Below are 52,475 nucleotides of genomic sequence, written 5' to 3'. Positions count from 1 at the left end.
TCAAGAGCAGCTAAAATTTCCATGAACTCTCCTGGAGACTTCACGACAAGCCCCTTCCTTCCAAACATGGGTGAAATCGAAACGATTGGCATCGTCATTTCACCCCGAAGGAAGGGGCTCTCCTCGTATCGACACGAGGGATGGACAAGGGAATCCCAGCACGCCACGCCGCCGACGGCGGCGAACAACTGGTCAAAACCACTGCCGCGAACGGTCACTTCAAAATGCCGTCTATGGTCAGTTTAAAGTTGCAGCTAGCAAACATGCGCCGGCCGAGGTGGGCCAGGGACGCTGCGACAGCCAATCCGCTGCCGAGTATCCCGGCCGAACCCGGGAGGATTCCCGCCTGCGCGCACCGGCCGAGGGGAGATGCGGGGGACCATATTTCCAGGCCGGCATTCGCGTCCTGGCTATGGCTAGTACTGTCTCCGGTGAAAAATGTACACGCGTTTCTTGGCGGTCACTTTTACCGCACTGAACGGCCCATGTCTCTGCCGCCTGAAAGGGGGCGCCCCTGGATGGAGACTTGTTCGCGGGCTCGTCTACTGAGCGCGCAGTAGTGTCAGGAACTCGTCGGCCATGCCGAGTTGTTCCTCCAATTTGGCGCGACGCTTCGCCGCCTCTTCGATAAATCCGTTCAACTGGGAGCGAACATCGGCGTCACCTTCGCCGGGTTCGGATTTTTCCAGTTCGTCGATAACCCGAAGAAGATCGGACATGGCCTCCAGCGTGAACCCCAGCGGCTTCATCCTGCGGATCAAGAGCAGGCGCGTGAAGTCGCGTTCCGTATAGAGGCGGAATCCTCCTTCCGTGCGGCCGGACGGCTTGAGCAGACCGACCTCGTCATAGTGGCGGATGGTCCGCAAGGACATCTGCGAACGGTCTGCCAGCTCGCCGATATGCATTGTCGCCACGACTTCTTCAGCCGACATTTCCTTCATCATCACGTCACCCATTCCGACTCAACCCTCACGTTAGGGTAGAGTTGTTTAGGCGACCGAAAATCAGCATCCCCATTTCTCTTCCCACCCCATTGTCTTCCATGACGGGGCTGGACTCGTGCGCAACGTGGCGCGCAAAAGATTACTCACCCGCTCTCCTGAGAGAGCCAAGCCCCTGGAGTCATTCCTTGGCCCTTGCCGAACGCCCGCGCCTTATCCGCCACCCGATCACCGTCCTGGGTGCTCTGCGCTCTCCGCAGCAGCTATCCCGCGAGGTTCTCGCGGGCATGGTCACCACCCTCGCCCTGGTCCCGGAAGTCATTTCGTTCTCGATTGTCGCCGGGGTCGACCCGATGGTCAGCCTTGTCGCCTCCATCGTTCTGGCCTTGACGATGTCGGTCCTTGGCGGGCGGCCGGGCGTGATCACCGCAGCGGCCGGATCCGTCGCTCTCGTTATCGCCCCTCTCGTCCACGGCCATGGTGTCCAGTACGTTCTGCCGACGGTGATCCTGGCCGGTGTCATCCAGATCGTCTTTGGCCTTGCCGGTCTTGCCCGTCTGATGCGGTTCATCCCGCGGTCGGTAATGATCGGGTTCGTCAACGCCCTGGGCGTGCTCATTTTCACGGCGCAGGTACCCCACGTTCTCAACGTCCCCTGGCTCGCCTACGTCTTGTTTGCTCTGACGTTCGTGATCATTTTCATCCTTCCCCGTTTCACCAAGGTCATCCCGTCGCCCTTGGTTGCGATCGTCGTCGTCACGGCGATCGTCATCATCGCCCACCTCGTCGTTCCGAACGTCTCCGGCGAGGGCCCCCTCACCGGGAAGATGCCCGGAATCACCCCGTTCCTCGTCCCGCTGAACCTGGCAACCCTGCAGCTGGTTTTGCCCACCGCGTTGAGCGTCGCGTTCGTCGGTCTCATGGAAACCCTCCTCACCGCGAAACTCGTCGACGAGATCACCGACGCCCCCTCGCACAAGGGCCGCGAGTCCTGGGCCCTGGGCGTCTCGAACATCCTCGCCGGGTTCTACGGCGGCATCGCCGGCTGCGCGATGATCGGCCAGACCGTCCTGAACGTCAAGACAGGCGGGGCCCGCACCCGCATCTCCACGATCGTGGCCGGAGTGTTTCTGCTGGCCCTGGTGACAGGGCTCAGCGAGATCATGGGACAGATCCCGATGGTCGCCCTCGCCGCGGTCATGATGGTCGTTGCTGTCACCACCGTGGACTGGCACAGCGTAAAACCGTCTACCCTGAAACGGATGCCAGTCCCGGAGACGATCGTCATGGGCGCTACCGTCGCCGTCGTGGTCATCACCAGCAACCTCGCCTACGGCGTCATCGTCGGTGTCATTCTCGCGATGGTGCTCTTCGCCCGTCGGGTGGCCCACGTGATCAGTATCGACCGGACCCTGGCAGGCGACGGCGGAAGTGTCCACTATGCGGTGGTGGGGCCGCTGTTCTTCGGGAGCAGCAATGACCTCGTCGAGCACTTCTCTTACGCCGACGACCCGACCTCCGTGTCCATTGATCTCAGTCGGGCCCAGATCTGGGACGCCTCAACGGTTGCCGCCCTCGACTCCATCGAGACGAAATACCGTGACCATGGCGCCACGGTGACCATTGAAGGACTCGATGAGCGCAGCGCCGGCTTCCACCGCCGCCTCACTGGACAGTTCGGCGCCTGACCGGGTCGCGAGAGGCGACCAACACCATCGCGACGATGACGCGGTTGGCGAGGTTGCTACCGATCTCTCGCCACGAAGAGCTCCTCGTCTTCCGCGACCGCCCTTGGAAACATCTCGGCCGCGTGCTCAATCCCGACGATTTCACCAATGCTCGAGCTGTCGCCGCCATCGAACACGTCACCCGCGGCAACGTTAGTCTCGCCTAGCCTCGGCGTTTCATGACCGTCAGAGGCACCTTTCAGGATTCAATGACGCCACCCTGACACACGCTCATGAAACACCGAGGTTAGGACCGCGCGCGAACCTTCGTTCGGACCAGCCGGCCGACTGTTGCACCGGCGATGGCGCAGAGGGCGCCGACGAGGCCAATGATGGCGAAGGGGATCAGATGGTTCGTCACGGGGACTGTGCCTTGATAGCCCGCCAGCATGAACGTCCCTGCGAGGCAGAACCCGAAGAGCGCACTGCGGCTGGCGGCGGTCGCCCAGGTTTTGGAGAGCAACCCGATAATGAGGGCAGCGAGCCCCCACGGGACCAGGCTCAGCGCGGACCCCACGAAGATGTAGCGCGCGCCGATCAGACCCAGGAGGGCGCCGAGTGCGGCTGCAAGGATTGGCCAAAGGAACGTCGTGCGGGGTGGTTTGCTCATGAGAGGCAGTATAGTATCGTTTCACGTACTACGACAGACGGAGTAAATGATGGTTCGGCGCAAACAAGACGTGGCGTGGGCTGATCCTGCCCTGCTGATCCTCGGAAGCCTCGCGGCCGGCCCGAAACACGGCTATGCGATCGTGCAGGACACCGAGGAATCCGCCGGGGTCACCCTTGGTCCGGGCACGCTGTACGCGGCCCTGTCCCGACTTGAAGCCCGCGGTTACGTCCGCGCCCTTCCCGGCGAGGACCGCCGTCGCCCCTATGAGATCACGGCCTCAGGCTCGGCGCTGCTGACGGAGCGGTTGAAGGCGATGAGCAGTTTCGCCTCCCACGGCCTGGCACGGTTGAAGACGGCCCAGCCATGAGTCCCCTGGCAAGACTGGCACTGCGCGCCTATCCGCCCTCCTTTCGTGCCCGTTACGGTGGCGAACTGGCCGCCCTGGTTGAGGAAATGCCCGCATCGGCGCGTACGACGGCGGACCTGTTCGGTGGCGCACTCCGGGCATGGGTCCGGCCGACTTTCAACGGCCCGGACGGCAAACGCTTGCGCCTGCAGGCGACCGTCTCGACCACTTGGATCGCGTGGTGCGCTGCTTTCCTGATCGTCCCGGCGCTGAACAAGGCGCTCCTGGACCCGGCAGGGCCAGACACTGTCGCAGCGGTCAGGGGGCTAATGGATGCCGCGAGCGTCCTCCTCTGTCTCGGATGGGTGATTGCACTGCTTGGACTGTGCCTCATTGTGGCCCGCGTTCTCCTTCCCGCCCTGCGGTCGCAAGCAACGCGGGTGCTCGTCCCGCTCATTCCCGCGATAATCCTGGCGGTCGTTGTGGCGGTGGGGTTCCTGGCGCTCACGTTGATCCGCCCTGAAGGCGCACAGCATCCGCCCGGCCTGTTCGGGGCCCTCACTGCCTGGTTGCTCGCGCTCGTGGCCTTCCTTGGCTGCCTGGGTGTTGGGCCGACCGTGAGCCTGCGGCGACTTGACGCAGGGATTTCGACGCTGCGTGCACCCGTGTTCCTCGGCGCCGGCCTTGCCTTTGTGTTGACCGCCATGTGTGGGTGCAGCGTGATCGCAGTATTCCTCGGTCGCGACGCCGCACTGCTCGGCAGCGTCACCCCTGTGATCATCGTGGCCCTCGTTGCCGTCATCGCCTCAGTCATCGCGCTGGTGAGCTCCGCCAATGGCCTCAAGGCCGTGTACCAGAAATAGCCGCCCCACACCGCCGGTTCCAGGACCAGCGCCCGCAAGTGACGACACGCGTTCAGCAAGGCACTGATGTCGCCCGATCCGCCACGACAGTTGGCAACGTCACTGGATCACGACCCCGATGGGGGCACCGCAGAAAACCGATGAGATCGTACGCTAAGGGTGAGTAGAGCCAGGTATCCACGGGACGATAGCTTGCCAATGAAAGCCACGTGGTGCCCGTCCGTGGTGGGAACGCTCTGGGGACACGCTCTGGAACAGAAACGCCGCTAGTACGTCGTTCCTAAAGCAAACCGTCCAACCAGGGCATGATTTTTTTCACCTCAGAATCGATACCCGCATCAAGGCCGAAGTAGCGGGCCGTCGATCTCCAGATGCCAAGAAAGTTGGATATGGCAATCCTGGTTAGATAGTCCGCCTGGTTCACATCGACCGCGGACGTATCCATGTCAGGCACCAGTCCAACTGTGTTTCGTCAAGTTGAAGTAGGCCATTTCAGCGCTAAGAATTAGGCCACCTTGGCTCGTTTTTGGTCCATTTCAGCTGGTGCCTATTTCATGAGGGCATTTTTGACTCTGTAGGACTCGCCGCGGAACTGCAGGAGCCGCCCGTGGTGCACTAGCCGGTCGATGATGGCGGCGGCCATGTTGTCGTCGCCGAACACGGTTCACCAGCGGGAAAACTCCAGAATTGGCTATCCATGTAACTGCCGCGATTATGCGGCCTGTGGGGTTCGCCAGGGACGATCGAGCGGTGTTCCGGCGAGTGTGCGCGGCAGTGCTTGCGGTGTCCGTGGCGGGACGGGGACGTCCTTTGGCATACGGTGGATGACGGCCACGCTCGTGTAGGGGGCGGGTGGGCCGGCAACGGCTGATTCGAGCAATCGGAAGAACAGCAAACCCCTCGTGTGTGACTTGCGTCGGTTGAAACGGAACACGAACTCGTCCAAGTACGCCTGGAGATGCTCGGGCTGCACGCTGCCTTGATAGGTGCCTTCAAGGACCCGCTTCGACAGGGAAAACAAGAGGTGCACCCCCGGCAGAGACAGGTGTGCGGGTTGGCCTGATGCTTTGACATTGTGCACCTCAAGGGAGACGCCGGAGGCGGCCGCCGCTCGTGGGTACGGGGGCCACCCATCCGTGATGAGTGTCGCCCCGTGGCTCACGTGGGTTCGGATGGAATCGGCCAGACTTGCCGATGATGCGTCGGGGATGATCTGCAGCCTGGCCCGGCCAAATCCCGTGCCCGGGCGCTCAATGGCGCCGGCCACAAGCGTCTTTCCGGCGGCGCCGCGGCCGAATGTGCCGTGCCGGTCTCCACCGATGAAGGTCTCGTCCATCTCGACCCGCCCACTGAGCCGGTCGCGCCCGGACTGGTGCATCACCGATCGCAGTTTGTGCGTCATCATCCACGCACTCTGGTAGCTGCCAAGCTCCGTAACCCGTTGCAGGGTCAATGCCGACACCCCTTGCTTCGACGCCATCATCAGCCATGCCGCCTCGAACCAGACGGCCAACGGGGTGCGGGTGCGATCGAAAACCGTTCCCGCACCCACGCTCACGCGGCGTCCACAACCGCTGCACCGGTGCATGCCCGGCACAGTGGACCAGTCACCGACGTCCGCACACCACGGGCAAACGAACCCATCCGGCCAACGCAGCCAATCCAGATAGTCAAGACAATCCGCGTCCGATCGGAACCACGCCCGCAGTTCGGGCAACGAACCCGGAAAATCCCGGCCCTCCACTGGCACATCGATCATGAGCGACACGATACGCGCAGCCCCCGACATCGCGGCAGTCACATGGATAGCCAATACTCCAGATTTGTCGTGATGATCAGGCTGCGTTTTTCATAGCCGTCGGCGATGACTTGAAACAGAAGTCGGGCCCCCTCGGTGTCGATCGGAAGGTAGCCCAGTTCGTCAATGGCCAGAAGCTGGTTCTTGGCCAGGGAGGCCAGCTCCTTGTCCAGTCGGTCTTCGTCCTTGGCGCGGCGCAGCATCATCACCAGGGCGGAGGTGGTGAAGAACCTGGCGGGGATGCCTTGCCGGCAGGCGGCCGCCACCAAGGCGGTGGCCATGTGGGTTTTGCCGGTACCCACCTCCCCGTAGAGGACCAGGTCCTGGGCCCTGGTGATGAAATCCAGGGATTCGAGAGGTCCGCGGCCGTAGTCCTCGGGGAACCTGACACTGCTGTAGTCGAATCCCGTGAGGGACTTCAGTGCCGGCAGCCGGGCGGATTTCAACAGCCGCTGGCGCCGTGATTCCTGCCGGGATTCGTGTTCGGCCAGCAGCACTCCGTGGAGGTATTCACGTTGCTTCGGGGTGCCCTTCTGGGCCCATTCGGTCAACACGCTGCGGGTCAGGGCGGCGTGCTTGCCCGCTTCGAGGATGTCCTGAATGGTGGGGGCGCTCATGCTACTTCTCCGGTGCTCGTGTTCAGGGTGGTGAAGGTGTCGTAGACGCTCAAGTCCACGTTCGCGGCGGCCGGTTCGGTGCCGTTGGCCAGCCGGCGGGCCAGCATGCCCAGCATCGCCATCTCAGGGGTGTCCCCGCGCTGGATCAGGGTGTCGGCGGCGGCCACCGCGGCGTCGAAGCCTGCCGCCGGGCAGGCGGCATCCACGGCGTTGAGCAGGCGCCGCCGGCCGGTTGGTGTTGCCTGATCCAGCCAGTCACGCACCGGGTCGGTGACCAGGGCCCGCAGCGGGGAATGGGACCACGCCCCGGGCTTGCTCACCAGCAACGGCACCAACGAGGCGGGGTCGAAGACCGTCTCGGCCTGTTTCCCGAAGACGCGGGGAAACGTGCGCACAGGTGCGGAATGCTCATCAAGGATTTGCACCGTCTCATGCCCCAATCCCACGGTGAGCCTCCGTCCGTGGAAGGCGGGCCCGGCCGCGTACGTGTTCCCGTCAACGAGCAGGTTTCCAACCCTGTCGGCCTTGCGGGACTCGTAGCGCACCGCCTCGAACCCGATGCCCGGCAACTGAAGGGATGAAAACGTCCCGGCTGCCGAATTTGGGACCTATGAAGCCCCCAGAGAGGGTCGAGGGAGTCAGAGGCGGGCCAGCGGTTCGGACTTCTTCAGCGAGAATTCCTACATCCTGGAGCGAAGCAAGCTTCGTCGTTTGCTTCGGGACATCGGGTCGGATGACAGGGGTCGATGTGAGGACCCCAGGCGTGCACTCGGGACTGCCCCGACCTTCCGCCGTTCACGGACAGTCTGCGACCACTGACCCCTTGGAACCAATCATCCAGGGAGGGGCGATCGGATGGGCAGAACCAATCTCTCGTCGTTTTTTGTGTGTCTCAACGGCGTCTTTGGCCTGTTGGGCAGTGACATAGAGATGCCGGGTGCGCCATTGCCCGAGATGTGAGTGTAATTGGGACGCAAGATGATTGACACATCACACCAGTGTGTTTTATGGTTTATCTCACACCATCTAACGCGCGTTAGATAAGCGCGTTAGATGGTGTGCTTGTCCAGTAGATGTCAACGAACGGATTCTTCAACGATGAACGAGCCACGGGGCACCAGAGTGACCATGTTGGATGTGGCGAACCACGCCAGGGTTTCGCGGACCACTGTGTCGTTCGTTCTGAGTGGAAACACCGATGCTGGGATCTCAGATGAGACTCGTTTACGTGTTCAGCAGGCAGTCTCCGAACTCGGGTATCGGCCCAACGCCAGTGCCCGAGCCCTGGCTTCCAAGGAATCGAAGCTGTATGGGCTGATCACCGAAATCGTCACCGGTCCCTACGCGATGGACATTGTTCGAGGTGCGCAGGAGCAAGCGGCTCAGGAAGGGCGAATGCTCCTGATTGCCAGCACCGATGGGAGCGATAAATCGGAACGCAAGGCGATCGAAATGATGCTTGAGCACCGAGTCGCTGGGTTGATCTACGCTACGGCATGGCACCGCGGCGTACATTTGCCCGATACCATCAGTGAGGTCCCCGCCGTTCTGGTCCACTGCTTTGACCAGAACGGCAAGTTACCGTCCATCACCCCGGATGAAAAAGCAGGCGGACACACAGCCGCCATGAGACTAATCGATGCCGGCCACCGCCGGATCGGGATGATCAATCTGGATCCAACAATTCCGGCCGCCATCGGTCGACGCGAGGGATACATCCTCGCGCTGACTCAATCGGGCATTGCCCTGGATGAAAGCCTCATTATCAATGCAGGCGGTGAGGCCGACCAGGGTTACCGGGCGGCCGTCGCGCTTCTAAATGACGCAGATCCGCCCACGGCCATCTTCTGTGCCACAGACCGCATGGCCATGGGTGCCTATGACGCCATTAAGGAACGCGGGTTGATCATTGGAGAAGACGTCTCCGTGATTGGCTTCGACAATCAAGAACTCATTTCCAACTATCTGCGCCCCAGCTTGACCACAGTTGCGCTGCCCTTTCGAGAGATGGCTGCCTTTGGCGTCAGGTCCCTGGCAGAAATTGCCTCAGGGAACAACGGCCTGGCCCGTGAGACTCTCGTTGGTTGTTCGCTCATTGAGCGGAGTTCCGTCGGCGTGCCGCACAGATCCCACTAAACAACCCCACACTTCAACACACCCCTACCCTTTCACGCCCTCATCCAGATCTACGACGAATTGAGCTACCCCATGCCCAAAAATAAGCGTTCCACATCCCTGTCCATCCTTGCCGCATCCGCCGTGCTGGGTGCAATGGCCCTCACCGGTTGCGGTGGCGGCCACACGGCAAGTGTTGGCAAGACGTCCGACGCGATTCTGCGCATCCCCCGCGAAGACACCGCCACCTTCACCAGCAACTTCAACCCATTTTCCCCCACCGCGTTGCCTATGACCGATCAGGCAGTCTTTGAGCCGCTGCTCATTGTGAATCCCATGACCGGCAAGGCTGTCCCGTGGTTGGGCAAGTCATGGACCGTTGACCCCGACGGCAAGGGCGTGACGTTCACGTTGCGAAGCGATGTCAAGTGGTCCGATGGCCAGCCCATGACTGCGGCTGACGTTGTCAGCACCTTCACCTTGGCCAAGAAGATCCAGGGCGGCTATTCCTACCTCTCGAAAGTAAGCGCGGTCAACCCGACCACTGTGCGCTTTGATTTCAGCAAGGCCTACTCACCCGGGTTGTACGAGATCGGCGCGCAGGTCATTGTGCCGGAACACGTCTGGTCCAAGGTCAGCGACCCGGCCAAGTTCACCAACGCCAACCCCGTCGGAACCGGCCCGTACACGAAGGTTTCGCATTTCCAGACCCAGTCCTATGAGCTGGATAAGAACCCGAACTACTGGCAGCCGCAGAAGCAGCAGATCAGCGGGATTGAAATGCTGGCCTTCGCAGGCAACTCCGGTGCCAACCTGGCCTTTGAAAACGGCGATGTCGACTGGAGCGATCAGTTCATTCCCTCGATCCAAAAGAGCTATGTCGCCAAGGATCCGGCACACCGCAAGTTCTGGTACCCCACCACCGGCGGCACCATCCAGTGGCAGTTGAACACGACCAAGGCGCCGTTTAATGACGTGAACGTCCGCAAGGCGTTGAGCATGGCAGTGGACCGCAACCAGGTAGCAACCTTGGGCGAGTCCGGCTACACGCATCCCGCAGACTGCACGGGCCTGACGGACGGCTACGCCAGCTGGAAAGACGCTTCCATTGTCAACAGCTGTGACTGGACGAAACTCAACGTCGCTGAAGCTAACAAGATGCTTGACGCGGCCGGTTACCCGCGCGGTGCCAACGGCATCCGCACCCTCAAGTCGGGCAAGCCCTTCGCGTTCTCGATTTCCGTGGGATCGGCATCTTCTGACTGGATTTCCGTGGCACAGGTGATTGCCAAGAACATGCAGGCAATCGGTGTCCAGCTGACTGTCAGCTCACCGGACTGGTCACAGGTGGTTGACGGCTATTCCAAGGGCACCTTCGATACCGGAATCGTGTGGACGAACGACGCGACGACCCCGTACGAGTTCTACCGTGGCGAGATGTCGCAAGACAGCGTTGTTCCTGTTGGCACACCCGCCAATGAGGACTACCACCGCTTCGGTGACGCCCAGGCCACCACCCTCCTGAACCAGATGGCGGCAACGTCGGATCCGGCCGCGCAGAAGACGATCGTGAACGAACTGCAGGCCCGCTTCAATGCCACGGCACCGGCGATTCCCCTGTTCCCGAGCCCTGTGTGGGGCGCGTACTCAGAGCAGAACTTCACCGGCTGGCCCACCGCTGCCGATCCGTACGCAACCCTTTCGGCACGATCCAGCACCACGACCTTGGTGTTGACGTCGCTCAAACCAGTGAAGTAGCAGGCTCGCGATGAGATTTCTCCTGCGCAGGCTCGGGTTCTACCTGATCGCTTTCTGGGCCTGCATCACCCTGAACTTCTTTCTTCCGCGGCTGATGCCAGGTGATCCGGTCAGTCGAATGTTTGCACAGGTCCAGACTCAAATGCGTCCGGACCAGATAGCAGCACTGCGCCAGCTTTTCGGCTTGACCGACAAGCCAGTATGGCAGCAGTACTTTGACTACATCGGAAATATTTTCCAAGGCAACATGGGTATTTCCCTTTCCCGTTTCCCGACGCCGGTTTCCTCGGTGATCAGTTCCGAAATTGGGTGGACGCTACTGCTGGGCGCCACGTCCCTGGTCATTGCCGTGGTGTTGGGAAACTTGCTCGGCATCATTGCAGCCTGGAGGCGGGGAAGATTCCTTGACTCGGTATTCCCACCGTTGCTCGTCTTTGTAGGTTCATTCCCGTACTTTTGGCTGGCCATGGCTGCCTTGTACCTGTTTGGCATCGTGTTGGGTTGGTTCCCGCTCAACCACGCATTTGCCGACGGTGTGGAACCTTCGTTTAGCTTCAGTTACGTGGCAGACGTCGCGAATCACCTTGTGTTGCCAGCGCTGACAATCGTTTTGGTCTCCATTGGCGGATGGATGCTGGGCATGCGTAACACCATGATTGCGACGACTGCCGAGGATTACATCACGATGGCCCGGGCCAAGGGGTTGCGCTCAGGGCGGATCATGTTCCACTATGCGGCCCGAAACGCCATGTTGCCCTCGATCACCTCCTTCGGCATGTCCCTAGGCTTCGTGGTGGGTGGTGCTCTCCTGACTGAGACGGTCTTTGCCTACCCTGGCATCGGCTATCAGCTCCTGAATTCCGTGCAGGCGCTGGATTATCCGCTGACTCAGGGAATCTTCCTGACCATTACGACCGCGGTGTTGGCTGCGAACTTCCTCGTCGACATTATCTACGTACGCCTGGACCCACGGGTCCGGGTCAGCTAAGGACTCCCCGCCATGTCAATTTCCCAGTCACAAAGACAGACCGTCACGCAAGGAGACGACGCGACCCCGCCGCCTGCCAAACGAAGCATCCTTGCCAGGGTCACCGGCGGCGGCCTGGTCCACGGCCTGCTCACCAATAAAAAGGCACTGTTTGGATTGACCATCCTGTTCCTTTTTGTCTTGCTGGCAGTCCTGGCACCGTTGCTGTCGCCCGGCAACCCGTCGAACTTCACCGCAGACGTCTCGGCCGCCCCGTCATCGGAGCATTGGCTCGGTACCACGGCGAAGGGCCAGGACGTCCTGGCGTTGACCTTGTGGGGATCGCGCAGCTCACTGTCAGTGGGCTTCACGGTGGGGCTCATCGCAACCTTCATCGGTTGCCTGGTCGGCATTGCCTCGGCCTATTTCGGCAAGTTAGTTGATGAGTTGCTCTCGCTGTTGACCAACATTTTCCTCCTGATCCCAGGACTGCCGCTGCTGGTCGTGCTCGCTGCGTTTCTGCCGCCGGGCCCTGCCACTGTTGTCATCGTCCTTGTCATTACCGGCTGGGCCGGCAGTGCACGTGTACTGCGGTCCCAAGCGCTCTCGATTCGCGGCAAGGACTTTGTTGCTGCGGCCATTGTCACCGGTGAAAAGACCTGGCGCATCATGTTCCGGGAGATCATGCCGAACATGGCCTCGATCGTCATGAGCACCCTGCTGGGCTGCATCATCTACGGCATCGGCGCCCAAGCTGGCCTGGAATTCCTGGGCCTTGGCGACACCTCTTCAGTGAGCTGGGGAACCAATCTGTATTGGGCCAATAACGACGGCGCCATGATGACCGGTGCCTGGTGGGTTCTCATTCCCTCCGGTCTGGCCATCGCACTGATCGCCTTTGCCCTGGCCATGATCAACTATGCCGTTGACGAGGTCACGAATCCTCGCCTGCGCGCAGAAAAGAAGGACTAACCATGAGCACCATCTTGCAGGGCGGGCCCGACGTCGGCGCTCGTGAGGCGTTGAAACCGGTGTTGAGCATCAGGGACCTGAGCGTCAGTTACACGACGGGCCTGGGAACGGTTAGCGCCGTCGACGGCGTCTGCCTGGACATCGGGGCCGGGGAAATCTTTGGACTGGCCGGTGAGTCCGGCTGTGGAAAATCCACCATCGCCAACGCCATCATGCGCTTGCTTCAATCACCAGCCAAAATCACCGGCGGAACCATTGAGCTTAACCAGCGCAATGTGCTGACGCTCAGTGATGAGCAATTGCGTCGGACGCGCTGGCGTGACATGTCCATGGTCTTCCAAAGTGCCATGAACGCCATGAACCCCGTCATGACCATCGGCGAGCAGATCATGGATGTTTTCACGACCCATGAAAAAATGCCCAAGAAGGAAGCCCGAGAGCGCGCGGCCCAACTACTGGGTCTGGTGGATATCAAGGCAGACCGTCTCAAGTCCTATCCGCATCAGCTCTCCGGCGGAATGCGCCAACGCGTCGTCATTGCCATGGCGCTGGCGCTCAACCCGTCGCTGCTCATCATGGATGAGCCCACCACGGCCTTGGACGTGGTGGTCCAGCGAGACATCATGGCGCAGATCAAAGAACTCCAGCAGTCGTTGGGATTCTCGGTTCTGTTCATCACCCACGACATCTCGTTGATGGTCGAGCTCTCGCACCGCATGGCAGTCATGTATGCCGGTCGATTGGTGGAGGTGGCACCGTCAAACGTTCTGCTCGATGATCCTTTGCACCCATACACCATGGCACTCATGAACGCTTTCCCGCCGCTGAGCGGTCCACGGACCGAACTGTTGGGACTGCCGGACGCGCCGCCGTCGTCGGCCGGGCGCCCGTCTGGTTGCAGCTTTCATCCGCGGTGCCCGCTGGCGATGGCCTCCTGTCGGATCCAGGACCCTGTTCTGCGTCCGGCCGCCGAAAACCATGATGCGGCGTGTCTGCTGGTTCAGGAATTTGTCGTACCCTCCGAAAGGCGCGCCCAATGAGCATCCCAGGCAGTCTCGAAACCGTACAGGGAGCAAAGGGCCAATCCCTGGTTCAAGTCCGAAATCTGAGCAAGGATTATGACAATGGATCGTTCCCATTCCGTTCCACGGTCCCGGCAGTCAAGAATGTCTCGTTCGACATCGGCCAAGGTGAGATTGCGGCTCTGGTGGGGGAGTCAGGCAGTGGAAAAAGCACCATTGCCCGGATACTGGCCCGGTTGGAGCAGCCCACCAGCGGGTCCCTCTGGGTGGGCGGGGAAGATATCTTTACCACCCAGAAACGCAAGGCCTCCATGGCCTACCGGCGCAAAGTGCAGATGGTATTCCAAGACCCCTTCGGCTCCCTCAACCCAGCACACCGCATAGAGCATTTCCTGGCCCGGCCGCTCCTACTGCACCAAGGCCCCGCAGGAAAGAGCGCATTGCGCTCAAAAATTCGCGAACTGATCGCCACCGTCGGGCTCGATGAAGCCATGCTTGAACGTTACCCGCACCAACTCTCCGGCGGACAGCGTCAACGCGTGGCCATCGCACGGGCCCTGGCCGCGGAACCGGAAATCATCCTGGCAGATGAACCCACTTCGATGCTGGATGTTTCCGTCCGGATTGGCATCCTTAATCTGATGCGAAGGCTTCGCGATGAGCGCGGCGTGTCCATGCTGTACATCACCCACGACCTTGCCTCCGCCCGCTACATCGCCGATAAAACCATGGTCATGTGTGCCGGCGAGCTGGTTGAAGGCGGCGAAAGCCTGGAATTGATGGCCAACCCCCACCACCCCTACACGCAGCTTCTGCTCTCCGCTGTTCCTGACGCCAGGGGCGCGAATCGGGCTCCCCGCATAGCCGGCCCAGGAGAGCACTACAAGTCACCAAGCGGACCCGGCCAGCGGGTCCAACTCACCGACTCCCATTGGGCCTTGGACTATCCTTCCGCCGGGTAACCGAGAGCCCCGTCCCGCACACCCATTTACCTGCTTAGGCATCCACAACTACCTGCCTGGGCACCAACGCGCACGGCGCGAATTGAGACCTCACCATGAATACGCAACATACAGCGGTCGACACCATCCGTCCGGTACTCCACTACACCGCTCGAAACACCTGGCTCAATGATCCCAACGGACTAATATTCCATGGCGGTCTTTACCACCTCTACTATCAAAACAACCCACTCGGGTCGACCTGGGGCAACATGTCATGGGGTCATGCGACCTCGAGAGATCTGTTCACGTGGACCGAGCAAGACATAGCCATCGGGGTCGACGCGCACGAAGAGATATTCTCCGGCAGCATTGTTTTTGACGCACGCAACACCTCGGGTTTGGGCGCCACGTTACAGCCGCCGTTGGTCGCCATCTATACAAGTGCCTACACGAAAGCCTCGGCTCACGCTGGCCTTCAGGCCCAATCGCTGGCCTACAGTCTTGACGGCGGCTACACCTGGAAAAAGTATGCCAACAACCCGGTATTGAATCGGAACTCGGCTGATTTCCGCGATCCCAAAGTGTTCCGCTATGACTCCGGACTCGAATCGTTTTGGGTCATGGTGGCAGTGGAGGCAGTGGAGCACACAGTGGTTCTCTACCGTTCGGCGGACTTGAAGGCTTGGCAGTACCTGAGCAGCTTCGGGCCCGCCAATGCGACGGGAGGAATCTGGGAATGCCCAGACTTGTTCCCACTGCCCTTGGACGGTGACAGCCTTACGGTCAAATGGGTGTTGAGTGTAAATATGAACCCGGGAGGGCCTAACGGCGGGTCGGCTGGCCAGTACTTCGTTGGCCATTTTGATGGCAAAATTTTTACCTCCGAAACCACCGTCGACACGGGTGCCGACACGCAAGGCCAGCTCGAGAAGTATCAATGGCTGGACTGGGGCCGGGACTACTACGCGGCTGTTTCGTTCAATGACGTTCCCGATGGGCGACGGATCATGGTGGGGTGGATGAACAATTGGGATTATGCCAATGAGACTCCCACAGTTCCTTGGCGTAGCCAGATGGCACTCCCCAGGGCGGTGGAACTAGCCACCATTGATGGCCAGCCGCGGCTGATCCAACGCCCGGCACCAGAAATGTGCACCCATTTCGGTCCCGCCCTGCTCCTCAATTCCGATGCCGTCCCCATCCCCGAGGGTACCCATCCGCTAGAAGCGGATGGCCCCGTGCTTCTGATCGAGGCAGAATTCGCTCCGGGGACAGCCACAGAATTCGGATTCATTGTTCGCAAGGGTACTGACGAAGGAACCCGGATCGGCATCGCGCCGGCACTGGGCCAGATCAGCATTGACCGGCAGGCCTCCGGCCAGGTTGATTTTCATGGCACATTCCCGTCGATAGACAGTGCACCCCTTGTCGCGACCGGGGGTATGTACACGCTTGCCGTGGTGGTTGACCACTGTTCGGTTGAAGTATTCGCTCATCCCGGAGAGGTGTCATTGGCGGAACTGATTTTCCCGCTCGATGAGAGTACCGGCGTGAGCGTCTATTCCATAGGCGGGACGGCCACCTTGGAAAAGCTGCATGTATACGCCCCGAAAGAACCCTCGCTGGAACTAGGCCAACTAGCGAACCACTCGGGCGACTCAGCCCGCGGCTAGAAACCGGTGACAGCCTTGGCGCATCCCACGATCCTGATCGGCGGTGCTTTGGGGCCTGAAACGAGCCTTGGCGCGGGCGGGGATCCTGATCTACTGGTTTTCTCAGCACGAGTCCACGGAACACTGGCCTTCGCCACCGCGCCCGAGATGGAACGCCTGCACTCCCAGCACACCAGGGCTCCGGCTCGCGTGCTGGTGGGCGGCGGGACCCCGGTTCCGACGCCCGACGGGCGCGTGCGCCCGCACGTCCTGGTGGACCAGTCCGCCGTCGAAATCTTTGCGAACGGCAAGCCGCTCGCCGCCCGCGTGTACCCAGCTCTGGGCTGGGAATGCGTGACTCTGGTGGCCGCCGCAGGAACCGCGCGGCTGCCGGCCTTCGATCCCTGGACCATGGGGGAGATCGTCGAAGGCGAGCGGCGCTTGTTTTCCTGAGGCTCCATTATCCCGAACTACCCTTCACACTGCCCTCAGCGGGCAGCATCACGATGAGAAAGAAAGCAGGAGTTGCATGAAAGAAGAACTCAGTACACAGGACACAGCCGTCCCGGGCGCGGGAGTCAGCAGACGATTGATGGTCGCCGGCGCAGGAGCCGCGGCCTTGAGCTGTCTCGTTGCCCCGGCGATGGCCACGCAGGCGGTGGCAGCACCGGCTGCCACCGCAGACAGCGGGCGTCGGCGCCAGCGTCCGGAGTACCACTTCAGTGTGCCGGACAACTGGAAGAACGACCCGCAACGCCCCATTTTCGTGAACGGCGAATATTTGTACTACTACCTGTACAACGCTGATTATATTGAAGGTGGCGGAGGCACGTCGTGGCGCCTGGCCACTACGCGGGATCATGTGGCTTTCCGTGACCAGGGCGTCGCCATCCCGAAGTTCTCGAACGCGAACGGTGACTGCTGGTCCGGGAGCCTCGTGGTCGATGAGCAGAACACGGCGGGATACGGCAAAGGTGCGGTGATCGCCGTCGTCACGCAGGCCCCAGACGGCAAGCAGGCGCAGTTCCTCTGGTACTCCACCGACGGCGGCCGCAGTTTCAAGGCCGGCAGCGAGGCACCCGTGCTCCCGAATCCCGGCGTTCAGGATTTCCGCGACCCGAAGATCATCTGGGACGCCGCACGCGGGCGCTGGCTCCTGGCGAACGCCGAAGGCAGCAAGCTCGGGTTCTACGTCTCACCGGACCTCCATTCCTGGACCCAGGTGGGCGAGTTCGTGCACACCGACCTCGGTCTCCTGGAGTGCCCGGACATTTTCCGGATGACGGCCGACGACGGCACAGCCCATTGGGTTCTGGGCACCAGCGCCAACGGCAAGGGCCGGGGGCTGCCGGCCACCTACGCCTACTGGACCGGCGCCTTCGACGGCAGTTCCTTCACGCCCGACCACACCGAGCCGGAATGGCTCGACTATGGTTTTGACTTCTACGGGGCAGTTACCTATCCCCATCACAATGCGTTGGGGGCGGAGGATGACACGCTTCGCCGGGCAATCGGTTGGGCGAACTTCTGGGACTACCCCCACAACACGCCGACCCTCGCGACCGATGGCTACAACGGTGACGACATGGTCGTGCGCGACGTCCGCCTGAAACAGGGTAACGGTGGCTATTACCTCGCCTCCACCCCGACGTCCGCGGTTGTGAACTACGTAACGCGCACGCATAGCCTTGGCGACGTTGTGGTAGCGGGAACTCGCGACCTCGATGTCCGCGCCCTCGCCTACGACCTGACCTGCGAGCTCGTGTGGGACCCCGCTGCCACACCTGACAACGTAGGTCTTGAGCTATGCCGTGCACCCGGTGGCGGGAGGCATGTCGCCGCCGGTGCCGTCCTGCGAAGCCCTTACGCTTACGTGAACCGGAGTCCGACGATCAACCCGACGGCCGGCGAAACTCGAACCCCGCTCGATACCTCGACGGGACGACTCAAGTTGCGCATCCTCGTCGACCGCACCAGTGTCGAGATGTTCGTCGGAGATGGGCGCGTCGTACACTCACACCGCGTGTTCCCGCTTGAAAGTGATAGTGGCATCCGCCTCTACGCAAATGAAGGAAGCGCCACGTTCCGGGACCTGACGATTCACGAACTCAAAGTGACGCAATAGCGCGCTCCCGGTTTCGATCGAGGGGAGCTGTGACGATCAACGCTTTCGAAACTCAAGAACATTCAGGTGTCAAACGGGCGCCCGCGTGTTTGCCCTGGCGGACAGGATCCACATCCAGCGCTTCGGTAGACATGCCGCCGCCACAGGACTGCAGTCGGGCGGCATGATCAGTGCAGCCGACCTGGATGGCTGAGTCCGCGGACCCGGTGACGGTCGGCGGACTCACGCACCTTAGGCACTCCCACAATCAGCTTCCTACGAGAGACCGACCATGAATTACCTCAATACGACTCGGCGCGACACCAACCGGATTCTGGACGTCATCGTCATCGGCGAAGCCCTCACCGACGTCGTCGTCACCCCTGACGGCACGCGCGGGCACCCGGGCGGATCTCCGGCAAACGTGGCCTATGGTCTTGGCCGGCTGGGCGTCAGCACCGGGCTGCTGACCGCCTTCGGCGACGACAGCAGGGGTGCCGGCATTGAATTGCACCTGCGCAGTGCCGGTGTGACGGTACTGCCGGGCGCCTACTCCCTGGAAAGGACTTCATCAGCCACGGAAACCCTGGTCGAGGATGGGTCCGCCTGCTACGACTTCGACGTCGTCTGGGACCCTAAACCGCTCGCCCCGGCCTACATTCCCAAGGTGCTCCACACCGGCTCGATCGCGACCTTCCTCGCACCGGGTGCCGGCGCTGTCAAGACACTGATGCAACACCGCGACCACGACTGCATCGTCACCTACGACCCCAACATCAGGCCCGCTCTGCTCGGCAGCCACGCCGAGGCACTATCGATATTTGAAGACCTCATCAACCTCACCGGCGTCGTGAAGCTCAGCACCGAGGACGCCACCTGGCTCTACCCCCACAAGAACCTCGATGACATCGCCACGCGCCTTTTGGGATTGGGTGCCGGACTGGCCGTCATCACCCAAGGCGCACAAGGCTCACTGCTGGCCACACCTGCTACCCGTCTCACTATCCCAGCAGTGCAATCCACCGTTGCAGACACCATCGGCGCCGGCGACTCCTACACGGCGGCCCTGATCATGGGACTGCTCACCCGCGGCACCGTCGGTTACGCTCCCGCCTTACTAGAGCAAGTAGGCCGCACCGCTTCCATGGCCGCCACCATTACCGTCCGGCGCCCTGGAGCCAACCCACCCACCACCGATGAACTGTGGGCCCACCTGGAACAACCTGCAGCCTGATAGGTGGTGCCTCCTACCGTGATGACCGCCCTCCAGACGGCGGCGGTCTGGGTGATCAGGACGATCGAAGACGGCGGTCCGGATGCCGTTATATTGGCAAGTTTTCTTCTGTTTCAAGTCATTGTGTCCCGGCAGTAGGACGAACGGAGGGCCAATAGTTGGCAGCCATCGTCCCCGTCGTCCGGGCCCGGGAAAACCGCGGATTCTTGCGGATTTCTCGCCCGACAGTTGAAAAACGTGACGTCAACCGGCGTTTTAATTGGGCTTGTACAGGCCAAAAACGTGACCAACTTTTCGTTCAAAAACGTGAGTAAAGCGTGATTTGGCCCCTCCCGGGGCCCTGGCAGTAACAGTAAAACCGCAGGTGAGAGGCCCTTTTGGGTGCCCCGGGCCGGACTCGAACCGGCGGCCAAGAGAAACCCAGGAACCTCATGCCAACAGCCTCCAATCGATGCCAAAAACCGCTTGTTTTCGGGGGAGTGCGGGACGACAGTGCCCCTTTGACATGCCATGATGTGCGGTTGGTTGTCGTTCAAAAACGTGAGTAAAACGTGACATGGACGTGCAGCGTGGCGCCGTAGCTGCTATCTGGTGGCCGTTTGCAGGTTCATCGGCACGGGGGACGGCATATCATCGGTTGTTGAGAGCGGGCTGTCGTCCTTCAACAATTTGCGCTGTTCGGGGCGCGGTTTCATTTCGTGCGGGAGAGTTTCCGGTTTGGCGGTCAATTCTGATTCTTGGTGGCGTTTTCGGGGGAGAGATGACCAGGAATATCAAGGCTTCAGTGGGTGTTCTGGCCTCTGGCAGGGCTTCGATTTGGTGTTCCGGCCGGCCCGGATGGGGGGCATTTTCGTGACCTTGCTGCGAATGGTCGGAGGTTTGGCGCGGGAAACGATTTGAGAATAAGTTCGTGGCGGCGGGTCCGAAGGGTTGTCGGAGGGCCGGCCAGGATACACCTCTTGAGTTGTATGACTTGGGTGTTGTATGGTGGTGGTGGTGGTGTGGATCGTTGATGTGGGTTTGGTTGAGGCATGGCTGTCCGGTCTGGATGAGGATTCCTATGTGCAAGTGGTTGCCGCCCTGGAGTTGTTGGCCGAGCGAGGGCCGCAGCTTGGCCGGCCGCTTGTGGATACTGTTGTTCGGTCGCGGCACAAGAACATGAAGGAACTGCGGCCAGGATCCAGCGGACGGTCGGAGCTGCGGGTGTTGTTTGCTTTTGATCCGCAACGACAGGCGATCTTGTTGGTGGCTGGGGACAAGGCCGGGAACTGGTCCAGGTGGTACACGAAGAACATTCCGATTGCTGATGACTTGTTCGATGATCACCTGAAGACTTTGAAAGGAGAGCCGTGATGGCAATGTCGATTGAGGAGATGCTGGCGAAGCGTCCCGTCGACCGGGCGGTCGTGGAGGGGCATAAGAAGCGCATGCTCGATGAGGTTCGCGCCTACCGTCTGCGTGAACTGCGTGAGGCGTCCGAGCTGACCCAGGTCCAGCTTGCCGGGCGGCTGCATGTCACCCAGAACCGGGTGTCCCGGATCGAGCACGGTGACATTGACCGGGCCCAGGTCGACACCCTGCGCAAATATGTTGAAGCGATCGGAGGCACACTCCGTATCGAAGTAGAGCTCGGCGACGAACGCATCCAAATCGCCTAAGTCTTTGAAAGCGCTGGAGTGCTTTCTTCCGATTCGACAGTGGAAATGGGACCGTCGTGTGCCAGTCGGCCTGGCCCGGCGAACGGGATCATCCTGCCGAGCCCAACTCCCGACCGAAGCCCTGGAAAATACCGTCCCGTATACCCTCCCATCACCGGGCTTAATCGCGGGCGGGTCTTACGGGACATTCATTGACTGGCGAAAACGAGGCGTGTGGATTTGACCGCTCCGTGGCGTTGTTCTGTGATCGCTCGGTGTCGCTAATTGCCGATGACGAGGATGCTTGCTGCAGCTTCAACGACGTCGTCGGTGATGGTGTCGAGCTGGTTGATCTTCAGTACCCGGTTGATCTGGGGGAAGAGCCGTTCGAGGAGTCGGAAGTTGCCGCGCGTGATTCTCTCGATGGCGGCGATGGCTTGGGCGTCGGTGAAGTCCTCTGGGTCGAGGGTTTTACCAAGGCGTTTCCAGTGGCGGTCTAGGACGAACAGGATCTCTTCTCTCCCGAGGGCGCGGTAACGGTGTGAGAACCCTAGTCGGCTGTAGAGCTGTGGGTAGTGGCGGAATCGTTCGTCTATGCCGGGCATGCCGATAAGGATCATTGCCAGATGAGTGCGGTCGTGCCGGTCTCGGAGGAGTTCGAGGGCGGTGGGAGTGAGACGTTCGGCTTCGTCGACGATGAGGAGCTCAACGAGCCGGGTGACGTCCTTGCGCCTGACCGTCTTCGCCTCGGGCATGAGGGAGCTAAGGTGTTCGTCGGCGCAGATCCCGACTTTGTACTGCCAATGCTCGATGTCGTGCATGAGTTCTTTGGGTCGGCAGAGGACTTCGGGTGTGTAGAAGACGGTGCGGGATCGGTTCGCGAGGGCGTAGTGCTTCGCATCGTGATCCCCCTCGGCCCCCACTCGTTGATGTAGGGCTCAAGGGCATCCCAGTTGGCGTAGCGGCGGGCGGAGTTCGTTTTCCCAACGCCAGCCGCGCCGTGGCAGATCCCGATGGTCTTTTCCTTCCGGACGGCATTCGCGAACTCGGTGAAGCGTCGGTGTTCCTTGGTGACGATGAATGCTTGATTCATCACTCGTCCTCTTCGTAGGTGCGAAGCTTTGGCCGCCGCTTCGTCGGTTCCGGGGTGCGAGCTTCATCGCGGGTGACGACTGTCGGAATCCGATCGTTGATGACTCGGCGCAGTTGCTTGCGTCGGGCACGGCGTGCCGTTTCGATGTCCCGGAGACTGAGGCGAAGGTTCGGGTGGGCCTCGTCGATAGCGGTGCAGACAAAGGCATCCCGGTCGTAGACGCGGATCTCGGAGATATCGCGAGGGTCATACCGGATTGTGATGGTGTGCCCGACGAACGAAGCGAGAGTTGGAGAGAGGTAGCGCTGGCCTTGGAAGTGGATGCCGTCGCGTTGCACGACCCGGTTCTTCGGAACAGTCAGGAGCAGCCCGTCGAGTTCCTCAAGACTCTCCGGCATCCGGGGCAGCCAACCATCAGCGACCCACGCGTCCCGCGGCGACATCCCTAACTCGCTGTGGGGCCGGTCGTTGTAGGTGGCGATAAAGTCGCGGACCGCACGATCAAGACCTGGCAGATCAAGCACAGGGGCGGGTGAGCGCGCACCGGGTCCGAGGTGCCCGGGGAGGATGCTGAGGAGTTCGGTGTTTACTGTGCCGAAGAACCGCTCGACCTTCCCGCGACCCTGGGGCCGGCCGACGGTGGAATGGATGATCCTGATGTGCAGAGCAATTGCGGTGCGCTCGAGGTGGTGGCTGATGAAGTCGGAGCCATGGTCCACGTGAAGAATGTCGGGGATCCCGCACATCGCCCAGGCGGGGTCGGTCTTTCGCCAGATCGCCTGCCGCAACGCGAGGGCCGTGTTCAAGGCTGACGGGGCGCCGGTGAAGACCATGTACCCGCAAATGGAGCGGGAGTAGTCGTCCATGACGGTGGTCAGCCAGGGCCGGTCAGGTTTCCCATTGGCACCGACGATGAGGATGTCGAGTTCGGTGTGGTCGGACTGCCACGTCTGGTTGGGTCGTTCGGCGCGGCGACGGAACACAAGCTCGTGTTTGTCCCGATACGACACCGGACCTTCGAGGGCGAGAGTGACCAGGGCCGGATCGAGGGCGCGAACGATCTGCCGAATGACCGCGTAGCTTGGCGTCGGGAGGTCGCGTTGCAGCGCGTCGGCGACGGCGAGGCGGTGCAACGTCGCAAGGGCAGGGCGCGGACGGGTCAGTGCCAACCGCTCGATGAACGCCACCGTCTCGGGGGCTGTTCGCCGGACACCTTTGTCGGCGCGGGGACGAGGATCAAGGGCGGCGTCGCCGCCATTCCGGTAGAGCTGGTGCCACCGGTGCAACGTTCGGGCCGAAATACCGGTCTCCCTCGCCAGGACAGCGATCGGGATCTGGTCTTCGACATGCAGCCGAAGAACACGCCATCGCTCGAGCGCGTCCACACCCCACCTACACTGTCGTGCTCTCGCGCGCCGCGAGGGCCTGCTGGTGGCGATACAACGTGGCACGGCTCCACCCGACGAGCTTCGCCGCATCCGCCGCGGTCCGACCCTTGGCCCTGGCTTCGGAGACAAGCTTGAGCTTGTCGGCGACGACGACGGGATCTGACAAGGGACGGCCGAACCGGGTGCCGCCTTTTCGGGCGGCTGTAATTCCAGCGTTCACTCTTTCGGTGATCAACTCGCGTTCGTATTCGGCAAGCGTGGCGAGCATGTTCAGCATCAGACGGCCCGACGTCGTCGATGGGTCGATGCCGTCCGAGATGCTCTTCACCTGTACGTCCCGCTCCCGCAGCAGCTTCACCGTGTTCAACACGTCGATAAGGGACCGCCCGAGCCGATCGACCCTCCACACGACGACGGTATCCCCGGGCTTGGCGTACTCGAGGAGCTTCTTCATCCCCGGGCGCGAAATCGCGGTCCGGCTGCCAGAAGTGACGTCGGCGAAAATATCGCGCTCTTGGACGCCCGCTTTGACGAGCGCATCGACCTGAAGCTGCGCGTCTTGGCTCTTGGTGCTGACCCGTGTGTACCCGAGATGTCTCACAGACCTATTCTGCCTCACAAACCGCTAGAAGAGACCTAAGAGAGACGAATTTTGGCAAGACATGTTTACGAGACAAAGTGAGTGTCGGAAAGTCGCCACTTTTGTTCGGCCGTTTTCGCGACGTCCGGGTGTCTTGGAAAGCTTTTGTTTAACGGGACACAGGGATTTGAAGGACGCCGGTCTATCGGTGGCTGTTAGGCCTCGGCGAAGACGGCTTTGGCTAGGGTGATGGCAGAGATGGCTTTGGGCCATCCGGCGTAGAAGGCCAGGTGGATGATGGCTTCTTTGAGTTCGGTCTCTGTCAGTCCATTGGCCCGTGCCCTGGCGAGGTGTCCGCGGAGCTGGTCGGTGCTGCCACTGGTGACCAGGCTGGCGACAGTGACGAGGCTGCGGTCCCTCGGGGAGAGTTCCTTCCGTTCCCAGACGTCGCCGAAGAGGACGTCGTCTGTGAGTTCGACGAGTTTCGGGGCGAAATCGCCGATAAGTTGCTGGGCCCTGGTCTGGTGTGAATCGCTCATGATCGGTCCTATCGGAAAAGTTGGGGTTGAAGATCCTGTGGTCACCGGCGTAACACCGATGCGTGATTATTGAGCCTGGCTCAGTCCCGTGCGCTGGAGCCAGGACGTGATGTCCGATCCTGCCTCACGGACTTCTTCGCCTTTGACCGCGAGGCCTTCCCCCATCCTTGCCCCCTGGCAGGACCGGCTGTAGTCGCCGACGGTGTTACCCAACCCGCTCATGGCATGGGTGGTGACTGGGTAGATGGTTTTGCCGGCGAAGTCGTAGCTGTCGGTGAAGGTGGCCATAATCATCGGTGCCCTCACGTTCCAGATACCGCTGGCCAGGATCACGGTGTCGTACTGGCCAATGGCGGGTAAGGGGTTGCTGATCCGAGGACGGGCGTCCTGGTTCTGTTCGCGGACGTTCCGGGCGACGGCGGCGTCATAGCTGTCCGGGTATGGGTCTGCCGCCTCTATACGATGCATATCGCAGCGGATTAGTGCGCTGATCATGCCAGCGAGGACCTCGGTGTTGCCGACCTCCAGGTTAGTGCGGGCGCCGTAGTAGTAGTTCTCACCTGCCCTGGAGAAGTACGCGAGCAAGACACTGTGGCCGTCGCCTGGCGCCGGCGTGCGGCGGCTGGGGGTGGTGTCTGGTGCGGGCATTGTGTCTTGTCCTTGGGGTGTGCAGGCCGCTATCGCGGCGGTCAGGAGTGCGCCGGTCAGGCCGGCGGCCGCCCCGCGAAGGGCGGACCGCCGACTGACGCTCAACGGGTCGGTGGCCAACGGCTTTTGCCTGGCTGTTAGTTGTACCGGCGGTTTCCGAGCCAGCTGACCATGGCGGGGTCGCGGTGGTCGAAGAAGAGGCTCGCACCGGTGTCCAGGCCCGCGATCTTGGTCATTTGTTCATCGGTGAGGGTGAAGCCGAAGACGTCCAGGTTCTGGGCCATCCGCTCGGGCCGGACTGACTTGGGGATGACGACGACGTCGCGCTGAATGAGCCAGCGCAGTACTACCTGCGCCACGGACTTGCCGTGGGCGTCGGCGATGGAGCTGAGAACGGGATCGGTGAAGAGGTTGTTCTTGCCTTCGGCGAACGGTCCCCAGGACTCGATCTGGACGCCGCGTTCACGCATCAGTTCCTGGTCGGCGGAGCGCTGGTGGAACGCGTGGGTTTCGATCTGATTCACAGCCGGGACGATCTCGTTATGGTCGATCAGGTCCACGAGCCGGTCCGGGTGGAAGTTGGAGACACCGATGGCCCGGGCCACCCCTTCCTTGTTCAGGTCCTGCATGGCGCGCCATTCGCTGTAGTAGTCCCCGAGCGGCTGGTGGATCAGGTAAAGGTCCAGGTAGTCCAGTCCCAACCGGTTCAGCGAGCTCTGGAAGGAGCGTTTGGTGTCGTCGTAGACGCTGCCGGTGGGGGCGTGCTGGATCCAGAGTTTGGTGGTGATGAAAAGTTCCTCGCGGTTGATGCCGCTGGCTTTGATGGCGGCGCCGACGGCTTCTTCGTTGCCGTAGGACGCGGCGGTGTCCAGGTGCCGGTATCCGGCGGCGAGGGCTGCTTCGACAGCGCCCTGGGTTTCGTCGTCGGGGATCTGGAAGACACCGAAGCCGAGGATGGGCATTTCGATGCCGTTGTTGAGCGTGACGTTCTTCATGGGTTGTCCTTAGCGTTGTTCGTTCGTGGGGATGGTGGATGCGTGGGCGACCTGGTAATCGTGGTCGCTGACGGGTTCAAACCAGGTCGCGGTGTGCCCGTCGTCGTGTTCGACCAGGGCAAGGTGGCACATCAGGGTGTTTTGGGTCGCGCCGTGCCAGTGGTCCTCCCCGGGCGGGGTGTGCACGGTATCTCCGGCTCGCATGATGATGACCTTCCCGTCCCTGGTGGCGACCAGTCCCTTGCCGTCGGTACAGTGCAGGGTCTGGCCCAGGGGGTGGGAGTGCCAGTGGGTGCGGGCGGCGGGAGCGAATCGGATCATCGCGGCGACCAACCGTGAGGGACTCTCCCCCGGGTGCAGTGCGTTCAAGTACACGTCGCCGGTGAATTTTTCGGTTGGACCCTTGGAGGTAGGGCCTGGAACTGCCAGGTGCATGCCGGCTCCTTTCATAGTCGTTTTTAAAGTGGACGGATTTGGTTAGGAGGTTGCGTGCCGCCGGCGCTGTAACGCCAGGGATGCGACAACCAGGAAGATGAGCACCGCTGCGGTGGCGCCAAGGCTTGCACGCAGCCCGGTGATGAACTCGCCGCTGGCGAGCACGGCACCGAAGATGGCCACGCCCAGAGACCCGCCGACCTGGCGGGCGGTGTTGACCACCCCGCTCGCAGAGCCTGCCCGTTCCGTGGGGACGTTGTCCATGACCTGGGCAACAATGGACGGGACCGTGAAGGAGCCGCCCACACCGACAGGCACCATAAGTGCTGCAACGAGCAGGACCGGCGCATCTGCCGGCAGTATGCAGAGACCGGCTAGCCCGATGACCATGATCAGCTGGCCCCCCGCGATCATGGCCACATGCCCGTACCTGGCCATGAGCCAGGCCACCAAGGGGTTCAGGAGGGCGACCAGGGCAGTCATCGGCAGGAACAACAGCCCGGTTTCCAGAGCAGAAGCACCCCGTTCCTGCTGGAAGTACAGGCTTTGCACGAACACGATGCCGTAAAACGCGCCCATCGTGACCACAGCAATGACCAAGGCAGTAGATACGGCACGGGACCGGAACAAGTCCAACGGAATCATCGGATCACGCCCCTTGGCTTGGGTCATGATGAAGGCGGCAACGGACACGACGCCGAGGGCGAACATGAGCAAGATGGCCGGGTTGCTGTAACCGACGTCGGCGCCCTCGATGATGCCGTAGGTCAGGGCCGCCAACCCGAGGACGGCGCTGATCTGCCCGGCCCAGTCAAACGATGCCCGGCGGCGAGGTGAGGGGGCAACGCGGGAAAGGATCGAAAGCGCGGCGGCTCCCACGGGCAAGTTGACGAAGAAGATCAGCCGCCAGTCGATCTGGGTCAGGAACCCGCCCAGGACCGGCCCTGCGGCGGCGGCGACCGAACCACCCAGCCCCCAGTACACAATCGCCCGGCCGCGGGCCGCGGCGTCATGGTAGGCCTCCCGGATCAGGGCCAGGGACGCGGGGGTGATCATCGCCGCTCCGATGCCCTGCAAAATGCGCGCGCCAATCAGTGCTGGCAGGACAGGACTCAACGCGCAGGCAGCGGACGCGATAACGAAGACGATCATCCCCAGCCCATAGGCCCGTCGCGCTCCAACCCTGTCGGAGAAGGTCCCGGCGAACAGCTGGAGGGCCGAAAACATCAGCGTGTAACCGGTCACGACCCACTGCAGCCCGGACAAGCCACCACCGAGGTCGCTGCGGATCCCAGGCAAGGCCACGTTGACGATCTGGGCATCCAGGGCAACGACGAAGAACCCGAGCATGGCAACGGCCAAAGACGCCCTGGGCCGGGCCGCAACCGCAGTGCGGCCGGCGGTGGAGACGGACATGGTGTCCTTTCAAAGCGAGGAAGCGGTCTCATTCAAGACAACCAGTCCCGTTACACGCGTGGGAGTGCCTGTTGTGCGGTGTACTGGCAGTTCCTGTTAGTCCAGGCACGGCCGCGGTAGCGTAAAGGCCATGGACAACACCAACGACGTCCGCGAGTTCCTCATGAGCCGACGGTCGCGCATCACCCCGGCCCAGGCCGGGCTGATGGCCTACGGCGGAACACGACGCGTTACCGGACTAAAGCGCGAGGAAGTAGCCATGCTCACCGGTGTCAGTACCGAGTACTACGCCCGGCTCGAACGCGGAAACCTGCGGGGAGTGTCCGACTCCGTTCTCGACTCCCTCGCCCGTGCACTGCAGCTCGATGAGGCAGAACGCGCCCACCTGTTTGACCTGGCAAAAGCCGCCACACCCTCCCCGGCGTCCGGAGGCCGACGGCCACGTGCGGAGGTGCGCCCCAGCATCGAAAGAGTCCTGGCCGGAATGACCGGGACACCGGCCTACGTCCGGAACGCCCGCACGAACATAGTCGCCGCCAACGACCTGTGCTTCGCCCTCTACACCGGCATCCTCAGCCCGGAGACCCTTCCGATGAACCTTGCCCGGTTCATGTTCCTGGACCCGCGCTCCAAGGAATTCTTCGTTGATTGGGACACCCTCGCCGACGACTTCGCGGCAGCAATGCGCACCGAATCCGGCAGTAACCCGCGCGACCGTGCACTGAACAACCTCATTGGTGACCTAGCTGCTGGCAGCACCGACTTCTCCACCCGATGGGCCCGCCACAACGTCCGCTTCCACCGGTCAGCCCGCAAAACCATGCGCAACCCCCTCGTCGGCGAGATCGAACTCACCGGCGACGCACTCGAACTGCCCGGCGAAGGACTGACCCTGATCGCCTACACCGCCGAACCAGGCAGCCACGCCCAGGAACAACTCGCCTTCCTCGCCAGCTGGAGCACCAGTAACAAGAACCCGGCTGTACAAGCACCATTCAGCCCACCCTCGGCATAACCTCCGGACCTGCCCTACCCTGCGACTATAGGCGCACAGTGGCCCACTCCTTCCCGGCAGCAACTATGCGACAGATACCGCTGTAAAAACCCCGCCATTTACCGCCGAAAGTCACAAACGAGGCGCAGGTCAGCGGGTGTATTGTCCGGTGAGGGACCGGCCTACGGGACACTTTGCCAATGTCTATACGGGACAACCCTTTCGGGAGGTATTTGCACCTGGTCCAGTTCGAGATCATGGTGTTGGGTTCATTGCTCCCGCAAGCTTGCAGTCACTCGTTCTGGTGACGAATGACTGCTTCGGCTACGGTGACTATCATGCGCCCATCGACCTTGTACCCGGCCTACGCGGGCACCGACCTGAAAGTTCGAGCCATGAAGACGGCCCTGTCACGCTCCAGAGTACTGGCGCTGACAGGCCTGCTGATCGCACTGGCAGGCTGCACCATCCCGCAATCGACCCCGACCACGCCCCCATCGACCAGCCAGCCCTCATCTTCGGCCGTCACAGTTGCTGCCCTCCCAGGAGAGAACACAACCGTTGGCTGCAAGTTGTCACGTCCAATTGAAAAATCCCTCCCCGTCCAAGCAGATGACCTGGCCCTTGGGCCACTGGTGTATCCAGGATTGCGCGATGGGTATCCTCAAGCACTAACGGCCCCGGTGGACGGAATTATTTTTGCCAAGATCGGGACCCACCTCGCACCGGACGCCACGGTCACGGTATCCATAGCCCCGGAAGCAAGAAGCTGGGCTAGCATCGTCACGGAATCCGGACCACCAGCCGGCTACTTGGCCGTGACATATACGAGCTGTCCCGCCTCCCATCATGCAGCGGGCTCCTGGTGGGTCGGCGGATTCGCCCTCAGGAACCAGACTTCTGGATGCATGCCACTCAACGTGCAAGTTCAAGGAGAGGCCACTACCAGGCGATCCATCATTTCCTTCGGGGACAAAACCTGCAGCTGACGGTCCCTGTCAATGACTGTCCCACAACCGGTTGGTAAACGGGCGCTTGCCCAGTCTGGGACGGGTGAAGGACTAGAGTCGACGCAGTTGCTCTTGAAGGTCTCGTGCAGCATCGCTAGTTGCCCAAGTCACGGTTCCCTCGGCCGATATTTTGCTCACTCCGACGCCTGGAATGCCCCAATTCACCACCAGATACTCAGGACCTGGAGACCCGTCGCTGGAAAAGAACTGTTGGCTTTGGGTTGCTCCTACTTCGCCAATTCCTAACGTTGTTCCATCTGGAAGAACGAGAGATGACCCTTGCAGATTGCAGCCGGGCTCTCCGAGATCGCGCAGACCTTCCGCTTGAAACAATTCTCGCGGACATTGCGGAAGGTGTTCATAACCCAGCGGTATGCTCACCCCGCCTGGCGAACACGAGCACAGAAGCAAGCTTGCTAGAGCAAGGATGGCTATAGCTGTAGCAGTCCGCATGGCCTAATGCTAGCAACCGGCAACCCAGCGATGTTGCCAGTGCCATCGAGGAGCCGAGGCTGCTGGGCCTGCATCGAAGCACCCTGTCGGTTCGCCGGTCTCGAGCTGCCCCAACTTGGTCAGGTGCAAGGAGATAACTGCGATCCTCAGCGGATCAATACTTGGCGCCGTCAGGTCTGGAAATTCTGAAAACGAAATCGGGAGAATGCAGATTTCCAATGAACGTTCTCTGCCGGGACCATGGGTGAGTCAACAAGTCGGCGTACCTGCTAGTACGCTCTAACAACCCCATGGAGAATCCCTTGAAGCATCAGGTTGCATGTGGGTTGCTGGTACGCAATGGGCCTGTTCTCCTCGTACACCGGTCATCGGCGAAAACGTCGAATCCCAACGTCTGGGACCTTCCAAGCGGCCACCTCGAACCGGGCGAGGACAGCCGCCAAGCACTCGTACGAGAGCTTCAGGAAGAGCTAAACGTGTCGGTCACCCCGCCAGCCGGCAGCGCCATTCATACGCGACGCAACTCCTACCTCGTCCTTGATGTGTGGCGAGTCGACGACTGGGCTGGGGAAGTCGCTAACGCGGCACCGGATGAACACGACGACATCGGCTGGTTCAACTTGAACGAGGCAATATCCCTGGACCTGGCTAACTTCGAGTACCCGGCACTGTTTCAACAAGAACCGGCATGATCCTGTCCCGCAGGAGGTTCCCCTGTGAGACGAGGCGCCGTTGACGGGTCACGACGTGAAGACCGGAGCACAGGCGACCCGGCAACAACTTTCGACCACCACGGCGCGCAGCAGCGCTGGCACGCTTACGGGTAGTTGGTGCGCGAAGCAACTGGAGTTAGTCGGTCCGCCTTGGTAGCTTTCAACGCATGGCCATCAAACTCGATAACGTCGGAATAGCCGTTCGCGACATCGAAGCTACAATCTCCTTCTTCACCGACCTGGGCCTCACCGTCCTCGGCCGCGACACCGTCAGCGGCGAGTGGGCCGACACCGCCGTCGGCCTCGACGGAAATCACGCCAAGATTGCGGTGCTGCAGACCCCGGACGGTCACGGGCGCCTCGAGTTCTTCGAGTACATGCACCCGGACGCGATCGAGACCGAACCCACCCGCCCGAATGAGATCGGCATGCACCGCGTCGCCTTCTCCGTCGACGACATCGACGATGCTTTGGCGATTGCAGCAAAACACGGCTGTTACCCGCTTCGCGGCGTGGCCACCTACGAGGATATCTACAAGCTCACATACCTGCGCGGTCCCAGCGGAATCCTTCTGATGTTCGCCCAGCAGCTCAAGCCACCAGCATCGTGAGCAAAGCAGAAAGCTCGTGCCCGCTGGTGGTTCGGCTAACGTGCTGCGACTACTGTCAATCGAAGCGGCGATGTAGCCGTAAACCAAAAGGCAGCAGTCACACTTTCTGCCGGCCGGCGGTCCGCAAAGCCGCTTCCACGGGCGCGGTGCCGTCCTCGGTTGCCAAAGTTGCCGCGAGTTGGCTTGCGCGTGCAGAGTATGTCGGCGTCGTGATGGCCCCTGTGATTGCCGCCGCCAGCCGCTCAGCGGTGAGTTTCTTATAGGGAACGGGTTGTGGGCCGGCGCCGAGGGACGTGATCCGTGCGGCCCAGAACGGTTGGTCTGTGTATATCGGTACGCTCACCGTGGGAACTCCGGCGCGCAGCCCTGCCGCGGTGGTCCCGGCTCCAGCATGGTGGACCACCGCAGCCATTTGCGGGAACAACCATTCGTGCGGTACGTCTCCGATACTAAGAGCATTCGACCCAGAGACACCCTGAACACCCTGCAGCACCGCACGCACCCCCGCACGGTGCGCGACGTCGAGCATGAAATCAGCGTCCAGGGCTGCACTGCTACCGAAGCCGATGAAGACCGGAGGTGGTCCGTCGGCGAGAAATTCCACCAGTTCCGCAGGTGGCTGCCAACTCGGCGCAGTGTCCGACCACCAGTAACCTGCCATCGTAAGTCCTGATCGCCAATCCGTCGGGCGCGGAAATACTGTGGGGCTGATGCCGTGGAGAACAAGGCTGTTGGCTTTCCTGCGGGCCCGGTCGGAGGCAGCCCGGCTCTTTTTGGATAGGCCGAGCACTTGGCGAATGCGGGCGCTCGGAGCGTCGTAGGGTGCTTTCCCAGCGGAAATTAGAGACCCGAGTAGCTTGTTACCGACCGGACCTAGGCTTCGGGCAGATCCCAGGACCACGGGCGGGTATGCGTGACTGGGTTCGGTCGGCTGCAAGTGCGCACCGATGACGGAGATGCCGAGGGCCTCGGCCACGTCGTACGCGTAGGGGGCGACCGCATTGGCTAGGATCACGTCGGCACCAGTCTCAGCTGCAGCCAGCGTGCCCGTGGCGGCCAGCTCCATGTAGTCACCGAGCTCGTTCATGTACCGGCGCAGATCCGCACCCGTAGCCTTCTTCCCGGGCGCGGCGGGGCTGACCAGATGGCTCATATCCCCGGGCAGCTCCCGATACTCACACCCGGCCGTGGCGACCAGCAACTCATAGGCCGCATTCGCCGCAATCGAGACGTCAAAACCCAAGGCTTGAAGTTTGCTGCCGAGTCCGGCCATCGGCGCGACATCACCGCGCGTGCCTGGTGTAACCATGAGTACTCGCATGCCACTCCTCAATTCCAGTTAATTGCGATCAGTGTTCGCAGTTAAGAATATAGTGAAATGGTTACAGAACCTAACCAGGGTGATCGGACGAAAGGCGGAACGGGCATGTCTTCTCAAGACCGAGTAAACTTCTGGCTGCGGCCGGAACGTTCTGGCACCGGGCCGAAACCAGAGCATTCGCGTGCAGGAATTGCCGCGGTAGCGATCGAGATCGCCGACCGGGGCGGTCTGACGGCAGTATCGATTCGGCGGGTGGCTGCCGGCATCGGGGCCGGTGCGGCCTCCCTGTACCGGTATCTGAAATCCCACGACGAACTCATCGAGCTCATCGTTGACACGGTCAGTGGGGAATACGATCTGGCCGCCTCCGATGAACCCCCATCGATCCAGCTGTTGAATCTGGCCCGGCAAGGCCGCGCCATCATGCACCGCCACCCGTGGCTTGCTCCTCTGTTGCTAACCCGGCCGTCAATGGGCCCCAACTCCCTGGCATATCTGGAGCGTGCCCTCTCCGCACTGAAGCCAGTAGGCTTGCCCGGCCCCGCCAAGCTACAGACCGTGGCCATGATGACGGCCATCACCTCGGCATTCGTACAAAACGAGATCGCATCAGCCGATAGCCCCGAGGCCGCCCCCAACGGGGAGAACGCACGCCTGCTATATCTCTCCGACGTAGTGCAGTCGGGGAAATACCCGCTATTAGTCGGCGCACTCACCGAGCAACCCGACTCCGAAACACCGGAAGAGATGTTCACCAACACGATCACTAAGTACCTTTCAGGAGCAGGCCTCCCGCCCACCTGAGACCACCGATACCGCCAAACCCCGCAGCAAAATAACCGCCATTCTGAACTACTGGCCATAGACCGAAACAGCGACCCAAGCCACCGCCCGTTGAGGGTTCCCCTTACGGAACGAGTTGGCAGTCTGGCCGAGCGGAAGAACCGAGCGGAAGAGGGGCGGGCTGAAATGGGCAGCCGTCTTCGTTCGCTGGGCCGTTGGTTCAAGGCAACACTGCAGAATTACGTGAGCTGAAGGCCTGGAGTTGCCGCGCCGGCTCGCTCGGGGTGGGACGGGCTAGTTTCTGGACCATTGAGGTCGTTCGAATCCGTGAGTAGGACGATCGGAGGGCCAATAGTTGGCGGCCATAGTGCCCGGGCGTTCGGGTCCGGGAAAACCGCGGATTCCCGCGGATTCCTTGCCCGCCGGTTGAAAAACGTGACGTCAACCGGCGTTTTAGTTGGCCCTGTCCAGGCCAAAAGCGTGACCAACTTTTCGTTCAATTACGTGAGTAAAGCGTGATTTGGCCCTTTCCGCGGCCCAGGCTGAAACGGTAAAGCCGCAGGTCAGAAGCCCTTTTGCGTGCCCCGGGCCGGACTCGAACCGGCGCCGCTGCGACGTGCTGTTCGCCATGCTCCGCGACGGCACCTTCTACGAGGCACCGGCAACCACGGCAGCCTAAATCCCATCAACTAACCGCTGGCGGGCACGCACCGCCAGCCACTACCCCCTGCCCAAAATCGGCAACCAGGAAACCTTGAAAGAAATTCTGCCCCACCGCTTGACAAAGAACATAGGGACACCCCCCGGCGCGTCGGCGATACCTGCAGCTTTGCTGATGAACGTGTCGGCGGGCAGGTGTTCAAGGCTGCTCCAGCCAAGTTGATGATGTGGAGTGGGTCCATGACCGGGATCGCGTCTGGGATACCTCTGCCGCTGCGCTCTTGAGTCCGGAGAACCCGTCCATGGTTGCGGCTACAACCTCGGGACTGCTCACGCCGCAGCGTTGGCTAAACCCTGTCTTCGGAAGGCAGTTTCGGTGGTCTACCGCGGGAGGGTGTTTCTGCTTCTTGCTGCGGAGGATTGTTAGAGGATGTTTGTTCCGATGTCTCTTCCGATTTTGTGCAGCAGGGTGACGGAAAGTTCGGGATCTGTTGAGGAGTCCTTGTTGGTGTAGTCGGCCAGAGTGTAGACACAGGTCAGGGACATTTCAGAGCATTGCTCCTTGGACAGCAGTGATCGACCGGCGACGGCGATGACTGGTCGTTTGCCTGTGCGGCGGGCGAGGGCCGCAGGGAGTTTTCCGGCTAGGGTCTGCTCATCGAGGCTGCCTTCACCGGTGATGACGATGTCGCAGTTTTCCTTGCGGGTGTTGAAGTCCAGCAAGTCCAGGAAGAAGTCTGCGCCCGATACCTGCCGGGCCCTGAGCAGCAGGCAGGCGTAGCCGATTCCTCCGGCGCTGCCGGCGCCTTCGTGCCCAGCCATCGCCGCCGCGCCGGGTATTCCGGCTTCGGCCAGTGTGGCCACGAGGTGCTGGAGTCCACGATCGAGGGTGGCGACGTCGTCGGTTCCGGCGCCTTTTTGGGGTCCGAAGACGGCAGCTGCCCCCTGGTTGCCGAGCAGCGGGTTGTGGACGTCGCTGGCAACGATCAGCTCTGTGGTGTCCAGTTCCGGAAGTGGGGTGTGGTGGATGGTGTGGATCTGTGTCAGTGTCCTGCCGCTGCCACGGAGTTGGTGCTCGTCGGCGTCGAGGAAGCTGTAGCCCAAGACGGTGAGCATCCCCATTCCTCCATCGGTGCTGGCGCTGCCCCCCAAGGCCAGCACGATCCTTGCGGGTTTGAGGGTTAGTGCGAACAGGATTGCTTCGCCGAAGCCGCGGCTGGAGGCGTTCAGTGGCTCCAGTGTTTTGTTCTCCAGGAGCGCCATGCCGCAGGTGTTGGCGACTTCGACGACGGCGGTAGTGCCGTCGAATGCGATGTCAGCGCGGCGTGGCTGGCCGGTGGGTCCGGTGACGGTGCAGGTGTGCCTGGTGAAGCCGGAGGCGACGGCAGCATCGACGCTCCCGTCACCTCCGTCGGCTAACGGTAGCAGGTCACAGCGAACCGTCCTGGTCCCTGTGGCGCAGCGGAGTCCCGTGGCGAGGGCATTGGCGACTTCAGTGGCGGTGAGGCTGCCTTTGAACTTGTCTGGTGCGATGAGGGCTTGCACGATTCCGGGGACAAGGCTCTCCTGCATGTTAGACCGTTTCCGAGTAGGCGTGCGCGCGGTCACTCGGTGACGCATCGTCGTCGAGGGGGGCGGCGGCGTGCCGGAGGGGGGCGATGTCAACGGAATCGGAGCGGTCGTAGTCCCTTTGGTCATCGTCGACGGGATCTTCGTCACGAAGGGGTTCGACGATTTCACCGTTGAACACGCGACGGACCCGGTTCACGTCCAATGAGTGGTCCCACCATGCGATGAACAGCGTGGCGACGGCGTTGCCGCAAAAGTTAACGAGGGCGCGGCATTCGGACATGAACTTGTCGATGCCGAAGATCAGCATGATGCCGACCACGGGGATGGTTCCCATGGTGCTCAGCGTGGCGGTCAGGGCAATGAAGCCGCCGCCGGCCACTCCTGCCGCGCCTTTGGAGGTCAGCAGCATGATGGCGAGTAGGCCGACTTGCTGGCCGATCGAGAGGTGGGTGTTGGTTGCCTGGGCGATGTAGAGTGCAGCCAGTGAGAGGTAGATCGCGGCGCCGTCAAGGTTGAAGCTGTAGCCGGTGGGGACTACCAGCCCCACGGTCTCCTTCTTGACGCCGGCGTGCTCGAGCTTGCGCATCAGGCCTGGCAGGGCGGGTTCGGCGGTGGAGGTGCCCACGATCAGCAGCAGTTCTTCCCGGAAGTACCGCAGCATCTTGAAGATGTTCAGTTTCAAGAAGCCCATGACGCTGCCCAGGACCACGACGATGAAAAAGATCGAGGTTCCGTAGAAGAGCAGGACCAGCCAGCCGAGGCTCGTGAGCGTGGACACGCCATAAGCTCCCACGGCGTAGGCCATGGCCCCGAAGGCGCCCAAGGGTGCTGTCTTCATGACGAAGTTCAGGACCTTGAAAACAATCTTCGTCAGTCGCTCGATGGCGTCCAGGACCGGTGCTCCGATTGCGCCCAGTGCGTTCAGGGCCACGCCGAACAGGACCGCCATGAAGATGATCTGCAGGATGTTGCCTTCAACAAAGGGCCCGGCCACGCTGGTGGGGATGATGTCGGTGATGAACTGCCACCATTGTTGGTGTTCGCCGCTGGTGATCAGTTGCCCTGCGGAAGCGGAGGCCTTGATGGCACCGGAGTCGGCGTTCACCCCGTCGCCGAGGCGGAAGATATTGATGGCCACCAGACCCATGCCCAATGCGACAATGGTTCCGACCTGAAAGTAGCCCAGGGCTTTCAGTCCAGTGAGACCTACCTTTTTTAGATCGGCCACGCTCGCGATCCCGCCCACAATGGTCAGGAAGACGATGGGGCCGATGAGCATCTTCATCGCATTGACGAACGTGGTCCCGATGGGCTTCATGGCCTGGCCGGCATTTGGGGCGAGCCAGCCCAACAGGACGCCAACGACAATGGCAGTCAGGACCCAGAAATACAGCTGGCGGTACCAGGGCTTGCGGGTTTTTGCCGGCGTGGCGCCGGGGGTGATTCGTTCCATGATTCCTACCTCATTGTGGAGATCGCGTGGTATTGGGGAGAGGGGATGCTCGGGTGGATGGCGGCAGGGACGACGCCGTCCACTCGAGAAGGGAGGCGAGCAGTGCCGGATCAGACGGAGGTCAGGCTCCGGGAAAGTGCGGCGACGATCGCTTCGGTGACGTCGTCGGTCGTGGCGTTGCCGCCGACGTCGCGGGTAAGGTGGCCGGTTGCGGTGGCCTGTTCGATGGCGGCCTCGACACGGCGCGCTTCCTCATGCAAGCCGAAGTGGTCCAGCATCAAGGCGGCGCTGGCAATGGCGCCGATCGGGTTGCTGATGCCCTGGCCGGCAATGTCCGGGGCCGAGCCGTGGACGGGTTCGAACATGCTGGGAAAGCGTCGTTCCGGGTTCAGGTTGGCGCTTGCTGCCAGTCCCAGGCTGCCAGCCAAGGCGGAGCCGAGGTCGGAGAGGATGTCAGCGTTTAGGTTGGAGGCCACCACCACGGAGAGTTCCTCGGGTTTGAGGATGAACTTCGCACTCATCGCGTCCACCAGCACGCTTTCGGTTTGCACGTCCGGGTAGTCCAGGCAAACGCGCTTGAAAACGTCGTCCCAGAGCACCATGCCGTATTGCTGCGCATTGGACTTGGTCACGGATGAGACCTTCTTTACGGTCCGGGTGCGGGCCAGGTCAAAGGCGAAACGCATGATGCGTTCACAGCCCTTTTCCGTGAATAAAGCGGTCTGTAGCGCAACCTCATTGCCGGGCCCACGGCCGCTGAGGTTGCGCCCGCCCAGGCCGGCGTATTCGCCTTCACTGTTTTCCCGGACAACCACCCAGTCGAGCTCGGTGTCATCTGCCTTGCGCAGCGGTGACTGGACCCCCGGCAGAAACTTGACGGGGCGGATGTTGGCCCACTGATCGAAATTCTGGGTGATATTCAGCCGCAGGCCCCAAAGGCTGACGTGGTCCGGGACGTTCTCCCAGCCAACCGCGCCGAAGTAGATGGCATCGAAATCCTTTAGCGTCTCCAGCCCGTCCGGGTCCATCATCTGGCCTGTCGTGGCGTAATAGCCGCAACCCCAGGGGAACTCGGTCCACTCGAAAGCAAACTTGCCGTCGGAAGTCACCGCTATGGCATCCAGGACACGACGGCCTGCGGAGACGACCTCCTTGCCCACACCGTCAGCGGGGATTGATGCGATACGAAATGTCTGGGTGGCGTTCATGTGCCTACCTCCTCGATGAATGTGTTAGCAGTGTCACACCGCTCTTCCTCTTCAAGTAGACGGTCTGTGCCCAACCGGCGTCCAAGACCAAGTTCCGATCCTCCAAATAGGTTCAGCCTATCGATCGGATTGTGCCAGTATCTGTTTCGTGTGCGACATGCCGCTCTGCGACCTTCAAGAACGCCCGCGCGGCCGGGGTCAGGTCTTCCTTCCGGCTCAAGATGGCCACGTCCAGGTAGGCCACGGGTTCGATCAGCAGAGTCTGCAGCCCTGCCTTGCGAGCGGTCGGCGCCCAGGCGGCCGGCATCACAGCATGCCCTACCCCCGCCAGGACCAGGGGCAGGATCGACGTCCGGTGCGCAACCTCCACGACGATTTCTATTTCCACGCCACGTGCCATGGCATCATCAACGAGCCAACGCATCAGGGAACCTCGCTGGCTCGCCACTAACCGATGACCGCCTAGATCTTCACGACGGATCGATTCGGTCTCACCGAAAGTGTCAGCGTGCGGGTTCACAATGAGGATTAGCGGCTGCCGCTCCAGCTCCAGGACCTGAACCCCCGGTACCCTGATGGGATTCGGGGATCCGGCAAGGCCGATCTCGGTGCTGCCAGTCCGGACAGACTGGATAACTTCTTCAGGAGTGAATGCAGCGCTGACACTGAGGCGGATCGATGGGTGTAATTCAGTGAAGCTGGCAATCATCGACGTCAACGGCTCGATCCCTGGAGAGGGCATGCTGACAATGTCCAGCTTCCCACTGCGCACACCCTGAAGCGCTCGCACCGCGGACTGTGCCGCGTCAAGATCCCGCATCACTAACCGGGCGGGGCCAACGAGTTCCTTGCCCGCTTCGCTGAGCACCGCCCGGCGTCCGATGCGGTGAAAGAGCGGCACGCCCAATTCCTTCTCCAGGCCGGCGATAGTCTGGGAAAGCGAGGGCTGGGCGATGAGCAAATGTTCTGCGGCGCGATTGAAGCCATCATGGTCAACCACGGCCAGAAAATACTTCAGCTTTCGCGTATCCACGCTAGCTCCTTGACCGTAGTGTTCTGGGGCTTCCACATCGTCCCAATGAATGTCCTAAAGCAGTCCGTGTGAAGCATAGATAGCCTACGCCTATCAGCGGCCGTCTTGCACGCCATGGAAGGCCATTTTGGCCGCTTTACAGGAAACGTAGCCCGACTAAACCACAATGCAGGGCACTGCACACCCCGCTGGCCTGTCGACCACGACCAACGGTTCGCCGTCACCCGGCTTACCGCCGGGACGGAATGGATATGCTCCGCCTGATTCGCTAACCCGCGGGTCAGTGCCACGACTGTCAAATTACCTGAGATTAGCGAGATGCTGCGCGCCGGTCGGCTTATAGTCCAACGGGCAAGGTTCCTTGTCACCGGCGGTGTGCAGCGCCTGAGTAGGGCGATCGGAGGGCGAATATTTGGCAGTCAGGGCACCGATTCGGCCAAACCAAAGAAAACCGCGGATTCACACGGATTTCCCGGACCCCAGTTGAAAAACGTGACGACAAAGTGGGGCCTGTTTGGACCCCGAACATGCCAAAAACATGACCAACTTTTCGTTCAATTACGTGAGTAAAACGTGATTTGGCCCCTTCCGCGGACCTGGCAAAAACAGTAAAACCGCAGGTCAGAAGCCCTTTTGGGTGCCCCGGGCCGGACTCGAACCGGCGGCCAAGAGAAACCCAGGAACCTCATGCCAACAGCCTCCAATCGACGCCGAAAACCGCTGATTTTCGGGGGAGTGCGGGACGACAGTGCCCCTTTGACATGCCATGATCTGTGGCTGGTTGTCGTTCAAAAACGTGAGTAAAACGTGACGAGGCCCTGCAGCACAGCTCCGGAGCCGCTGGTTGATGGCCGTTTGCAGGCTCGTCGGCATCGTCGATGGCATGCCACTGGTTGTCGAGAGCGGTCCGTCTTATTTCAAGGCACTGCATTGTTCGGGGCGTGTTTTCGGCCCGGCCTGCCAAGTGGCTGGTTGCCATGGCGAAACCTGCAATTTGGTGACTTTTTGTTTGGGGAGGGGATCATTGCCGACCTTAATTTGACGGGTATTTGCCGCTAACTTGCCATCCCGGCGGGCCTGAATTTGGATGATTTTCGCGAGCCAAACTGCGAACCCTTAAATGACTGCGGGACACGTCGAAGTGCGGGTGTTTGGTCTGCCACGGGTTCAACAGGTTGAGGGTTGCTTGGCCTCGGTCCACCGCGGAGTCTGCGCTGAGTCTACCGTGTGGTTGATTTTGGGTGTATTCTGGGTGTATGAGTATCGCGGCGATCATTAACACCGGATTTGTTGAAACGGCGCAGTTGGATATCCATGAATTGGTGCGTCGCCTCAACACGCATTTGGGGCCGACCCTTGTGGCGGCCATTTCGGGGTCAAGGGACACCAAGCAGCCGATCCGTTGGGCCAAGCCCGACGGACCAGCACCGAGTCCCGTGTTTGAAACGAGGCTCCGCCTGGCCCACCGGGTCTGGGGCTACCTCGCTGACGCCGAGTCCGACCATGTGGCCCGGGCCTGGTTCATCGGCGGCAATCCGTGGCTGGATGAAGACACCCCCATGACGGCCATCCGGGAAGATCGCCACAAACAAGTCGTTGCCGCTGTCACGGCCTTTCTGCAGGACACCTACGACGCATGAGCGGTACCGGACGCCAATGCGCCCTGACCGGGGTGTGGATTGATACCGCCTTTGCCGATGGGTATCGGGTGGCGGTGACGGCGTATGGGCCCGTAAACCCGCCGCCGCGATCGGCGGGTTCAGATCGCTCCGGGTGGGGGCGTTTTGATACGACCGGGAGCACCGTGTATTTTGCATCCTCGCCAGAAACTGCCTTTCAGGAGGTGCTCTCCCCGTTCGCCCAAAAGCTGGGCGGTCGCAGTTCGCTGGAGAAGGACGCCGCCGCGTTGGGCCTGTCGCTGGAGGATTTTCTGGCTGCCCTTGGAAAGGAGTGGGATGAAAGCTCGTTCATGGGCCGAGGGAGCCTGCCGGCCCAGTGGCGGGTCCGCCGCCGTCTGTATCAGCTGCGGCTTGCCGAACCCGGGTGGTGGGTTGATATTGGCCACCCGGAAACTATCGCCGCCATCCGCCGAAGCCTGGGTGAGGACCTTCACGCTGCCACCGGCTGCGCCGAAGTCACTCTGGCTGAACTCCATGCGCCAAACCGGGAAGTGACCACCCGCATTGCCAGCTGGTTGCGCGGGCTGGTTCTTGACGACGGGACGCGCGCGCTCGGGATCCGGTACAACAGCAAATTTGGCGGCGAGTGTTTCGCCTACTGGCTGCGGCGCCGGGATGACGGGCTTGGAAACGATTCCCTTCACTCCGTGTCCGAAGCTGCCATTACCTTGCGCACGGACGCGCTGCACACCGCCGCAGAACGTTTGGGAATGCGCTGTTTCTAATCCGCGGCGACAGTCGACGGAGATCAGGTGTAGTAGGCGTTGCTGAATCCGAAGATATCAAGGACCTTGGCGGTAGGAATGTTGTTTCCCGTCGATTGGCCGGAGGCAAAATCTAGTGTGGTGTAGGCGCTGGCCACTTCGTGTACTTCATTTTTATGCGCATCGTAGAACTTTCCGAGGAGGTCCACGGTGCCTTCGTTGAACTTTTGGAGCGCGATTCGTTCTTGGGGTGTCGCGGCGACTTTGCTGAAAGTGTTCATGAAGAACTTGTCGAACGACGGGACAACTCCCCACACTCCCATCATTGTTTTCGTTACGAGGGTGATGCGTCGACCGCCTTCAGGCAGTAGCGCGTCGCCGAGCAGACGGTAGGTTTCAACGAGAAATTTCTGGGTATCTGTCTCGCCGTAGGTAGCCGGAGAAATTGCTTGCATTTGGTCAGTACGATTGGTGATGATTTCGAGGGCTTTGATGTAATGACGCGCGTTTGTGTTCTTGAACAGGTACGTCGAACCTCTTAGCATCCCCCAGCTGGCAAGATAATAGCCGAGTTGTAGGCAGCTGGTCTGCTGGTCCGCAGCGACGTTCTGTGAGTTTCTGAAATATTCGTAGCAGAAGTCCCATGACCGAGCGCGATCTGTTGTGAAGAGTCCGTCTTCGGTGCCCATAAATCTCTGCACAGCATGGGTTATCGCGCCTGGCTCAAGGTTCTTCATCGGGTTGTCTGCCTCTGTAGTTTGGGTGTTGGACTGTTGTGGGGAAAAGCGGGATATATCCAGATTGTGAGGAGCTTCTGGACAGTCGCCCCCCTTGCGGACGTGCGCTGCTGACTCACTTCATTTTCAAGGGCGCATGTGGCTAGGTTTTTGGACATCTGAGCCAAAGCTCGGAGGTCTGCCGCGTTAGATGCACAATCCCGCTGGAACGAGGCTCAGCCATCGACCGTCGCCCTCACCACTCGTAAATCGTCGTTCAGTGGAGGCTATTACAGTAACAAGGCGGGAAGCGTCAGGTACTTTTAACTTGATTCGAATGGCTCGGTGAATATCTGCGCGTATTTCGGAAAACGGTAATGGCTTGGCTAGGACCGTCGATTGGATGGAAAATCGGATCTGACCACTGCGGGATGCGTGAGTAGCATCTATCGACCTCAGTGGGTCTGTTTCCAAAACCAGTGTCCCCTCAGCATCGATTCCATGGCTTTTGACTATGGCGGCCGATCTTCCCATGCCAGGCTGTTGGTTCTGTTCGTCCCCCCAGTCCACAAGCATGAGCCGTTCATCAGGCGCTGGAAGTCCACATAATTCAGTGACGGCTTTAAGTGCCGCTTCATCAACAAGTCTTCGGACATAGTCTGGAATCGCCGATGACCCTTCGCCGAGAGGCATCACCTTCCCACCGAATTTGCCGAGTGCTTGGACGCGCGAAGCTATCGAAGTTGGGCTTTTCAGGCTCCCAGGTGCGAAGTCAACTATGCGGATTTCTGCCGTGGTTCGTTCGGAAAGCGCTTCTGCCAGCATTCCGGAAGCCGATAGGTCCGTGGCCGGCAGAGAATAACCCATCAACGTGATGACCTTTGCGCTTCGAAGGGCGGAATAGGCCCGGCTCCACACTTCCCGTATAACAGGGCTCGTGTAATAACCTGATTTGAGAGCTGCGGGGGGAACGATGAACCGTTCTCGCCCTGGAACGCTCCAGTGAAACTCGTCCGATGTAACTCTCACGGGTGCATCGAACAATCCCGGAAGCCTTCCTCGCACTACAGTTGCACCTGTCGGATCGTCCGGAACCCAATGCCAGTTAAGTGACCCATGCAGTTTCCATAGCCGAAAGCTTGGATGTGGCGCAACTATCCCATTTGCTTCACCAATCGAACGCCCGGCATTCCCCGGTGGCGAATAATTAATTAGGGATCCCCACTGAAAGAACGTCTCCGCACGCCAGTCCCACAGTCGCATGGATTCGAAGGCGGATTCGACCAGGGTGTCGTAATTGAATGTCAAAACATTTGATTTTCGAAGGTGCCAGAGGCTTAGGAGTTCTCCGAGCCAGACCGGGAGAGGCTGGGAAAGTGCCGAGTCGACACGCTCGTCCAGTACCTCTGCAATCAGGGACCTGCCACGGGCAAAGATCCCCTGATTTTCTAAGTTCTCGGCCGCACTGAGGTAAGGCTGCTTCTCGGCGCGCCTGGACAACCATGCCTCAAATGAGCTCGACGCGAAGCTTCTTTTGGAATCACTTCTACCCAGATGATTTGGATCACGGGCAACTACCTCGCTTCCCAGATCATCCGTAAGGGGCATAAAGTCCGAAATCGCTCGAGAGAACCCAGCGCCCAGTATGAATGCCTCGTCGTCCACTTAGCTACCTTCCAAGTACGTTGTTCGGAAACTGAAGATCTCTCAGCGACATTTTTCGTGCTAATTTCGCAATCGGAAAGGACTCCGAAGTGAGCGCGCCCATCCCGCACGTTTGCCTTATGTCATTTTATGGCTCTCTTCGCGTTGCCGGAGGATCCTTGGTGAACCAGTACCGGGAGATTCGGGCGATAGACCTTCTTCCCCACGGTTTCCTACCCGCGAGGGGCATACACTGCGTCATGCCCGACACAGGTAATGTCCTGCAATGCCGGTGCCGATTAGGCCCACCTCAAATCTTGGATGTCCAACGTCAGCCAGCGGCCGAGCCGTGTCTTGGTCCCATTGTTGGGCGGCCAATACGCCGCGTAAATGCTCAAGTTTTTGGTCTGCTCTGTCCTGATGATGCTCGCTCACCGCCTGTGTTACGACTGCTTCGCGAGCTGGTATCGAACATTTCCAAGCTCCTCTTCCGCTACCCCGGAAACGGGAAAACCCAACACGTCATGCCCGAAGTCATCGGCTCTGGCTGGACCGGCCTCAAGACCGGATTCATCACCGACTGGAACAGCGACGGGATCCAGGACATCGTCGCCCGGACGACAGACGGGCACCTGGACGTCTACCTCGGCTCAACCAGTGGATACCTGCCCCCGATCAGCCTCGGCAGCAACTGGCAGGACTGGACCCTGATCCTCGGGTGATGGAAGAAGGCCGATAGAAACCCCGGGATCGTCGGATACAACGCCACCGGAAACCTCACCTACCTGGCCAACCCAACAGGAACCACCCTCGCCCCGGCAGTGGCCATCGGCACCGGCTGGACCGGACTCGGCCTCACCATGTTCGACTTCGACAAGGACGGCAACCTCGACCTCCTGGCCAAAAACGCTGCCGGGGAACCGCATCGGGTCTGCCGGGAAACGACAATAGAACGTGTCACCTTGGCTTTGGGCACACCCTCATGGACATTTCGGCAGATCCCTATCAGCCAGACTCGTTCAAGAAGCGGTCTCTAACGAGTCTGGCTGATAGGGAGTCGCGCCTTGGTATTGCCTGTCGCCCAACATTCGCGGCAGCCCAAGCATGTTTAGGAAACGCAAGCCACGACAGGAGGATCCCTGGGTGCTGAGAGGTCCTCAGCACAGGGAGTGTTGGGGGTGTCGCCTACAGTGTATGTGAGCGCCATTCAACGTTCTTTCGTCAAGTTGCTTGTCTTCCTGTGGCGAATCTGATGCAAAGGCTCGGATGGCGTGGACCCGTACTCGAAGAAAGAACGGAATTTGGACGAGATGTCTGCACCTCCAACTGACGGTGAGCGCGCTCTGCTCCTTGCCCAGATCCGAGAGATCTATGGGCGAATCGCCTACACTCATAAGACGCACGAGAAGCAGGCTGACATCTGCTTTGACCTTGATCGACGGCAACGGCGGGTGAGGATTGCTTTGACCGCCGTGAGCTCAGGCGCGTTCCTTGCATCTCTCGTTGGACTGGTACTTAACAAAGAGTGGGGGGCTCTTGCGACGTCGTTCATCGCTGTGCTCGTGACCGCGTCGACCCTCAGTGACAAGACATTTAAGCACGGCGAGGAGATGCAGCAGCACCGTGACACGGCTGCGAGGCTTTGGAGCTTGCGTGAGTCTTACCTGTCGCTGATCGTGGACCTGAAGGCATCCGCGTCCAATGTTACCGAGGGACGCGTGAGGCGGGACAACCTTCAAGAAATCGCGGAAAAGATCCTTGCCGATGCTCCTCGCACGACAGCTAAGGCGTATGGGCGAGCACAGGATGGGCTGCAGAACAAGGAGGACCTGACCTTCACCGAACGCGAGATTGACTTGCTTCTCCCTGAGCAGCTCCGAAACGGAATGGAGCCAGACGATGTCGCAGGTAAGTGAAATTTTTGACGGCCTGATCGCTAACCTCGAAGTGGACAACGGCGAGACGATCGCGGCTCGCCGAGACGAGATGACCAAGACTCTCAACAGAGAGTTCCGCGGCTTGGAGAGCTCAACAAGTAACAGGCTGATGGTGGGCTCTTACGGTCGGTGGACAGCAATTAAGGGCATTTCTGACCTCGATTTGCTCTACATCCTTCCGTCTTCGGCTCATTCTGAGTATGAAAAGGAGGGCGGACCTTCGAAGGTGCTGGCCCGCACCCGACTAGCCATTCAGGGCAGATACCCGAAGACTTTCGTCAAGGCAGACAGACTCGTGGTCGTAGTCCAGTTCACTAACTTCATGTTCGAGGTCCAACCTGTGTTCGAGAATGACGATAGGTCGTTCTCCTACCCCGACACCTATAGCGGTACATGGAAAACAACGAAACCACGCGAAGAGATCGAAGCGATTAGCGCGGACAATTCCCTGGCTGACGGTAACCTCCGTAGGCTCTGCAAGCTGGCCAGAGCTTGGAAGAATCGGCATGGAGTGGGGATCGGCGGTCTGCTCATCGACACGCTGGCATATAACTTCATGCGAAAGTACCCAGACCACCGTTCAGCCGTAAGTGCAACGTACGATCAGATGGCCCGGGACTTCTTCCTTTATTTGTCCGAAGAAGAAGACCATGAGTTCTACGCAGCTCCAGGCAGCCGTCAGCGGGTCACGGTCAAGAAGAATTTCCAGGGAAAAGCGAAGAGGGCTTATGAGCTGTGCGTCGACGCTATCGAAGCAACCGGACAAAAGAATGCCTTTAAGAAGTGGCGCTCTGTCTTTGGAAACTCGGTACCAGACATTGGCGTTGTTAAAGAATCCCTCATGGCCAGCGCGTTCACGAACACCGAAGAGTTCATCGAAGATAGATTCCCAGTCGATGTCCGCTACAACGTCTCCATCGACTGTACTGTCACCCAGGATGGTTTTCGGCCATTCTCGCTCAGAAGCCTTGTCGCTTCGGTCGGAATTTTGCCGCCGAAGAAGCAACTGGACTTCAAGATTGTGGAATCAGACGTGCCGGATCCGTACGAGGTCCGATGGAAAGTACTCAATCGTGGGCCCGTAGCCGAACGGTTGAATAAGGTCCGCGGCCAAATAATCGTGCCTAATCGAGGTCGTGATCACCATGAAGTCACCAGTTTTCGGGGACATCACAACGTCGAGTGCTACATCCTTAAGAACGGTGTGGTGGTTGCTAGAGACGACATCGACGTTCCAATATCTGCCGATTGACACAGAACGCGGGCCCAATCTGCTCTTAGCCCTCGGATCACTCAATTGGTGCCTGCTGAGCGGATCGGCCGACGGACACCAAGGGTGACATTTTGCGCTGTCTAAAGTAAGTCACTTATTGCTGTAACGCACACTCTTGGCGTACGTTCTACAGATTTGGACTTCCAGGCCCATCCCATTGACAAAGACCGGACTCAACTTCGAAGAGTTGACACGGCGATTCTGGAGTTAATGAGTGACAGATGAAGCCTTGACCGACGCGATTCGTAAAGGGCCCGTGAGAACGCTTCTTCAGTATTTACTGATGATTAAGGTAATGTTTCGCGGCGATGGCGCCAAGGACAATCTCCTGGCGTTCGGCATCGCTGAAACTGGCGATCAAGTCCTTGTTGTCCTGCGTCGACTCGACTACATGATGTAAAGCCTCGCATTGTTCGTCATAGGTTGTGGCCGCCAATAGTTTGTCCCTGTATACCCCAGTGATTTTAGGGGAGTTCAGGTAGATCTCGATGGCCTTCGGCGGGAAGGTGGAACGTGATTCAGTCATGCATCCACATTAGCTGCACCCCCTTGCCGGCCCAAGTCAAATGAGAATCAGAGCCAACTCAACGATCTTCAAGGGGAACGCTATCTCCGGAGTCCCGAAGTCGGCCTACCTAACTAAAGGAATGCTTGGCTAGTCTTCTCTGCCCGCCATATACTGCGAAGGCTCAATGCTGCCGTAGAGCATGCACACTTGTTTCGTCGATAATAGGGTTGAATCGTTGAGCCGGCTCAATGAGCTGGCTTCTCACACGAGGTAAGTGCGATATTGCGAGCGGAAGGATTGGGTGATAGAGACTAAGTGGCGGTCCCCGTTCAGCTTGTCTATTTACTTTGCTTGTGCGCCAAACGCCTGCAGTACCTCGGTGTTGTCCGGTGCCTCATGTGTCTTCTGGACGTAGTGCTTGCTCGTTATCAGTTGGCTGGAGTGTCCAAGCTGTGCGGTCGCGGCGGCCATGCCCTGGGTGTTGGCCAGTATGGTGCCGACGGACTTTCGGAACGTGTGTGGCGTGACCCATTCGAAACCGACAGCTTTCCGCGCTTCTCGCCATTGCTTGCGAAACCCGTTGGGGTCACGAATGGTTAGGGTACTTGAGGGGAACACCAGGTCAAGCTCGTTCTGGCGAACTGGATCGGCCTGTCGCCGGCGCAGCATCTCCACAGCGAAGAGCGGCAGGAAGTAGCGTTGGCGTGAGTTGGCGCTCTTGGGATGGTCCTGGATCCTGAGTCCGTTTTTGCCGCGAACGTCGATGATGGTCCCGCGAATGGTGACTGTCGGCTTTTCGGCGGTCAGGTCGACGTCTGACCACCGGATGGCCAGTGCCTCGCCGATCCTGGCGCCGGTGGCGAGCATAATGTCCACGACGTCGAGGATGTCCTTTTCGTGCAAACCGTTCTGGCGTCCGGTTGGCTGCTGCCAGCGGTAGACGTCGTGCCGAAGTTTGGCGACTTCGTCAATGGTCAATGCGCGGACTTCCTTGTTACCGGTGGGGATGCGGGCGACTTCCCGGAGCGGGTTTGCAGGGGCTGCTCCGTGGCGTGTGGCCAGGGACATCATGCCGGAGAGCAGGGTTTTGGACATTTTGGCTGTTGCGTTGCCGTGTTTGGTGCGAACGCCCTTGAGGAATTTGTCCAGGGTGGAGACGTTGGCTTCGCGGATGGTGAGGTTGCCGACGCCGGGCAGGATGTAGGTGTCAATGATTTCCCGGTAGCGCCGGCGCGTGTTGGCGGCCCGGCCGAGGTCTTCGAATTCCAGCCACCAGAACTTGGCGAGTTCGCTGATGACCATGTCGGGGCTGATTACGTCGTCGGTGGGCGGGAGCATCGCATTGAGCTTGGCCAGCAGGGCGGCTTCGGCCTGTGCCCCGGTTGGCCCGGTCATTTGGTACATCCGGGGCTTCCCGTCGTAGCCGCGCATGGTTGCCCGGGCCCGCCACGTGGTCGGGCCAAGCTTGCGCCGGGTAACTTTTCCCCAGGTCCCGAGGGGCGTTTTTGCTCTAGACAACGGGGTCTTCCGTGGTGGCGAGCCACGCGTTGAAGTCCGTGCGGCTGATGCGTAGGTGGCGCCCGATCCTGTGGGCCCTGGGGCCTGCGTGCTTGACGCGCCACTGGTAAAAGGTCTGCTCGGGGATCTGCAGCTCACGGCAGACCTCCTTGGGCGTCATCCACTCGTCGACGAAACTTTGGGTGGACGGTGTGTGGTTTGTCTGCTCGGTCATCGGATTCTCCTGTCCAGTGTTGGTCTTTCCCCTTCCATGTGGCAGAGGCGCTGAAACTACATGACTTGCGTTGGCATGCCGGAGGAACGACGGCGGCCGGCTCGCCTTCCGATGGTCACGTGAGGGAGGGATTCCCGCAACAGCGGCAGCCCTTTATGGATCGCGGCGTCCCCGTTCCTGGTTACGTCACCGTCCTCGACGGTGGCACTGCGAGTCTTGATTCTTGGGGCCGGAGGCGGGAGACCGTGACGGCCCGATGACCGGCGATTGATGCAGCTGGAGAAGATGACTGCGAGGATGGACAGATAAAGATGTGCTGGAGTGCGCGGGATCGGCCGTGCGTTGCTGGTGATGCAGGGTGTTGACCGTCGCGTTATTTGACGATGATGCCGCCATCGCTTTTGACGATCGGCTGGGGACGAAAACGCCCCACCAGGTGGTTCTGGTGGGGCGTTCGTTGTCATTCTGACGTGGTGGTGGTCATTGGTGCCGGGTGGTTTTTTATTCGCTGGATTCGGTGATTGCTGATTGTGCTGCTGACTGGTCCACGATGTTTTTTGTCGCCGAGTAGGAGGCCATCAGTGCTGAGAGGGCGAGGTTGTTGATGGTTCGCGGGTAGCCTCGGGAGGCTTGGTGGATGGCGGTGATGGCGTCTTCGGAGAACAGCGTGTCGGTGCGGCCGGCGAAGCTGATATGGCCTTTGATGTAGTCGTTGGTGTCTTCCAGGGCCATGCCGCCGATGGTGAACCGGGTGCCGATGCGTTGGTCCAGTGCTGCCAGGACTGCCAGCTTGAGCCGGCGGCGCAGGGTGGGTTGACCCAGGAGGATGAGCGCGAAGTGTGACTCGGTATCCATGGAAACATTCGTCAACATCCTGAGGGCTTCGAGTTCCTCGTTGCCCAGCAGGTGTGCCTCGTCAATGACGATGACGGGCAGGCGGGAGCGTTCGTCGAGTTCCCCGGCGAGCAGGGAGGCGGACTGTGCGCTGAGCGCGCCGGAGAAGAACGAGGGCGTTGCGCCGAGCGCGGTGACGATGGCCGAGTGGATTCCGCGGATCCCGATCGTGGGGTCGGGAATGTAGATGATCTGGTGGCGGGAAGGCTCCAACCGTGCCAGGGCGGCCCGGGCGGCGACGGTCTTCCCGGCCCCGACTTCGCCGGTGATCACGCCCATGCGGCGCTGGTCGATGCACCATTCGATGCGGGCCACGGCTTCACGGTGCCCGGGGTGCTGGGCGAGTGCTTGGGGCGGAATGTCCCGGCCGAACGGGATGCGGGTGAAACCGAAATAGCTTTGCAGGGTCGTGATCGAACTCATCGGGTTTCCTCTGCTTTGCTCTTTGTTTCGGGCCCTGTGGTGTTGCCCAGGGCTTGGATGTCGGCGAAGCTGATTGGTGCGCCGGTGAGTGATTCACGGTGCCGGGTCGCGACGAGGTCCAGGTAGTTGATCCCGGAGGAGATGTTGACCGCGGACGTATCGGTGTCCTTGACCGCGTTGACAGCCTTGGCATGAACGTGCCGGGTAATGTTCAGTGCCTTGGCGGTTCCGGCCGGAACGCCCAGGTGGGAGTTGACGGTGACGGGGCCGTGAAGGTCGAATGGGTCGTAGACCAGTTCCACTTTCGTCCCGGCCAGCACCGGGTCGACTTCGTAGGTGTTTGAGTGCAGAGAGACCGTTCCGGTCTTGCTCACGGTGCGGGTGTCGGACCACAGGAACGCTTCACGGATTTCGGCCAGGGATTTGCGGACCGGTTCCCGGTGTTCCCAGGACGCTTCCCACCGGGCCAGGGGTGTCTGCCCGGTCGTGGAGTGCACGGCGTGGTGGTAGACCATGTTCACCCACCCGGTAAAGAGCGTGTTCAGCTCGTCAAGGGAGCTGATCTGGGAGCCGGCTTCCGGGCTGGTTCCGGGGAGCATAGGCGTGTCGGTAATGGTGATTTCGCCCAGGAATTGGCTGGTGACGGTGTTGGTAGGGTCGGCCACGCGGCGAGGTGCCCCTGATGGGGTCCTTTTCCGCGTGGCCTCCCTCCGAACCGGACGTGCCAGTTTCCCGGCATCCGGCTCTCCA

The 52,475-nt window shown here is 60.7% G+C and carries 51 protein-coding genes, 1 tRNA gene and 3 pseudogenes; 25 read left to right on the top strand and 30 right to left on the bottom strand.

Annotated features, from left to right (window positions below; genetic code table 11):
* Together LPN03_RS09825 and LPN03_RS09820 are read right to left on the bottom strand one after the other, a co-directional pair.
* Window positions 1-218 (bottom strand): hypothetical protein (locus LPN03_RS09825; protein ID WP_262454116.1); only part of this gene is annotated, 218 nt, incomplete at its 3' end.
* Window positions 219-542: 324 nt separating this feature from the next.
* Window positions 543-944 (bottom strand): MerR family transcriptional regulator, encoded by a 402-nt coding sequence (locus tag LPN03_RS09820; RefSeq protein ID WP_262454119.1) that lies wholly within the window; start codon window positions 942-944, stop codon window positions 543-545.
* A 98-nt stretch (window positions 945-1,042) separates the two neighbouring features.
* On the opposite strand from LPN03_RS09820, the gene LPN03_RS09815 reads away from it, so the two are divergent.
* The gene (locus tag LPN03_RS09815; RefSeq protein ID WP_410468574.1) at window positions 1,043-2,629 is read left to right on the top strand and encodes a SulP family inorganic anion transporter; all 1,587 of its coding nucleotides are present in this window, start codon (window positions 1,043-1,045) and stop codon (window positions 2,627-2,629) included.
* A 286-nt stretch (window positions 2,630-2,915) separates the two neighbouring features.
* On the opposite strand, the gene LPN03_RS09810 is transcribed toward LPN03_RS09815, so the two are convergent.
* A complete protein-coding gene (locus LPN03_RS09810) occupies window positions 2,916-3,278 on the bottom strand; it encodes a hypothetical protein (protein ID WP_176636443.1) in 363 nt (120 codons plus the stop codon).
* A gap of 46 nt (window positions 3,279-3,324) precedes the next feature.
* Between LPN03_RS09810 and LPN03_RS09805 the strand changes: the two genes are divergently transcribed.
* Both LPN03_RS09805 and LPN03_RS09800 read left to right on the top strand, forming a co-directional pair.
* On the top strand, window positions 3,325-3,648 hold the full coding sequence (locus LPN03_RS09805; protein WP_176636442.1) for a PadR family transcriptional regulator: 324 nt from the start codon (window positions 3,325-3,327) through the stop codon (window positions 3,646-3,648).
* Window positions 3,645-4,490, top strand: coding sequence for a hypothetical protein (locus tag LPN03_RS09800; RefSeq protein ID WP_262454114.1), 846 nt, complete (start codon window positions 3,645-3,647; stop codon window positions 4,488-4,490). The genes LPN03_RS09805 and LPN03_RS09800 overlap by 4 nt, the downstream gene beginning before the upstream one ends.
* Window positions 4,491-4,770: 280 nt before the next feature.
* Here the strand turns inward: LPN03_RS09800 and LPN03_RS09795 are convergent, their stop codons facing one another.
* The 5 genes and pseudogenes from LPN03_RS09795 to LPN03_RS09775 form a co-directional block, all read right to left on the bottom strand.
* Window positions 4,771-4,944, bottom strand: a complete 174-nt coding sequence (locus tag LPN03_RS09795) for a hypothetical protein (protein WP_262454113.1) — start codon at window positions 4,942-4,944, stop codon at window positions 4,771-4,773.
* Window positions 4,945-5,037: 93 nt separating this feature from the next.
* A pseudogene (locus LPN03_RS09790) lies at window positions 5,038-5,175 on the bottom strand (ATP-binding protein); the annotation flags it as partial.
* A 27-nt stretch (window positions 5,176-5,202) separates the two neighbouring features.
* A complete protein-coding gene (locus LPN03_RS09785; protein WP_262454112.1) occupies window positions 5,203-6,249 on the bottom strand; it encodes an IS1595 family transposase in 1,047 nt (348 codons plus the stop codon).
* Between the two features lie 38 nt (window positions 6,250-6,287).
* Complete coding sequence (locus tag LPN03_RS09780) at window positions 6,288-6,905, bottom strand: ATP-binding protein (RefSeq protein ID WP_316255769.1); 618 nt, start codon at window positions 6,903-6,905, stop codon at window positions 6,288-6,290.
* Window positions 6,902-7,474, bottom strand: a complete 573-nt coding sequence (locus tag LPN03_RS09775; RefSeq protein WP_262454111.1) for a Mu transposase domain-containing protein — start codon at window positions 7,472-7,474, stop codon at window positions 6,902-6,904. Before LPN03_RS09775 ends, LPN03_RS09780 begins: the two co-directional genes overlap by 4 nt.
* A gap of 559 nt (window positions 7,475-8,033) precedes the next feature.
* Here LPN03_RS09775 and LPN03_RS09770 point away from each other — a divergent pair.
* From LPN03_RS09770 to LPN03_RS09715, 12 genes are all read left to right on the top strand, one after another.
* Window positions 8,034-9,041, top strand: coding sequence for a LacI family DNA-binding transcriptional regulator (locus tag LPN03_RS09770; protein ID WP_262454117.1), 1,008 nt, complete (start codon window positions 8,034-8,036; stop codon window positions 9,039-9,041).
* A 72-nt stretch (window positions 9,042-9,113) separates the two neighbouring features.
* Window positions 9,114-10,778 (top strand): ABC transporter substrate-binding protein, encoded by a 1,665-nt coding sequence (locus LPN03_RS09765; protein ID WP_262454109.1) that lies wholly within the window; start codon window positions 9,114-9,116, stop codon window positions 10,776-10,778.
* Window positions 10,779-10,788: 10 nt separating this feature from the next.
* On the top strand, window positions 10,789-11,766 hold the full coding sequence (locus tag LPN03_RS09760) for an ABC transporter permease (RefSeq protein WP_262454108.1): 978 nt from the start codon (window positions 10,789-10,791) through the stop codon (window positions 11,764-11,766).
* Window positions 11,767-11,778: 12 nt separating this feature from the next.
* Entirely contained in the window at window positions 11,779-12,717 is a 939-nt protein-coding gene (locus LPN03_RS09755; RefSeq protein WP_262454107.1) for an ABC transporter permease, read from the top strand.
* 2 nt (window positions 12,718-12,719) lie between these two features.
* On the top strand, window positions 12,720-13,757 hold the full coding sequence (locus tag LPN03_RS09750; RefSeq protein WP_262454106.1) for an ABC transporter ATP-binding protein: 1,038 nt from the start codon (window positions 12,720-12,722) through the stop codon (window positions 13,755-13,757).
* A complete protein-coding gene (locus tag LPN03_RS09745; RefSeq protein WP_262454105.1) occupies window positions 13,754-14,701 on the top strand; it encodes an ABC transporter ATP-binding protein in 948 nt (315 codons plus the stop codon). The genes LPN03_RS09750 and LPN03_RS09745 overlap by 4 nt, the downstream gene beginning before the upstream one ends.
* A gap of 95 nt (window positions 14,702-14,796) precedes the next feature.
* On the top strand, window positions 14,797-16,356 hold the full coding sequence (locus tag LPN03_RS09740; RefSeq protein ID WP_262454104.1) for a glycoside hydrolase family 32 protein: 1,560 nt from the start codon (window positions 14,797-14,799) through the stop codon (window positions 16,354-16,356).
* A gap of 15 nt (window positions 16,357-16,371) precedes the next feature.
* Window positions 16,372-16,788, top strand: a complete 417-nt coding sequence (locus tag LPN03_RS09735) for a GH32 C-terminal domain-containing protein (protein WP_262454103.1) — start codon at window positions 16,372-16,374, stop codon at window positions 16,786-16,788.
* 76 nt (window positions 16,789-16,864) lie between these two features.
* Window positions 16,865-18,460 (top strand): glycoside hydrolase family 32 protein, encoded by a 1,596-nt coding sequence (locus LPN03_RS09730; protein ID WP_262454102.1) that lies wholly within the window; start codon window positions 16,865-16,867, stop codon window positions 18,458-18,460.
* 271 nt (window positions 18,461-18,731) lie between these two features.
* Window positions 18,732-19,673 (top strand): carbohydrate kinase family protein, encoded by a 942-nt coding sequence (locus LPN03_RS09725; RefSeq protein WP_262454101.1) that lies wholly within the window; start codon window positions 18,732-18,734, stop codon window positions 19,671-19,673.
* A 984-nt stretch (window positions 19,674-20,657) separates the two neighbouring features.
* On the top strand, window positions 20,658-21,026 hold the full coding sequence (locus LPN03_RS09720) for a type II toxin-antitoxin system RelE/ParE family toxin (protein ID WP_262454100.1): 369 nt from the start codon (window positions 20,658-20,660) through the stop codon (window positions 21,024-21,026).
* Complete coding sequence (locus tag LPN03_RS09715; protein WP_262454099.1) at window positions 21,026-21,331, top strand: helix-turn-helix domain-containing protein; 306 nt, start codon at window positions 21,026-21,028, stop codon at window positions 21,329-21,331. Before LPN03_RS09720 ends, LPN03_RS09715 begins: the two co-directional genes overlap by 1 nt.
* A gap of 260 nt (window positions 21,332-21,591) precedes the next feature.
* On the opposite strand, the pseudogene LPN03_RS09710 reads toward LPN03_RS09715, so the two are convergent.
* The 8 genes and pseudogenes from LPN03_RS09710 to LPN03_RS09675 all read right to left on the bottom strand — a co-directional run bounded on the left by LPN03_RS09710 (window position 21,592) and on the right by LPN03_RS09675 (window position 28,404).
* Window positions 21,592-22,403: pseudogene (locus tag LPN03_RS09710) on the bottom strand (AAA family ATPase).
* Entirely contained in the window at window positions 22,403-23,788 is a 1,386-nt protein-coding gene (locus tag LPN03_RS09705; RefSeq protein WP_262454098.1) for a Mu transposase C-terminal domain-containing protein, read from the bottom strand. Before LPN03_RS09705 ends, LPN03_RS09710 begins: the two are co-directional and overlap by 1 nt.
* A 7-nt stretch (window positions 23,789-23,795) precedes the next feature.
* Complete coding sequence (locus LPN03_RS09700) at window positions 23,796-24,392, bottom strand: recombinase family protein (RefSeq protein WP_262454097.1); 597 nt, start codon at window positions 24,390-24,392, stop codon at window positions 23,796-23,798.
* A 194-nt stretch (window positions 24,393-24,586) separates the two neighbouring features.
* Window positions 24,587-24,910: a carboxymuconolactone decarboxylase family protein gene (locus LPN03_RS09695; RefSeq protein ID WP_262454096.1), complete on the bottom strand. Its 324-nt coding sequence runs from the start codon at window positions 24,908-24,910 to the stop codon at window positions 24,587-24,589.
* A gap of 66 nt (window positions 24,911-24,976) precedes the next feature.
* Window positions 24,977-25,558: a flavodoxin gene (locus LPN03_RS09690; RefSeq protein WP_262454095.1), complete on the bottom strand. Its 582-nt coding sequence runs from the start codon at window positions 25,556-25,558 to the stop codon at window positions 24,977-24,979.
* 137 nt (window positions 25,559-25,695) lie between these two features.
* Complete coding sequence (locus LPN03_RS09685) at window positions 25,696-26,553, bottom strand: aldo/keto reductase (RefSeq protein WP_262454094.1); 858 nt, start codon at window positions 26,551-26,553, stop codon at window positions 25,696-25,698.
* A 9-nt stretch (window positions 26,554-26,562) separates the two neighbouring features.
* Window positions 26,563-26,988 (bottom strand): cupin domain-containing protein, encoded by a 426-nt coding sequence (locus LPN03_RS09680; protein ID WP_262454093.1) that lies wholly within the window; start codon window positions 26,986-26,988, stop codon window positions 26,563-26,565.
* Window positions 26,989-27,030: 42 nt separating this feature from the next.
* Window positions 27,031-28,404 carry an MFS transporter gene (locus LPN03_RS09675; protein WP_262454092.1) on the bottom strand — a complete coding sequence of 458 codons (1,374 nt, stop codon included), beginning with the start codon at window positions 28,402-28,404 and terminating at the stop codon, window positions 27,031-27,033.
* Window positions 28,405-28,534: 130 nt separating this feature from the next.
* On the opposite strand from LPN03_RS09675, the gene LPN03_RS09670 reads away from it, so the two are divergent.
* The 3 genes from LPN03_RS09670 to LPN03_RS09660 all read left to right on the top strand — a co-directional run bounded on the left by LPN03_RS09670 (window position 28,535) and on the right by LPN03_RS09660 (window position 32,185).
* The gene (locus tag LPN03_RS09670; protein WP_262454091.1) at window positions 28,535-29,419 is read left to right on the top strand and encodes a helix-turn-helix transcriptional regulator; all 885 of its coding nucleotides are present in this window, start codon (window positions 28,535-28,537) and stop codon (window positions 29,417-29,419) included.
* 1,744 nt (window positions 29,420-31,163) lie between these two features.
* The gene (locus tag LPN03_RS09665; RefSeq protein WP_262454090.1) at window positions 31,164-31,553 is read left to right on the top strand and encodes an NUDIX domain-containing protein; all 390 of its coding nucleotides are present in this window, start codon (window positions 31,164-31,166) and stop codon (window positions 31,551-31,553) included.
* 188 nt (window positions 31,554-31,741) lie between these two features.
* Window positions 31,742-32,185, top strand: a complete 444-nt coding sequence (locus LPN03_RS09660) for a VOC family protein (RefSeq protein ID WP_262454089.1) — start codon at window positions 31,742-31,744, stop codon at window positions 32,183-32,185.
* A 97-nt stretch (window positions 32,186-32,282) separates the two neighbouring features.
* On the opposite strand, the gene LPN03_RS09655 is transcribed toward LPN03_RS09660, so the two are convergent.
* Window positions 32,283-33,506 carry a glycosyltransferase gene (locus LPN03_RS09655; RefSeq protein WP_262454088.1) on the bottom strand — a complete coding sequence of 408 codons (1,224 nt, stop codon included), beginning with the start codon at window positions 33,504-33,506 and terminating at the stop codon, window positions 32,283-32,285.
* A 105-nt stretch (window positions 33,507-33,611) separates the two neighbouring features.
* Between LPN03_RS09655 and LPN03_RS09650 the strand changes: the two genes are divergently transcribed.
* Window positions 33,612-34,310: a TetR/AcrR family transcriptional regulator gene (locus LPN03_RS09650; protein WP_262454087.1), complete on the top strand. Its 699-nt coding sequence runs from the start codon at window positions 33,612-33,614 to the stop codon at window positions 34,308-34,310.
* A gap of 559 nt (window positions 34,311-34,869) precedes the next feature.
* Here LPN03_RS09650 and LPN03_RS09645 read toward each other — a convergent pair.
* The 6 genes and pseudogenes from LPN03_RS09645 to LPN03_RS09625 form a co-directional block, all read right to left on the bottom strand.
* Window positions 34,870-34,932, bottom strand: a tRNA-OTHER gene (locus tag LPN03_RS09645).
* Between the two features lie 208 nt (window positions 34,933-35,140).
* Window positions 35,141-35,271: pseudogene (locus tag LPN03_RS20940) on the bottom strand (transposase); the annotation flags it as partial.
* 101 nt (window positions 35,272-35,372) lie between these two features.
* A complete protein-coding gene (locus LPN03_RS09640) occupies window positions 35,373-36,521 on the bottom strand; it encodes a glycerate kinase (protein WP_262454086.1) in 1,149 nt (382 codons plus the stop codon).
* Between the two features lies 1 nt (window position 36,522).
* Entirely contained in the window at window positions 36,523-37,974 is a 1,452-nt protein-coding gene (dctA, locus tag LPN03_RS09635; RefSeq protein WP_262454085.1) for a C4-dicarboxylate transporter DctA, read from the bottom strand.
* Between the two features lie 110 nt (window positions 37,975-38,084).
* Complete coding sequence (locus LPN03_RS09630) at window positions 38,085-39,182, bottom strand: tartrate dehydrogenase (protein ID WP_262454084.1); 1,098 nt, start codon at window positions 39,180-39,182, stop codon at window positions 38,085-38,087.
* 112 nt (window positions 39,183-39,294) lie between these two features.
* The gene (locus tag LPN03_RS09625; RefSeq protein ID WP_262454083.1) at window positions 39,295-40,215 is read right to left on the bottom strand and encodes a LysR family transcriptional regulator; all 921 of its coding nucleotides are present in this window, start codon (window positions 40,213-40,215) and stop codon (window positions 39,295-39,297) included.
* Between the two features lie 1,256 nt (window positions 40,216-41,471).
* Here LPN03_RS09625 and LPN03_RS09620 point away from each other — a divergent pair.
* Window positions 41,472-41,855 (top strand): hypothetical protein, encoded by a 384-nt coding sequence (locus tag LPN03_RS09620; protein ID WP_262454082.1) that lies wholly within the window; start codon window positions 41,472-41,474, stop codon window positions 41,853-41,855.
* Entirely contained in the window at window positions 41,852-42,619 is a 768-nt protein-coding gene (locus tag LPN03_RS09615; protein ID WP_262454081.1) for an RES domain-containing protein, read from the top strand. Before LPN03_RS09620 ends, LPN03_RS09615 begins: the two co-directional genes overlap by 4 nt.
* Before the next feature lie 23 nt (window positions 42,620-42,642).
* Here the strand turns inward: LPN03_RS09615 and LPN03_RS09610 are convergent, their stop codons facing one another.
* Window positions 42,643-43,335 (bottom strand): hypothetical protein, encoded by a 693-nt coding sequence (locus tag LPN03_RS09610; protein ID WP_262454080.1) that lies wholly within the window; start codon window positions 43,333-43,335, stop codon window positions 42,643-42,645.
* 186 nt (window positions 43,336-43,521) lie between these two features.
* Window positions 43,522-44,979, bottom strand: coding sequence for an SIR2 family protein (locus tag LPN03_RS09605; protein ID WP_262454079.1), 1,458 nt, complete (start codon window positions 44,977-44,979; stop codon window positions 43,522-43,524).
* A gap of 503 nt (window positions 44,980-45,482) precedes the next feature.
* Here LPN03_RS09605 and LPN03_RS09600 point away from each other — a divergent pair.
* The 4 genes from LPN03_RS09600 (at window position 45,483) to LPN03_RS09585 (ending at window position 48,147) form a co-directional block, all read left to right on the top strand.
* Window positions 45,483-45,680, top strand: coding sequence for a hypothetical protein (locus LPN03_RS09600; protein WP_262454078.1), 198 nt, complete (start codon window positions 45,483-45,485; stop codon window positions 45,678-45,680).
* A 27-nt stretch (window positions 45,681-45,707) separates the two neighbouring features.
* Complete coding sequence (locus tag LPN03_RS09595) at window positions 45,708-45,995, top strand: FG-GAP repeat domain-containing protein (protein ID WP_410468575.1); 288 nt, start codon at window positions 45,708-45,710, stop codon at window positions 45,993-45,995.
* A gap of 234 nt (window positions 45,996-46,229) precedes the next feature.
* Window positions 46,230-46,874: an SLATT domain-containing protein gene (locus LPN03_RS09590; RefSeq protein ID WP_262454076.1), complete on the top strand. Its 645-nt coding sequence runs from the start codon at window positions 46,230-46,232 to the stop codon at window positions 46,872-46,874.
* A complete protein-coding gene (locus tag LPN03_RS09585) occupies window positions 46,858-48,147 on the top strand; it encodes a nucleotide-binding domain-containing protein (RefSeq protein ID WP_262454075.1) in 1,290 nt (429 codons plus the stop codon). Before LPN03_RS09590 ends, LPN03_RS09585 begins: the two co-directional genes overlap by 17 nt.
* A gap of 298 nt (window positions 48,148-48,445) precedes the next feature.
* On the opposite strand, the gene LPN03_RS09580 is transcribed toward LPN03_RS09585, so the two are convergent.
* From LPN03_RS09580 to LPN03_RS09560, 5 genes are all read right to left on the bottom strand, one after another.
* The gene (locus LPN03_RS09580) at window positions 48,446-48,694 is read right to left on the bottom strand and encodes a hypothetical protein (protein ID WP_262454074.1); all 249 of its coding nucleotides are present in this window, start codon (window positions 48,692-48,694) and stop codon (window positions 48,446-48,448) included.
* A 324-nt stretch (window positions 48,695-49,018) separates the two neighbouring features.
* Complete coding sequence (locus LPN03_RS09575) at window positions 49,019-50,194, bottom strand: tyrosine-type recombinase/integrase (protein WP_262454073.1); 1,176 nt, start codon at window positions 50,192-50,194, stop codon at window positions 49,019-49,021.
* Complete coding sequence (locus LPN03_RS09570; RefSeq protein WP_262454072.1) at window positions 50,187-50,408, bottom strand: helix-turn-helix domain-containing protein; 222 nt, start codon at window positions 50,406-50,408, stop codon at window positions 50,187-50,189. Before LPN03_RS09570 ends, LPN03_RS09575 begins: the two co-directional genes overlap by 8 nt.
* A 501-nt stretch (window positions 50,409-50,909) precedes the next feature.
* Window positions 50,910-51,725, bottom strand: a complete 816-nt coding sequence (locus LPN03_RS09565; RefSeq protein ID WP_262454070.1) for an ExeA family protein — start codon at window positions 51,723-51,725, stop codon at window positions 50,910-50,912.
* Entirely contained in the window at window positions 51,722-52,390 is a 669-nt protein-coding gene (locus LPN03_RS09560) for a Mu transposase C-terminal domain-containing protein (RefSeq protein ID WP_262454069.1), read from the bottom strand. The genes LPN03_RS09565 and LPN03_RS09560 overlap by 4 nt, the downstream gene beginning before the upstream one ends.
* Window positions 52,391-52,475: the final 85 nt, after the last annotated feature.

This window comes from Arthrobacter sp. A2-55, from assembly GCF_025548615.1.
In the GTDB taxonomy this organism is placed as follows: Bacteria; Actinomycetota; Actinomycetes; order Actinomycetales; family Micrococcaceae; genus Specibacter; species Specibacter silviterrae.
The sequence above is the reverse complement of the archived record's forward strand: the minus strand, read 5'-3'. Positions and strand labels throughout refer to the sequence as shown.

Coding starts and splice junctions, on each gene's coding strand:
- LPN03_RS09765 (WP_262454109.1), top strand. CDS start 9,114: ATGCCCAAAAATAAGCGTTCCACATCCCTGTCCATCCTTGCCGCATCC.
- LPN03_RS09815 (WP_410468574.1), top strand. CDS start 1,043: ATGACGGGGCTGGACTCGTGCGCAACGTGGCGCGCAAAAGATTACTCA.
- LPN03_RS09770 (WP_262454117.1), top strand. CDS start 8,034: ATGTTGGATGTGGCGAACCACGCCAGGGTTTCGCGGACCACTGTGTCG.
- LPN03_RS09600 (WP_262454078.1), top strand. CDS start 45,483: ATGCCCGAAGTCATCGGCTCTGGCTGGACCGGCCTCAAGACCGGATTC.
- LPN03_RS09630 (WP_262454084.1), bottom strand. CDS start 39,182: ATGAACGCCACCCAGACATTTCGTATCGCATCAATCCCCGCTGACGGT.
- LPN03_RS09615 (WP_262454081.1), top strand. CDS start 41,852: ATGAGCGGTACCGGACGCCAATGCGCCCTGACCGGGGTGTGGATTGAT.
- LPN03_RS09750 (WP_262454106.1), top strand. CDS start 12,720: ATGAGCACCATCTTGCAGGGCGGGCCCGACGTCGGCGCTCGTGAGGCG.
- LPN03_RS09800 (WP_262454114.1), top strand. CDS start 3,645: ATGAGTCCCCTGGCAAGACTGGCACTGCGCGCCTATCCGCCCTCCTTT.
- LPN03_RS09715 (WP_262454099.1), top strand. CDS start 21,026: ATGGCAATGTCGATTGAGGAGATGCTGGCGAAGCGTCCCGTCGACCGG.
- LPN03_RS09680 (WP_262454093.1), bottom strand. CDS start 26,988: ATGCACCTGGCAGTTCCAGGCCCTACCTCCAAGGGTCCAACCGAAAAA.
- LPN03_RS09650 (WP_262454087.1), top strand. CDS start 33,612: ATGTCTTCTCAAGACCGAGTAAACTTCTGGCTGCGGCCGGAACGTTCT.
- LPN03_RS09675 (WP_262454092.1), bottom strand. CDS start 28,404: ATGTCCGTCTCCACCGCCGGCCGCACTGCGGTTGCGGCCCGGCCCAGG.
- LPN03_RS09690 (WP_262454095.1), bottom strand. CDS start 25,558: ATGCCCGCACCAGACACCACCCCCAGCCGCCGCACGCCGGCGCCAGGC.
- LPN03_RS09580 (WP_262454074.1), bottom strand. CDS start 48,694: ATGACTGAATCACGTTCCACCTTCCCGCCGAAGGCCATCGAGATCTAC.
- LPN03_RS09760 (WP_262454108.1), top strand. CDS start 10,789: ATGAGATTTCTCCTGCGCAGGCTCGGGTTCTACCTGATCGCTTTCTGG.
- LPN03_RS09810 (WP_176636443.1), bottom strand. CDS start 3,278: ATGAGCAAACCACCCCGCACGACGTTCCTTTGGCCAATCCTTGCAGCC.
- LPN03_RS09730 (WP_262454102.1), top strand. CDS start 16,865: ATGAAAGAAGAACTCAGTACACAGGACACAGCCGTCCCGGGCGCGGGA.
- LPN03_RS09655 (WP_262454088.1), bottom strand. CDS start 33,506: ATGCGAGTACTCATGGTTACACCAGGCACGCGCGGTGATGTCGCGCCG.
- LPN03_RS09585 (WP_262454075.1), top strand. CDS start 46,858: ATGTCGCAGGTAAGTGAAATTTTTGACGGCCTGATCGCTAACCTCGAA.
- LPN03_RS09780 (WP_316255769.1), bottom strand. CDS start 6,905: ATGAGCGCCCCCACCATTCAGGACATCCTCGAAGCGGGCAAGCACGCC.
- LPN03_RS09725 (WP_262454101.1), top strand. CDS start 18,732: ATGAATTACCTCAATACGACTCGGCGCGACACCAACCGGATTCTGGAC.
- LPN03_RS09685 (WP_262454094.1), bottom strand. CDS start 26,553: ATGAAGAACGTCACGCTCAACAACGGCATCGAAATGCCCATCCTCGGC.
- LPN03_RS09610 (WP_262454080.1), bottom strand. CDS start 43,335: ATGAAGAACCTTGAGCCAGGCGCGATAACCCATGCTGTGCAGAGATTT.
- LPN03_RS09570 (WP_262454072.1), bottom strand. CDS start 50,408: ATGACCGAGCAGACAAACCACACACCGTCCACCCAAAGTTTCGTCGAC.
- LPN03_RS09660 (WP_262454089.1), top strand. CDS start 31,742: ATGGCCATCAAACTCGATAACGTCGGAATAGCCGTTCGCGACATCGAA.
- LPN03_RS09670 (WP_262454091.1), top strand. CDS start 28,535: ATGGACAACACCAACGACGTCCGCGAGTTCCTCATGAGCCGACGGTCG.
- LPN03_RS09565 (WP_262454070.1), bottom strand. CDS start 51,725: ATGAGTTCGATCACGACCCTGCAAAGCTATTTCGGTTTCACCCGCATC.
- LPN03_RS09640 (WP_262454086.1), bottom strand. CDS start 36,521: ATGCAGGAGAGCCTTGTCCCCGGAATCGTGCAAGCCCTCATCGCACCA.
- LPN03_RS09785 (WP_262454112.1), bottom strand. CDS start 6,249: ATGATCGATGTGCCAGTGGAGGGCCGGGATTTTCCGGGTTCGTTGCCC.
- LPN03_RS09745 (WP_262454105.1), top strand. CDS start 13,754: ATGAGCATCCCAGGCAGTCTCGAAACCGTACAGGGAGCAAAGGGCCAA.
- LPN03_RS09820 (WP_262454119.1), bottom strand. CDS start 944: ATGATGAAGGAAATGTCGGCTGAAGAAGTCGTGGCGACAATGCATATC.
- LPN03_RS09740 (WP_262454104.1), top strand. CDS start 14,797: ATGAATACGCAACATACAGCGGTCGACACCATCCGTCCGGTACTCCAC.
- LPN03_RS09755 (WP_262454107.1), top strand. CDS start 11,779: ATGTCAATTTCCCAGTCACAAAGACAGACCGTCACGCAAGGAGACGAC.
- LPN03_RS09720 (WP_262454100.1), top strand. CDS start 20,658: ATGGTGGTGGTGGTGGTGTGGATCGTTGATGTGGGTTTGGTTGAGGCA.
- LPN03_RS09695 (WP_262454096.1), bottom strand. CDS start 24,910: ATGAGCGATTCACACCAGACCAGGGCCCAGCAACTTATCGGCGATTTC.
- dctA (WP_262454085.1), bottom strand. CDS start 37,974: ATGGAACGAATCACCCCCGGCGCCACGCCGGCAAAAACCCGCAAGCCC.
- LPN03_RS09620 (WP_262454082.1), top strand. CDS start 41,472: ATGAGTATCGCGGCGATCATTAACACCGGATTTGTTGAAACGGCGCAG.
- LPN03_RS09805 (WP_176636442.1), top strand. CDS start 3,325: ATGATGGTTCGGCGCAAACAAGACGTGGCGTGGGCTGATCCTGCCCTG.